Here is a 56,286-nt window from a genome sequence, read left to right on the forward strand (position 1 = left end):
CGCGACCTGGGCCATGAACTCCACGGCGGCCAACCCGGCGTCCTCTCCGTGGTAGGTGACGGTGCCGAGCTCCCGCAGCGTCGACTCGTGGGCGGTGAAGGCGTCGCGGGAGCCGCTGAACGGGAACAGGACGTTCGGCGTACCCACGTAGGGCGGATCGCCCATGATCTTTCCGTCGAGGTAATCGGCACCGCGCTCACGCGCCCACTGCTCGTTCGCCCGCGCCTGGGCGGGAGAGCCGCTGGTGAGGTTCACCAGCACCTTGCCCGCGACCGCGGTCTCGACGGACTCCAGTACCTGTTCGACCGCTGGGGTGTCGAGCAGGCAGACCACGACGAGCGGGCTCGCCGCGACCGCCTCCGCGGCCGTCGCGGCCGTCACGGCACCGGCCTCGGCCAGTGGTGCGCTCTTGCTCGCGGTCCGGTTCCAGACCGTCGTGCGATATCCGCGCTCCAGCAAGGTGCGGGCGATCGCCGAGCCCATGGAGCCGAGCCCGAGCACGGTGACCTGGGTCGGGCTGTCGGTTGTGGCTGTCATGGTGATCCTTTTCGTGTCGAAGGAGTGGCTGATGTTCTCGAAGGAGTGGCTGCCACGCGCACCCAGGTCGCCGCCGGCGCGGCGGAGAATACTGCGGCGAGAGGACCGTCATCGATCGGTGACGGTTGTCGGCGTCCGCGCTCACGGCTGTGGAGGACGGCCGATTCGAGCTCGGCGGCGACTGACACCGTCGTGCCGCCGGGTTTTCTGGGGCGGGTCGCCAGCGGTTTGGGTCAGACGGTGGCGAGCCCGCGCCGCAGTGCGGAGGCGATCTCGACGGCGCGGCGGGCCTGGAATTCGACGGCGGCGAGGTTGGCTTCGGCGACGTTGTCGGGGTTGTTGCCGGAGATGCTGCTCGCGCCGTAGGGGTTGCCGTTGGCCGGGTCGAACTGGACGGGGTCGGCGAAGCCGGGCGGGACGATGATCGAACCCCAGTGGTAGAAGGTGTTGTTGAGTGCCAGCAGGGTGCTCTCTTGGCCGCCGTGGCTGGCCGAGGTCGAGGTGAACGAGGAAACGATCTTGTTCACGAGCTTGCCCTCGGACCACAGGCCGCCGGTGGTGTCGATGAACTGCTTCAGCTGCGCCGCGGGCAGGCCGAATCGGGTCGGGGTGCCGAAGAGGATGACGTCGGCCCACTCCACATCGGCCAGACTCGCCTCGGCGACGTCCGCGGTGGCGACGGCGTGCTCGGCCCAGGCCGGGTTGCTCTCGATGGCCGCGGTGGGTGCCAGTTCGGCGGTCTTCCTCAGGCGGACCTCGTCGGCGCCCGCCTTCCGGGCGGCCTGAGCCGCGGCCCTCGCCATGGTGTGGATGTTGCCGGTGGAGGAGTAGTAGATAACGGCGACCTTGGTCATGGAGTGCTCGCTTCGTAGATGGGTGTGCTGGATTGGCGCCGGAACCGGCTTCGGAGCTGACCGTCCGATGTCGGGCAGCACCTGGAGCGCGCGTCGGTGGAGGCGATGGCGTCGGCCGGCCAAGGTCAGATGAAGAAGCTGTCGTGGCGGAGGAAGAACTCCGCACGCTCTTCTTCGCTGAGGCCGGCCAGCTTGGTGACGCCTTCGAAGTACTCCTCGCGGGGTGCGCCGGGGGCGAAGAGCATGAGCATGGAGGCGGGCTCGCCGGATTCGTTGCGGAAGGCGTGCAGGCCGCCCACCGGTACGTACAGGTAGTCGCCGGAGGTGGCGTTGATCCAGCGGCGGCCGTCGAACAGCCGCATGGTGCCGGACAGGATGAAGAACGACTCTGACATCGACTTGTGGAAGTGCGTGCTGGGGCCGCCCGCCTCGGGGCCCATGTCCACCCGGTACAAACCGTATTCACCGCCGGTGGAGACGGTGGTGGACAGGTAGTGGTAAGCGGTGCCCTGGGCGACGTTGGGGCCGTCGGTGGCGACGGGCTTGGAGACGAAGTCGGGCGCGTTGGTCGCGGGCCTGAAGGTGGCGCTGATCTCGCCGTGCTGACCGAAGTAGCGGGGGTCGGGGTAGGACATGGCCACTCCTTGAATGAGGTCTGATTAGATGAGTGCTAAGATAGTTAGCGCTTGCATGAGTGTCAACTAAGTGAGCGCTCACCTATCTGGCGAGGAGGGAGGTAACCATGGCAGACGCGGTGGAGACGGTGCTGGAGCAGTGGAGTCGGGAACGCCCCGACCTCGACGTCTCACCGATCGGCATCGTCGGCCGGCTCATGCGGCTGTCCCGGCTCTGGGACAAGGAGATCAAGGACTTTCTCGGCGAGCACGGCCTGGAACCGGGCGAGTTCGACGTCCTGTCCACGCTGCGGCGCTCGGGAGAGCCCTACGAGCTGACCGCGAAGGCCTTCCTCAAGGCGTCGCTCGTCACCACCGGGGCGATCACGCTGCGGGTCGACCGCATGGCGGCCAAGGGTCTGGTCACCCGCACGCCTGACGCCACCGACCGCCGCTCCGTCAAGATCCGCCTCACTCCGCGGGGTCTTGAGGTGATCGACCGGCTCCTTCCCCTCCACTTGGCCAACGAGGCCCGCCTCGTGGAGAGTCTCGACGCCGACGAGCGTCGGCATCTGGCGGCCACGCTCGCAGGGCTGCTGGAGTCCCACGGCGACACACCCGCCAACACCCACCGCTGACCAGCATGCGGTTGACCCGAACCTGGTGACCCCGCACCCTGCGGGACGCCCCGGCCGAACGCCCCTGTGCGGCATACCGAAGCCTTGCCCCGAACCTCCTGAGGAGACCGCGATGAAATCCCCCGAAAAGGCGACCACCGACGCCAGGCCACGCTGGGTTCTCGGCCTGCTGGCCTTCTCCAGTCTGATCACTTCGCTCGACTTCACCATCGTGTACGTGGCGCTGCCCGACATCGCACGCGAGGTGGGGCTGTCGGATCACGCCACCCAGTGGGTGGTCAGCGCCTACGCCATCTTCTTCGGTGGCTTCCTGCTGCTGGGCGGCCGATCGGCCGACCTGCTGGGCCGCCGCCGCATGTTCGTCCTGGGGATGCTGCTGTTCGGCGGCGCGTCCCTGCTGGGTGGCCTGGCGACCTCGCTTGCGACACTGATCACCGCACGGGCCCTCCAGGGAATCGGCGGGGCCGTCCTGTTCCCCGCCACGCTCTCCCTGGTCACGACCAGGTTCACCGAAGGCCGAGCGCGTGTCCGGGCCCTGGCCGTGTGGGCCGGGGCCGGCGCGGGCGGGCTGAGCCTGGGCGCGCTGCTCGGCGGTGTGCTGACCCACGCGTTCGGCTGGGAGGCGGTGTTCCTGGTGAACGTGCCGCTGGTCGTGGCGGGCACCGTGGGCGCGTTCGTCCTGCTCGAGCGCGACGGCGCGCGCGAACGGGGACGCGGCTTCGACATCCCGGGCGCCCTGACCGGCACGGCCGGGCTGACGCTGCTGGTCTTCGCCATCGCCCAGGGCCCCGAGGTCGGCTGGACCGCGCCCTCCGTCGTCGCCTCCGCCGTGCTCGCGGTGGCGCTGCTGACCGCGTTCGTCATCATCGAGGCGGGCACCGCGAACCCGCTGATGCCGCTGCGGCTGTTCTCCAATCCCAACCTCCGCGCCGGCCTGCTGGTGATCCTCACCTTCGGCAGCACCATGCAGAACCTCGTCTACTTCCTCACCCTGTACTTCCAGGACGTGCTCGGTTACTCGGCACTGCAGGGCGGGCTGGCCTTCCTGAGCCTCTCGGTGGTGATCGGCATCGCCAACTTCGTCGCCGAAAGACTGATCATCCGCATCGGCGCCCGCGCGACGCTGATCATCGCCCTGCTGCTCGGCTCCGGCGGTGGCGCGCTGATGGCCGTCGGCATGCACACGGACGGCTCGTACTGGACGATCCTCGCCGGCATGGTCGTCTACGGCATGGGCATGGGAACGATCTACCCGACCATGTTCGGCGCCTCCGGCACCGGCGTGGCCGACGAGGACCAGGGCGCCGCCGGGGGCATGGCCAACACCGCCCTCCAGATCGGCACCGGCGTGGGCTTGGCGATCCTGGTCGGCGTCTCCACCTCCGGGCTCGCCGGTCTGACAGGCGAGGCCGTGCGCGTCGCCACCGCCGACGGCCTGCGCAGCGCGGTCTACGTCGCGGCCGCACTCACCCTGACAGGCATCCTCGCTGCCCTGATCCTTCCCCGCCGCGCCACCGCGACCCCTGCCCCCCGCTACCCCATCACCGAGGAGTCCAAGCCCACCCTTCGCTGAACCACCGAACGAAGACGGCCACAGGCGATTGCGAGCATAGGGTAGTTGGACAACTACCCTGGGAGTTGGCGCGGTGCTGTTCGACCAGATCTGCCGCCAGTCTCGCGGGGGAAAGCAGCGAAGGCCAGGAGGTCCTCGCGGACGGCGTCCTGCTCGGCAAGCTGGTCCTTCTGGCCTTCACGTTACGGCCGGCGGAGGCGTACTCGTCGCGGGCCTGTTCGACAGCGGGGTAGCGCTGGACTTTCTCGTACTCCGCAAGGGCGCGGTACACGCTCGCGAGGGAGGGGTGGTCGGCCAGCGCACCGAGTGGGGGCGTTCCCGAATACGGCGTGCCTGGAGCGCAGGAGGGGCTGAGTTGATCGCTTCCCGAGGGAACACCCTCCTGCTCGTCAGTCGTGCCGCTCATTTAACGGCGCCGGTTCCCGTCCGGAAGAAACGGGCGGTGTCGTCATCGGCGGGAAAGTACGCTTCAACGGCAATCTCTTCCAGCGTGACGTCGAAGGCGGCGCCGAACGTCGTCACCGTGTTGATGAAACACAGTTCGGCTCCCCGGTGACGGACGCGGATGGGCAGCGCGATGTCGGTGGGATCGGGCGGCGCCGGACCACCTTCGGGACCGTATGACAGCAGTTCCTCATACAGCGCGCTCAGTTCCGCATCACCGGTCCGTGCCACCTGGCGGGCCAGCCGGGGCAGTAGGTAAGCGCGGACCTGCCTGAGGTTCCGCAGCCGGGGCGCGAACCCGCCCGGGTGCAGCCCCAACCGCATCATGTTGACCGGCGGTCGCAGCAGCGAAGCGTCGACCCCCTCCAGGAAGACGTCGATCGCCGCGTTGGCGAACAGCAGGTTCCAGCGGCGGTCCACAGCCAGCGCCGGATAGGGTTCGTGGCCCCGCAGGATCTGCTCCAGGACATCGCGCGCCGAGGCCAGATGCGGATCTTCCAGCGGCCGTTCCCGAACGACCGGCGCGTGCCCGGCCGCGACCAGCAGACGGTTGCGTTCCCGCAACGGGACATTCAGATGCTCGGCCAGGCGCAGCACCATCGCGCTGCTGGGAATGGTGCGACCCGTCTCCACGAAGCTGACGTGCCGGGCCGACACCTCCGCCAGAATCGCCAGATCGAGCTGGCTGAGCCTTCTACGGTGCCGCCACTCGCGCAGCGGCTCACCGATCGGTCGGCCCTGCATCATGCGAGTGATTATCGTCCCGGCTCGTCGATCACCGCGATTACATGGCATGTAATCGACGGCGGTGGGCATCGGCTGGCACGGTGGCCGCATGAGCGAAAGCAGCAAGGCCGCACGCAACAAGCAACTCGCCGTCCACGGCTTCACTCAGTTCGCGGCAGGGAACATTGACGTGCTCCGTACCCTCCTGCACGAGGACTTCATCGAGCACAGCCCGGGAAATCCCTCTGGGCGTGAGGCGTTCATCGCGTTCATCACCGAAACGCCGGTGGCCCGCGCCCGGCTCGACCTCAGACGGGTCATCGCCGACGACGATCACGTGGTGATGCACTACCACATGGCCACGGCCGACGACCCGCGCGGCGTCGCCGTCGTCGACATCTGGCGGCTGGTCGACGGGCAGATCGTCGAGCATTGGGATGTCGTGCAGCCGGTGCCGGAAGCGGCGCAGCTTCCCCACGGCATGTTCTGAGCGGCCGGTATGAAGCAGATATCCACCTCGATCGAGATCGATGCCCCGGCGATGGCGGTCTGGTCGGCCCTGGCGGATCTGGAGGGCTATCCGGCTTGGAATCCGTTCATCCGAGAGGCGTCCGGTCGACTGGCGATCGGCAACAGGCTCACCCTGAGGATGTTCCCGGTCCAAGGACGTCCGATGACATTCCGGCCGACCGTGCTGGCCGCCATCCCCGGTTCCGAACTGCGCTGGATCGGTCGGCTGGCCGTTCATGGAATTTTCGATGGCGAGCACAGCTTCGTCCTCACATCTACCGCTTCCGGCGCTACCCGCATGGTGCAGGCTGAGATGTTCGCAGGACTGCTGGTGCCGTTCGCCGGCGCGTTGATCGAGCGCACCAGGACAGACTTTCAGGCGCTCAACCAGGCGCTGAAGAGGTACGTGGAAAGGGGATGACTACTCTCTGGCGCACCCCCGACCCCGGACTAACCAGATTCGGGAAACCCCCTGAACAACGACAAGATCCCGCCTGATCGCGATGATCAGACGGGATCCCGTCACTTCAGTCCGGCCGTTTCAAGAACGGCCCCTTGTTGGCCGTTCACGAGTGTGGCCGAGTAGCGACGATGACGTCCTGGTGAAGATCGCTTCCCGGGATCGCTGGCGATAGCCCAGCCCTCGCTTCTCGCCCCCCGGCTCTTCGCCAAGGGATACGGCCACGCCGAACACGAGCACGCCGTGCCAAACACGGCCGCCGCCGACGGGATCGGCTACGGCTACGGCTACCGCTGTGCAGTACGCGGCGACCGCGTCGAAAGCTCGGGCGGTACCATCGGCTTCGTCAGCGTCTCAGCGCACTACCGTCGCGACGACCTCTTCGTGACCGTGCTTTCCAATATCGAGACGCCGCGTTCGCCGAGATCGAGACCGCCCTGGCGGCCATCGCCCGCGGCGAGCCGTACGAGTCGCCCAGCCGCCGGGTCTTCGTCACCGTCGATCCTGCCGTCCTCGACCGGTACACCGGCCGTTACACGATGCGGCACATGGCCGCACCTCCATGATGGACGTCACACGCGCCGGCGACCGGCTGATGGTGGAGGTGTACGGGCTGGCCAGGACCGACTTGCGACTCAGGGTTGGATGCATCCAGCTCGAGAAGGGTTCGGCACTCTTTTCGAGTTCCGTCCGCCGCAGCGTAGGGCCCAAGACGGCCCATTCCGGCGCGTCCCAGGGATGGGATCGCTCAGAAGGAGCGATGCGCACATGGGTATTTTGGGCGGAACTTCGTCGGTGATGAGTGCATCAAACCGAGCGTGTTGATCGAAGGAGACCCTCAGCGGCTCGGTCGTTACTGGCTGGCAGGGCGGCTCGGCGCCGGCGGCCAGGGAGTGGTGTATGAGGCATATGCCGAGGACGGCCGCCGGGTGGCGATCAAGGTGCTGTACGGCGACCAGGTGGCCCAGCTCGGCCGGGAGGCGGCGGCCGCCCAGCGGGTGGCCTCGTTCTGCACCGCGCCGATCATCGAGGCCAAGCTGGAGGGCCCGCGTCCCTACATCGTCAGCGAGTACGTGGAGGGCCCGAGCCTGCGCACGGCGGGCAGGATCTTCGCGGGTGACGACCTGCACCGTCTGGCCACCGCCATCGCGACGGCGCTGACCGCCATCCACGACGCCGGGGTGATCCACCGCGACCTCAAGCCCGACAACGTGCTGCTCGGCCCGGACGGCCCCCGCGTGATCGACTTCGGCATCGCCAGGACCGCCGAGATGTCGCTCACCACGACCGGCGTGGTGAGCGGCACGCCCACCTACATGGCCCCTGAGGTGTTCATCGGCCAGCGAGCGGACGCCTCGGCGGACGTGTTCGCCTGGGGAGCCGTCATCGTCTTCGCCGCCACCGGCCGTGATCCGTTCCACGCCGAGAACCTGGGAAGCGTCATGCACCAGGTGTTGTCGGCCACCCCCGACCTGTCCGCGCTGCCCAGCACGCTGCGCCGGTTGGTCTCCTCGGCACTGGCCAAGGAGCCGGCCCAGCGGCCGACCGCCCGCGAGCTGCTGCTGGCGCTGGTCAGCGGTGACGGTGACCTCGACACCGCCCGCCTGCTCGCCCAGGGCGGCCAGCGGGCCGCCGGGATCGGCGCGCAGGGGCACGATCCCGCGCTCGGCACGCTGGCCGAGCAGGCGTACACGATGCTCGATCCGGCCGAGCGCGAGCTGGTCCCCGAGGTGTTCCTGCGGCTGGTGACGGTGGACGAGGCGGGCGAGCTGTCGGCCCGGCACGCCGAACTGGCCGAGCTCGTCGGGGGGCGGGCGCCGCACGAGGTGGCCGCCGTGCGCAGGATCCTCGACGTGTTCGGCTACCTCCTGGCCAGGCAGGACGGCGGCGTACGGCTGGCCAGGCCGGCCCTGCCCCAGGCCTGGCCGCGGTACCGCCGGTGGATCGAGACCAACCGCGACGGCCTGGCCGTACACCGGCAGATCCTCGCCGCGGCGCGACGCTGGGAGACGGCGGGACGCCGGGACGGCGACCTGCTCCAGGGCAGCAACCTGGACAACGCGTTGGAGTGGGCGGCCACCGCCCGCCGCGACATCACCCTGTCGCCCACCGAACGCGACTTCCTGTCCGCGGCGGCCACCCTGACCAGGCACAGGGCCAGGCGGGCCCGGCTGACCTCGCTGAGCCTTGGCGGGCTGCTGGTGATCGCGCTGGTGGCCGGCGGGCTGGCCGTACAGCAGAGCGCGGTGGCCGACGACCGGGCCGAGCAGATCGCCGGGCAGCTGACCAGGTCGGAGGCGGCCAGGCTCGCGGGGGTGGCGACCACGACCCGCGGGAGCGACCCTCGCCAGGCGATGCTGGCGAGCCTGGCGGCCTGGCGGCTGGACCGCACGCCGGCCACCAGGGCGGCCCTGGTGGCCTCGCTGGCGCAGCGCGAGACGGCGATGTTCCGCGACCCGTCGACCGCGGGCGACACGGTACGCACGCTCGGCGCCGACGGCCGGACGCTGATCAGCGCCGATTCCACCGCGACGCGCGCGTGGGACGTGCGCAACGGCCGGCTCCTGCGGACACACGGCGCCCGGCCGGCCGAGCCGATGGACAGCGTGACGCTGAGCCCGTCGGGCAAGGTACTGGTGACCGTGACGGCCAGGCGCGCATCCGCGGTGGACCTCGTCAGCGGCAGGCCGATCAGCGACTACGTCTTCCCCACTGCCAAGGATTTCCCGAACGAGTGGGTCGGCGTGGCGTTCGAGCGTGACGATTCCGTCCTGCTCCAGGAGGCTGACCGGCGTACCCGCTGGGACCTGCGAACCGGCGCCGCCAAGGCGCTCGGGCCCGCCCCCGCGGGCACATCCAGCCGGGACGGGGTCTGGCGGGCCGCACGGCGCGGTCGCCAGCTGGAGCTGACCAACCTGAGGACCGGGGCGAAGGACTTCATCGGTGACAAGGACGGCGCCGGCACCCAGGGCACCTGGAACGGTGGCGAGGCCGTGTTCGGCGCCGGCCTCGTCGCGACGGTGACATCGGAATCCATCCAGTTCTGGCGCAGGTCGGACACGCAACTGCTCACCACGGTCCAGGTACGGGCGGGATTCAATGAGGCGGTCCAGGGGGCCTTCGACGGAAGCACGTTCCGCTACCTGCTGGGCGACCAGGTTTTCTCGGTGGACGTGGCCGACCTGACCACCGAGGACGACGATCACCTTGTGGGCACGGCGGCGCTGAGCGGCGACGGGCGGTTCGTGGTCCGCGACGGCGAGCTGTCGGCCGTCGGCGGGAGGAAGGTCGGCGCGGTGCCGGAGGCGGAGTACGCGGTATTCAGCCCGGACTCCCGTTTCGTCGCCATGTTCGGGCCCGGGGTGCGGATCGTGGACACCGCCTCGGCCGCCGTCCAGGGCACGCTGCGCACGTCCGCCGTGCACGTGACCTTCTCTCCCGACGGCGCCAGGCTGGTCGTGGTCACCGAGAAGGGCGGGGTCGAGCTGTGGGACCGGCAGACCAGGCGGCGCATGTGGTCGGCCGAGGCGGGCGCGGCGACGTACGCGGCCTTCTCCTCCGACGGGCGGACGCTGGTGGTGGCGGGCGACCGCATTCACCTGCTGGAGACGGCCGCAGGCAAGGCGTTGGGGCCGGCGTTCGGCGGCGGCGGCAGGGACGCCGAGGGGGTGCGCGCGTATTTCACCCGCTCCGGCAAGGCGGTCGTGGTGCTCGACGCGCGGCGACGGATGACGGTCTGGGACGTGGCCACGCGCCGCAGGCTCGCCACCGCGCGCGGGTTCGGCGACCCCGCCGCCTACTCGCCGCGCGAGGACCTGCTCGCCAGCCTTCAGATGGGGGGAAGGGTGCGGCTGGTCGACGTGATGTCGGGCACGGACCTGGGCGCGCTGCTCGACCAGGGCGGCGGACAGGACCCGGAGATCGGGGAGCCGCTCGACGTGGCGTTCACCGGCGACGGGTCGGCGGTGCTGACCGTGGACCGCAACGGCGCGGTCAGGCGGCACGCCGTGGGCGGGGAGGCGTTGGCGGCGGCGGTGTGCGCGAAGGCGGGCGGGCTGAGCGCGGCCCAGTGGCGGGTGATCGTACCCACGCTGCCGTACAGAAAGGCGTGTCCCTAGCCGGCGACCGCGACGAAGCCCGTGCCGCGGTGGGTCACATCGGAGTAGGCGCGTGTGCGATCCTCGCCCTCAATGGTCTGCAACTGACGACACCCGACCACATCCGGGGACGGGTCATGGTGTTCGTCTTCAGCTCTCGTCCGCGTTCCGTTCTCTGCGCGATCATCTGGTCAATCGGGTCATTACGTATCAGGGTCACACAATTGGATACCTCCACGAGGGCCCCTTCGATGCCTGACGCTGACCTCACCGGCCCTGCATCGTCAACGCTCAGAACGGAGCGACACCTTCTCGGTTCGATCGGCGATGGTGCGCAGCGCCTGGGCCAGCTCTTCTTCGGTTGTCATCTCCATCTCCCCGTGAGTGCGTCCGCGCGGACGCGGAGCGTGGCCAGTCCGCGCGAGGCCTGGCCACGGACGGTCGCCTGCGAGATGCCGAGCCTCGCCGCGATCTCCTCATCAGCGAGACCCTCGTAGTAGCGCAGCACCAGCACCGCGCGCTGTCTGGCTGATAGAGCCCGCAGACGCTGCCAGACCTCGCCGAGCTCGTGTTCGTCCTCGTGGACCGGCGAGGGAACCTCGTCTGTGAGGTGCTCGCGTCTGGCGCGCCAGACGGCGACCTGCCCGCCGGTCAACGCCTTGGGCGCCAGCCCAGCCAGTATCGCCACCTCACCCCTGCCTGCTCCGGCTCCGCTGTCGACTGCTGTCTTACCGGGAGCCTCTCTTCATGCCGACCGGCCCCGGCACATGCCCCTGATGACCTGCGTCGTCAGGTTGAAAAGGACTCACTACTCCGTGCTACTGTATAGTCGTACTCGGTGTCACGAAGTACCTTGATCGAAGAGGACCCGCGATGGATGACCTGACGGAGATGCTGAAGGGCACGCTTGAGGGCTGCGTGCTGCAGATCATCAGCAGCGAGGAGACCTACGGATACGCCATCACGCGTCGGCTGAACGAACTCGGCTTCGCCGACGTCGTCGAGGGGACGGTTTACACCATCCTGCTGCGCCTGGAGAAGAACGGACTCGTCCAGGTGACGAAGCGACCGTCCGGGATGGGCCCGCCGCGCAAGTTCTATGCGCTCAACGACGCGGGGCGCGACCAACTAGCAACATTCTGGGCGAAATGGGAGTACCTCTCATCGCACATCAACAACCTCAAGGAGGGCGGGAGATGAAGTTCTGGGAGACCATGACCGGCAGCGATCTCACCAGGGAATGGAAGGCGTTCGAAGCCCGGGCCGAGGCGCTGCCGGCCGACTACCGGGCGGCGTGGGAAGAGATCAAGGGCCATCTCTTTGCCTACGGGGATTTCACGGGCCGGAACCTGATGCCGATTCTCGACAACGCCCTGGGGCTGCTCGAAGAGACGGCGTCCGATGGGCAGAGCGTTCACGAGGTGCTGGGTGACGACGTCCGGGGTTTTTGCGCGGCGCTGGCCGGCGGGGAAGGTGGTCGAACCTATCGCGACCGGTGGCGCGAGCAGCTGAACGAGAACGTCGCAAGGAAATTGGGCCGGCTAGGAGGCTGACGTGGGCATCCAGGACATCATCGAGGGCAAGAAGCAGTGGCGGGCGCACATGGCGCGGGTCAAGGCCCTCCCGCCGGACTATCAGATCGTCTACAAGGAGATGCAGAAGTACCTTTTCAAGGTCGGGCCGATCGACTTGGTTGACGGGTCCTTGCTGTCAGGGATCGTCGATTTCTTCGAGGAGGGCGTCGCGGCCGGCAAGGGAGTCCTGGAACTCATCGGCAGTGACGTCGCTGCCTTCTGCGACGACCTGATCAAGGACTCGCCCACCTACGCGGACATCTATCAGGAGTCCATCAGCGGGAAACCCGGCACGGCCGGAAAGTAACGCCGTTGACCGGGGCCGACGGGCTCTTCGGGCGGGTGAGCCGAAGGAGAGCATCAAACCCCTGACCATCGGCAGCCGGCTTGCCGCTGCGCGCGCCAGGGGGCGCCGGCGGTCTCCCGCCGCAGCCGCGGTCGCCCGCGGCGCTCAGCGCCGCCACGCCCGCCTGCTGCGGTGCCGGTCGACAGCCATGTCAGCACGGCAACAGGCCGGTATCAGCGCCGTCGGCGATGGTGGCTGCCATGAACAGTTCCGCGATTGCGCACTCGTCGTCGCTGGCGCGCCGTCTCGTCCGCGACGATCGAATTCTTCAGTGAGCCGACGCAGCCCGTCCTCGCCCAAGGGCTGACGGACTCGCTCACAAACAGCGATCAGGCCCCCGTACCCACACGCTCAAGCCCCGCTTTGCACCTCAGCTATTCGGTATTGCTAGGTACGGGTAGTCGGTGCTACTTTGTACCGGTAGTCAGCACCGCCGAGTAGCTCCTGACCGACGACGACCTTGCCGACCTATTCGAACAGAGCGCGGCCGACGCCACCGCGATCCGCGACATCTTCGGCGACGACCCCATCGAGTTCGCCGAGATGTTCATGGCCACCTACCCCCTCGGCCAGTACCGGGCCCGCGAACGCCACCGCTTCACCAGCGCCATCGCCCGCGCCGCCGGCGACACCACCCCACCACAGGACAGGACAGGACAGAGAGATGACGACCCAGCAAGCCCCGGCGATCCAGGTGCACGGGCTGGAGAAGTCGTACAGGGAACTGCACGTGCTGCGCGGCGTGGACTTCGAGGTGGCGCGGGGCAGCATCTTCGCCCTGCTCGGCTCCAACGGAGCGGGCAAGACCACCGCCGTGAAGATCCTTTCCACGCTGCTCAGGGCCGACGCGGGCACCGCCCGCGTGAACGGCTTCGACGTCGCCACGCAGGCCGCGAACGTGCGGGAGTCGATCAGCCTCACCGGGCAGTTCGCCGCCGTGGACGAGATCCTCAGCGGGCGGGAGAACCTGGTGCTGGTCGCCCGGCTGCGGCACCTCAAGAACCCAGGCAAGATCGCCGACGAGCTGCTGGAGCGGTTCTCGCTGACGGACGCGGGCGGGCGGAAGGCGGCGACGTATTCGGGAGGCATGCGCCGCCGCCTCGACATCGCGATGAGCCTGATCGGCGATCCGCCGATCATCTTCCTCGACGAGCCGACGACCGGGCTCGACCCCCAGGCGCGCATCGAGGTGTGGCAGGCCGTCAGGGAGCTCGCCGACCGGGGCACGACGGTGCTGCTCACCACGCAGTACTTGGACGAGGCCGAACAGCTCGCCGACCGGATCGCGATCCTCCACGAGGGCCGGATCATCGTCAACGGCACCCTGGCCGAGCTCAGGCAACTGCTCCCGCCCGCCACGGTCGAATACGTCGAGAAGCAGCCGACCCTCGAGGACGTCTTCCTCACCCTCATCGGCACGAAGGCATAAGGAACAACGATGAGCAAGCATTTCTTCGGCGACACCACCGTCCTGCTGGGACGATCCCTGCGCCACATCACGCGCAGCCCGGACACCATCATCACGACCGCGATCATGCCGATCGCCATGATGCTGATGTTCGTCTACGTGTTCGGCGGCGCCATCAGAACAGGGTCGGACTCCTCGTACGTGAACTACATGCTGCCCGGCATCCTGCTCATCACGGTCGCCTCGGGCATCGCCTACACCGCGTACCGGCTGTTCACGGACATGAAGGGCGGCATCTTCGAGCGCTTCCAGTCGATGCCGACCGCCCGGTCGTCGGTGCTGTGGGCGCACGTGCTGACCTCGCTGGTCGCCAACCTGATCTCGCTCGTGGTCGTGGTGCTCGTGGCCCTGCTCATGGGCTTCCGCTCGGAGGCGGGAGTGCCGGCCTGGCTCGCGGTCGCCGGCATCCTGATCCTGTTCACCCTGGCGCTGACCTGGATCGCCGTCATCCCCGGCCTGTCCGCCAAGACCATGGAAGGTGCGAGCGCGTTCTCCTACCCGCTCATCTTCCTGCCCTTCCTCAGCTCGGCGTTCGTGCCCACCGCCACCATGCCCGGCCCGGTGCGCTTCTTCGCCGAGCACCAGCCGGTGACCTCCATCGTCAACGCCATCCGCGCTCTGTTCACCGGGCAGCCGGTCGGCACCGACATCTGGGTCGCCCTCGCGTGGTGCGTCGGCATCCTCGCCGTCGCGTACGTCTTCGCCATGAGGACGTACCGCCGCAAGATCTCCTGAACCGCCCGCATCCCTGCACATCGGAAGGAAGGCTCATGAACGATTTCGTCCACACCCTCACGGCGATGCCGACGGCGCGTCAGGCCGGGTGTCCCTTCGATCCGCCCAAGGAGCTGATCGAGGCGCGCGAGCACGGCCCCATCAGCCGCTTCCCCTTCCCCAGTGGTCACCAGGGCTGGCTGGTCACCGGATACGACCTGGTCAGATCGGTCCTGGCGGACTCGCGGTTCAGCTCCCGCAAGGAGCTGATGCTCCAGCACCCGCTGGTCGACTACGGCGACATCGAGGTGCCGCCGGCGCCGCCCGGCGAGTTCCTGCTCATGGACGAGCCGCAGCACAGCCGCTACCGCAAGCCGCTGGTGGGCAAGTTCACCGTGCGGCGGATGCGGCTGCTGACCGAGCGCGTCGAGCAGATCACGGCCGAGCACCTGGACGCCATGGAGCAGGCCGGCCCGACGGCCGACCTGGTGACCGCCTTCGCCAAGCCGATCCCCGCCGTCGTGATCTGTGAGCTGTTGGGAGTGCCGTACGAGGACCGGGGTTTCTTCCAGGAGAACATCGACAAGTTCCTCGGCGGGGAGGCCGGCGACGAGGAGCTGATCGCGGCATACGTCGCGACCCAGAGCTACCTCGCCGGGCTGGTGGCCGCCAAGCGCGCGAACCCCACCGACGACGTGCTCAGCGACCTGCTCGACAGCGACCTGACCGACGAGGAGCTGCAGGGGATGGCCCTGATCCTGCTGTCGGCGGGCTTCGACACCACCGCGAACATGCTGGCGCTGGGCACCTTCGCGCTGCTGCGGAACCCGGACCAGCTCGCCGCGCTGCGCGCCGACCCCGCCCTCACCGACCAGGCCGTCGAGGAGCTGCTGCGGTACCTGAGCGTCGCCAAGCAGTTCCACCGGGTCGCGCTGGAGGACGTCGAGCTGGGCGGCCACACCATCGCGGCCGGTACGACGGTCATCCTGTCCCTCAACACCGCCAACCGCGACCCCGAACGCTTCCCCGACCCCCACACACTCGACCTCTCCCGGCGGGACGGCGGCCACCTGGCCTTCAGCCACGGCATCCACCAGTGCCTGGGTCAGCAACTCGCCCGCGTCGAGATGCGGGTCGCGTTCCCCGCGCTGTTCAACCGCTTCCCCACGCTGCGCCTCGCGGTACCCGCCGAGGAGGTCAGCCTGCGTCCGGAGACCGCGGACATCTACGGCGTGAAGAGCCTCCCGGTCACCTGGGACGTGTGACCGGGAGCCAGTGACGGGAGAGGCCGCGTACGGCGTCCGTCACCGCTGCGGTTGCTCGTCCGTCCCGCCGTGAGCAGGCCCGCAGCCGCCGCGACCACCACCGTGACCAGCAGCGGCAGCGGGAAATGGGTCAGTCGACGACCTGGACCTGGACCGAGCCCTGATGACCTGCTGGAGGCCCTGCTCAGCCGAGCTCGCCCAGGAGTGCAGGACTCTGCCTGGAATCACCGCACCAAAGGCGTCATGGGCCGCTGCGACCGCAGGGTCAGGAGCGGCTAACCTCGGCCACATGACGGAACGCACCATCAAGGCTGGATTTGAGATCGTGAAGTTCGACGAGTCGGTGTATGAGGAGCCCGCTGAGGGCCCGAAGCTGACCCGGGTCACGATCCACAAGCGCTACCAGGGCGCGATCGACGGGACAGGCGTCGCCGAGGTGCTCACTGCGCAGGGAACGGCGGGCGGGGGTTACGTGGCCTCCGAAAGGATCGAGGGCGCGCTGGACGGTCGGCACGGCACCTTCGTCATCCAGCACGGCGGCCTGGCCGACGGCTCCGATCAGTCCAGCTACGGGAGCATCATCCCCAATTCCGGGACCGGGGACCTGGCCGGGATCTCCGGCCAGGCGATGGAGTTCGAGTTCCAGGTGCTCACGCTCGTCTACACGCTGTGACGCGTCAGGGCGCCGGATTCCATCGCGACCCAGATCGCCCCGTCCGGACCGACGGCGAGGCCGTGGGGTTCCGCGCCCTCCAGCGGGAAGTCCTCGATCTTCCCGTCGGTCGTGACACGGGCCAGCCTGCCGGCACCCCACTCGGTGAGCCACAGCGCGCCGTCCGGCCCTGCCACGATGGCGTGCGGCCGGGCGGCGCGGTCGGGCAGCGGGAACTCGATGATCGCGCCCGAGGTGTCGATCCGGCCGACCTGGCCCGCGCCGATCTCCACGAACCACAGCGCATCGTCCGGTCCCGCGCAGATGCCGACCGGTGCCGCGCCCGGTGTGGGCAGCGGGTACGTCGACACCTCACCGTCGATCGTGATACGGCCGATCGCATTGCCCTGGTTGAGCGTGAACCACAGCGCGCCGTCCGGCCCTGTGGTGATCGCTGAGGGCATCGCGCCGGTGCCGGGCAGCGGGTACGACGACACCTGTCCGTCCGGGGTGATGCGTCCGATCCGGTCGTCCTGCAGTTGGGTGAACCACATGGCCCCGTCGGGGCCGGCGGCGATGCCGTACGGCGAGGTCACCTCGAACGTGGTGACAACGCCGTCCACGGTGATCCGCCTGATCCGGCCGCCGGCGAACTCGGTGAACCACAGCGCGCCGTCCGGTCCCGGGGTGATGACCGTGGGCTGACCGTCGGCCGGATCGAGAGAGAACAGCGTGGGTTCCGCACCCGGCACGACCCGGCCGATGCGGCCCTGATGGACGAGGGTGAACCAGAGCGCGCCGTCGGGGCCGCAGGTGATGCCGTACGGTGAACCGTCGATCAACATGGAAGAGAGATCTCCTTACCGGTGAAGCGGCGCCGTAGCGCCCGGTCGTGCGTGACTACCACGAGCGTGCCCTGGTAGTCGGCGAGCGCCTGCTCGAGCTCCTCGACCAGGGTGAGCGAGAGGTGGTTGGTGGGTTCGTCCAGCAGCAGCAGGTCGTGTTCGCCCGCCAGCACTTCGGCCAGCGCCAGTCGCCGCCGCTGGCCCTCGGACAGTGCGCCGACTTTGAGGTGCAGCGCCTCGCGGTGGAACAGGCCCGTCGCGAGCAGGGCTTCTGGGTCGCCGCCGTAGGTCTCCATGACCGTCTTTTCGGGGTCGAAGGTGACTTCCTGCGCGAGGTAGCCTGCCTGCCGGCCGGCCTGGGCCGCGATGGCCGCCAGCAGCGTCGACTTGCCCGCGCCGTTCGGCCCCGTGATCAGCAGCCGGTCGCCCGCTTCGATCCGCAGCCCACCGTGGTCGACGTGCGTGCCGGCGCCCGCGAACCTGCCGCGGAAACACAAAGGCTTGGGCGGTCGCGGTACCGGGTCGGCTTCCAGGCGGCGCAGGCGTTCTGTGGCTTGCCGTACCCGCGAGGCGACCGAGCTCTGCACGCGGCCGGCGTTGCGGTCGTAGGCCATCTTGTTGTTGTCCTTCATCTCGCGGCCCAGCGCGACGCGGCGTGCCGTGGTCGCGGCGAACTCCTTGACCTGCTCGACCTCCTCCCGCCAGGCGGCGTAGGCCTGCTCCCAGCGCTGCCGGGCGGCCGCCTTGTCGGCCAGGAACCCGGTGTAGCCGCCGCCGAACCTGGTGATCGTGCCGCCCTCGACCTCGAGGATCGTCGTGGCCACCCGGTCCAGGAAGGTCCGGTCGTGTGAGACTGCCACCACCGTGCCCTTGTGAGCGCGCAGCCGGTCCTCCAGCCAGGTGAGCGCCGCCTCATCCAGGTGGTTGGTGGGTTCGTCGAGCAGCAGGATCTCTGGTGAGGCGGCCAGCACGCAGGCCAGGCCGAGCCGGGCCTGCTCGCCGCCTGACAGGGTCGACAGCTCGCGTGAGCGCTCGATCCGGGCCAGGCCGAGCCCGTGCATGGCCTTGTCGACGCGGGCGTCGGCCTCGTATCCGTCGCGGGCCTCGAAGGCGGTGAGCAGTTCGCCGTACAGGGCCAGGTCCTGCTCCTCGGCGGCGCGCTGCATGTCGCGCTCGAGTGCGCGCAGCTCGGCCAGCGCGGCGTCGACGGCCTGCTGGACGGTGTGGTCGCCGGGCAGGTCGAGGGTCTGGCCCAGGTAGCCGACGCCGCCGGCGGCCGCCACCGTCACCTCGCCGTCGTCTGGCCGGTCCACCCCGGCGATGATCCTGAGCAGCGTGGACTTGCCGGAACCGTTCTCGCCGACGATCCCGGCGCGCTCGCCGGGCCGGATGCTGAAGGTGAGCTGGTCGAGGACGCGGTGCTCGCCGTAGGACTTCGAGACTCCCCGGAGGGAAAGCTGTGTAGTCAGAGGAACTCCAATCGCAACTGCTGTAGCTTTAAGCTAGCAGGAGAGTTCCCCTTAACGCAACTGGAGTAGATTTTGGACAGACGTCCTGGCGGTCGCAGCGCCCGCGTGCGCGACGCCGTACGACAGGCGACCCTCGCCGAACTGGCCGAGCACGGCTCCAACGGGTTGACGGTGGAGAACGTGGCGATCCGCTCGGGCGTGCACAAAACCACCGTGTACCGGCGATGGGGCAGCGCGGAGGGCCTGATCGCCGACGCGCTCGAACTGGCCAAGGAGGAGCCGTGGCCGCTGCCCGACACCGGCTCACTCCGCGAGGACCTGCGGGAGATCGCCGGGCTGGTGCGAAGCGGGTTCGCCGATCCGGTCGCCGGGCCGATCTCCGCCGCATTCGTGTCGGCCGCCGTACAGAGCAGCGGGCCCGCGCAGGCGCTGCACGCCTTCTTCGCCGCCCGCCACGAACAGGCGGCGGAAGTGGTACGACGGGCGGTCGCGCGGGGCGAGCTCCCCGCCGACACCGACGTGGCGGACGTGATCAGAACGGCCGTCGCGCCCATCTACTACCGGCTGTTCATCACCCACGAATCGGTCACCGAACGCGACGCTGAACGTGCGGCGGACGCTGCCCTCGCCGCCGCCCGCGCCGGCGTCCTGCACTCCTGACGCCCGATACGCAGGGGATGGAGAAGCCTCAGGGGTGGACAGGAAGTCGCGACGGCGGCCGCTCGTCATCGGCCGCCACGGGTCTGCTCCGGCAGTGACCAGCACGCGGGCGTTGTCAGGGCGGTTCGATCGCCTTCCTGATCATCCACGACACTTCTCGTTCCTGCGACTCGGCGTACCTGCGGAGACGGTCTTCAACTCCATGTCCACCCGTACGGGAGACAGGGGCGTCCGGTCGCTCGTCATTGACGGCTTCCTTTCGTGAGCGTGACCATCAGGGCCTCTTCGGACTCCCGTACGGTGCTGTCGCGGGTGTGCCGGGGCGATGGCGGTGCGGCGCTCTGAGAGGCTTTCGGCGCCTCGTGCGCCTCCGGAGCGGCGGCGGAGATCGCGTCCAGCGGGGCCGGTTGGGCGCGTCGACCTGCCGTATCCGGCCGCAGGAGTCGCCCGTCCAAGCCTTCACCTCCTGCTATGTACGCTTACCGGTGTGACCCGCCGCTCGCACACCCGTCCTCCCGTCCTCGCGGACGTGGCGAGGGTCGCAGGAGTGTCCGTCCCCACGGTGTCTCGGGTGCTGAGCGGCTCCGCGCCGGTGAGCGCCGACAAGCGCAGGCAGGTCCTGCGCGCGATCCAGGAGCTGGGATACCGCCCCAACGCCGCGGCGCGGGCCCTGGCGACCGGCAAACGCTCGATCATCAGCGTGCTGACCAGCGACACCACCAGGTACGGCTACGCCAGCGCGATTCGCGGGATCGAGGAGGCCGCCCGCGCGGTCGGCCTGGTGGTTGCCCTCACGCTGCTGGACGGCGACGACGAGGAGTCGGCGCGGGTCGCCGTGGACCTCGCGCTCGGCCAGCCGCTCGCCGGGGTGATCGTGCTCGAGTTCGACATCCAGGGCAGCCGGGCGCTGGCCGCCCTGCCCGAGACGATCCCCGCGGCGGCGGTCTCCTCCGCGGGACGGGGGAGGAGCATCCCGCGGGCCCTGTTCGACGACCACGCGGGCGCCCGTGACGCGACCAACTACCTGCTCGGTTTGGGCCATCGCACCGTGCACCACGTGGGGATACCGGCGTCCGGCAGGCCGAGCGGGCGGCTGCTGGGCTGGCGGGAGGCCCTGGAGGCGGCGGGAGCTCCGGTTCCGGAGATCGTGGAGAGCGACGAGACCCCTCGCTCGGGCCTCCAGGCCGGTGCGTACCTCGCCAGGCGCGGCGACGTGACCGCGGTGCTGTGCGGGAACGATGAGGTCGCCTTCGGCGTGATCAAGGCGTTCCAGGACGAGGGACTGCGGGTCCCCGAGGACGTAAGCGTCGTCGGCTTCGACGACCACCCGCTGGCGGAGATCTGGACGCCGTCGCTGACCACGATGCGCCAGGACTTCGCCGAACTGGGACGCATGGCGGTCGACTTCCTGCTCGGCCGGCTGGCCGGCGTGCCCGTCGAGGCGACGCACTCCACCCCGCGCCTCGTCATGCGCAAGAGTGCGGCTCCCCCCGCCAGCTGAGGCTCACGTTTCGAAAGCGTTATCAGAGCATTTCCCCTGGTCCTCTTGCGACCTTGCTTGATAAACGCTTTCATGACTGAACCGCACTATATGTCCGGCTTAAGGAACGTGATGACGAGCAGAACCATCCAGTGGCGTCCCGGCTCCCTGGAGCTGGTCCTCGATCGACCCGAGGACGCTCCGATCCGCATCGCGAGGCTCGGGACCGCGTCACCCGCACCGGGCGAGGTGCTCCTCTCCCGGGTGCAGCCGCTGGTCGAGCTGATGGTTCTGGGGGAGGGCCGGGCGCTGTCCAACACCCGGTTCAGCGACACCGCCGCGGGATCGCGGCTCCGCTTCGCGGACGCCGTCGAGCGTGCGGACGGCGACTGGCGCGAGCTGCGCGTGAGGCAGCGTGACGAGATGACCGGGCTGGAGGCCACCAGCGTCTTCCGCGCCAGGACGGACGTCCCGGCCGTCCAGACCTGGACCGAGGTCACCAACACCGGGCCGGTTCCCCGCGTGCTGCAGATGGTCTCGTCCTTCGCCTCCGGCGCGCTGGCCGAGACGCCGGACGACGGCGACCCGGTCCTGTGGCGGGCGCGGACTGACTGGTGCGCCGAGGGCAGGTGGGCGGGCATCCCGTTGTCCGGTCCTGACGGGCTGGCGGACATCAACGGTGAACTGCACGGGCACGACGGTCGGGGCGCGCTCGTCACGGTGAGCAAGAGCACCTGGTCCTCGGGCGAGTACCTGCCGACCGGCGTCCTGGCCGACGCCCGCACCGGCCGGGCCTGGGGCTGGCAGATCGAGCACAACGGCGCCTGGCGCTGGGAAGTGGACCGCCGCCGCGGCGGGGTGAACGCCGTCGCCCTCGTGCTGAGCGGTCCCACCGACCTCGACCACCAGTGGAGCACCCGTCTGGCCCCGGGGGAGCGGTTCGTCACCGTTCCCGTGTCCGTCGCCGTGTCCGACGAGGGCCACCAGGGAGCGCTGGCCGCCCTCACCCGGCAGCGCAGGGCGATCCGCCGCGCGCATTCCGCGGGGGACGCGCTGCCAGTCGTCTTCAACGACTACATGAACACCCTGATGGGCGACCCGACCACCGAGCGCCTGCTGCCGCTCGTCGACGCCGCCGCCGAGGCGGGCGCGGAGTACTTCTGCGTCGACGCGGGCTGGTACGACGACGGCGGGCACTGGTGGGACAGCGTCGGTGAGTGGCGCTCCTCGACCGGCCGCTTCCCCGACGGCGGGCTCGCCCGGGTCTTCGACCACGTCAGGGCCAGGGGCATGCGCCCCGGCCTGTGGCTGGAGCCGGAGGTCGTCGGCGTGCGCAGCCCGGTCGCCGCGCTGCTGCCCGACGAGGCGTTTCTGAGCCGGAACGGCGAGCGCGTCGTCGAGCACGGCAGGTACTTCCTCGACTTGCGCCACCCCTCGGCCAGGAAGCACCTCGACGAGGTGATCGACCGGCTGGTACACGGCTACGGAACCGGATACTTCAAGCTCGACTACAACGTCACCCCGGGACCGGGCACCGACAGGGACGCGCTCCAGCCGGGCGAGGGACTGCTCGCGCTCAACCGCGCCCATCTGGAATGGCTCGACGACCTGCTCGACCGGCACCCGGAGGTGATCTTCGAGAACTGCGCCTCGGGCGCGATGCGGGCCGACTACGCCCTGCTGTCCCGCCTCCAGCTGCAGTCGACCTCGGATCAGCAGGATTTTCGCCTCTACGCCGCCATCGCGGCCTCCGCGCCCGCCTCGGTGCTCCCCGAGCAGGCGGGCAACTGGGCCTACCCGCAGCCCGGGATGCCCGCGGAGGAGGCGGCCTTCACCATGATCAACGGCCTGGCGGGGCGGCTCTACCTTTCCGGTCACCTCGACGGGATGAGCCCCGCCGAGCGCGAGCTCGTCGCGGACGGGGTGGCAGTGCACAAGCGGACCAGGGCCGAGATCGCCGCGGCCGAGCCGTTCTGGCCGCTGGGGCTGCCCACCTGGTCCGACGACGTGATCGCGCTGGGCCTGCGCACCGGCGAGACGATGCTCCTGGCCGTGTGGCAGCGAGACGGCGGGCCGCACGACATCCAGCTCGACCTGCCCGGCCTGCGCGGGCGCGGCCTCCGCGTGGAGACCGAATACCCGGCTGCACTGCCCAGCTGGCAGCACCGGTGGGAGGCCCCCGCCGCGCGGCTCACGCTCCGCCCCGCCGTACCCGGACCGACCGCACGCCTGCTCCGCCTTCAGCCGACAGATTGAAACCCTTCTAGTGTTAACGCTCACACCCCCCAACCGAGGAGAATCATGAAGACGCGAGGCCTTTCCCGTACGGCTGCCGCCATGTGCGGCGCGCTGCTGCTGGCCGGCTGTTCTGCGGGCAACCCCGAGACGTCCTCCGCTCCAGCCGCAGCGACCGCGTGGCCCGACCCGGGCGCGTCCCTGCAGGGGGTGACGCTCACCCTGTGGATGTCGACGCAGACCGCCTCGATGGCCGACAACGTCATCAAGGCGTTCGAGGCCAAGACCGGAGCGAAGGTCAACAAGGTCGTCATTCCCGACGTCTACGAGACCAACGCGCCGACCAAGCTGGCCACGGGCGCCAAGCCGGATCTGGCCACCTGGCAGCCGACCGGCAGCATGCTCGCGCTCCTCAAGCCCGCCACCGACCTGCAGAGCCTGGACGGCGCGCCATGGCTGGCCAAGCAGACGCCGGCCATCCAGAAACTGGGCCTGGTCGACGGCCGCCACTACGCGGCCTTCGTCAACGTCCCCTCGGTCCTCGGGATCTTCTACAACAAGGCCGTGTTCCAGAAGGCGGGCATCACGGACCCGCCGACGAACTTCCAGGAGTTGCTCGCCGACGCTCAGAAGATCAAGGCGGCGGGGGTGGCGCCGTTCTTCGGCGCCGCCGGCGATCAGTGGCCGACCCAGTGGTGGCCGCAGGTCCTGCTGGCCGAGGCGTCGAAGAGCGGCCTGTGGGAGCGGGTCAGCCAGAACAAGGAGAAGTTCACCGATCCGACGATCCTCGGCGCCGTCGAGCAGTTCCAGGACATGGTGAAGCAGGGTCTGTTCAACAAGGACGACAAGACCTCCAAGTACACCGAGTCGGGCCCGGCCCTGCTCAAGGGCAAGGCGGCGATGGTGCTGCAGCTCACCTCGTTCGCGTCGCTGATGCAGTCGACGGCGGACACGGCGACCATAGACCGGGAGATCGGCTGGTTCCCCATCTCCAAGGACGGCAACCTCGCCACGTCGGTGCCCGGCGGCGACAACGCGCTGGTCGCCTTCAAGACCGGAGATGCCAAGCGGGAGGCGGGCGCCCGGCAGTTCCTGCGGTTCTGGCTGGAGACCTACTACCCCGAGTACGTGAAGTCGGCGGGCACCGTGTCGATCGAGCCCGCCGTACCGGCTCCTGACGGGGTGCCGGAGGTCGTGAAGCAGGCCACGGCCGCGCTGGACGACGCGGCCGGTTCGATGCAGCAGAACGCGGCGGTGAATCCGGACTTCTACGTGAACCTGGCGAACATGGTCAACGGGACCATGACCCCCGAACAGGTGACCTCCACGACGCAGTCCCAGTTCGCCCAGCTCGCGCAGGCGCTTGGGATCAAGGGCTTCTGACGGCCGTATGATCTCCTCTCTCTCGACCGATCGGCCGCCGCGGCAAGCGGTGCTGTACCCGAGCTGGTTCCTGGCCCCGGCGTTCGTCGTGCTGGCCGTCTTCTTCTTCCTGCCGACGGTATTCAACTTCGTCTATGCGTTCACCGACTGGTCGGCCTTCCACAACGACATCCGCCCTGTAGGGCTGGCGAACGTCGAGGCCGTGCTGTCCAACGGCGCCCTGCTGTCGTCGCTGCGGATCACCATCGTCTATGCCTTCCTGGTCGCGATCATGCAGACCGGGTTCGGGCTCGGGCTCGCCCTGCTGCTGGAGCGCGACACCCGGATCAACCGGTTCGCCAGGGTCGTCTTCTTCATCCCGGTGCTGATGTCGGCTTTGGCGGTGGGGTACACCTTCCAGGCGCTCCTCAAGCCCGACGGTCCGGTCAACGGCTTCCTCGGCGCGCTCGCCGGCCAGGACGTGACGATCCCGTGGCTCGGCAGTACCACCTGGACGGTGGTGACGGTGGCCTTCGTGAACTCCTGGAAGTGGATGGGGCTGGCGATGGTGATCTTCCTCGCCGGTCTCAAGACGATCCCCGCCGACGTGCTGGAGGCGGCCAGGATCGACGGGGCCGGCAGGTGGAGGACCTTCCGGTCGGTCAGGTTCCCGCTGATCGCCCCCGCCGTGACCTTCAACGTCGCGACCGCGCTGCTGGGCTCCTTCAACGGGTTCGACACGATCCTGGCCACCACCGGGGGAGGGCCCGCCCAGCAGACCGAGGTGCTCGACATCTACATCTTCCGCGTCTACGGCAACGGCCTGTTCGCCCAGGCGACCACGATGAGCCTCGCGCTCCTCCTCCTGGTCACCCTGCTGGCCTTCCCCGTCATCGGATACCTGCGCAAGAGGGAGCGCGTCCTGTGAGGATCTCTCGCTTCGTCCACCCGGCCGTCGTCCTCGTCCTGTCCGCCGTGGTCATCGGGATCCCGCTGTGGCTGGCCCTGGTGACCTCGGCCAAGTCGCAGGGTGAGGCGAACCTGCCCGACCTGTCGCTCCCGCGGGTGTGGCACCTGTGGGAGAACTACTCCCAGGCGTTCACGCAGGGCCGCGTGCTGTGGGGGCTGTTCGGCAGCCTGCTGGTGATGGTGCCGTCCGTGGCCGGGGTACTGATCTTCGGCTCGCTGGCGTCCTGGGTGCTCGCCCGGCGGGCGGGGCGCGCCATGGCCGTGCTCTACGCGGCCGCGATCAGCGGGATCATCCTGCCGCCCGCCGTCGTCACGATCGTGCTGCTGCTACGGCAACTCCACCTGGCCAGCACGCCGATCGGGATGATGCTGGTCTACATGGGGATGTACATGTCCCTGGTGATCTTCTTCGTCACCGGTTTCGTGCGGACCATACCGGTCGAGGTGGAGGAAGCGGCCCGCATGGACGGCGCACGGCCGCTCGGCATCTTCATCAAGGTCGTGCTGCCGCTGCTGCGCCCGGTCATCGCGACCGCCACGATCTTCATCTGCCTCTACATCTGGAATGACGTCTTCTACGCCTTCTTCGTGCTCGGCGGCGGAACGTACTCGACGCTCCCGCTGAACCTGTACTCGGTGGCGAGCAGCAACCTGTATCAGAACAACTGGAACCTCGTCTTCGCCTACGTCGTGCTCATGAGCCTGCCGCTGGTCGTCGTCTTCGTCATCGCCCAAAGACGGATCATCTCCGGCATCACTGGAGGAGCCGTCAAGTGACGGTGGCCCGCTGCTGGTCGGGCTGCCCGTTGCAGGCCAGATCCACGCCCACCGCCCGGATCTCCTTCCGGGCTCTGAAAGAGGCAGTGGCAGGTGACGGCCCCCGGCTCCCGTGAGCCATACCCGCCCGTCCAGGGCCCTCGCTGGATAGGCCGCGGGAAGCGATCTTCGCGATACCCTCAGCGACCCAGGCCAGACCTACTTGTGAACGCCCCACCAGGAAGATGCAGGTGAGAAGGGCGTTTGGAGTAATCCTGAGGCCCTTTTCCCGTGGCTGGAAGTCGATGGGAGCCAATCGGGGAGCCATCTCACTCGGACTCTCTCCCCGTGTCGGCTGTCGCCGAAGATGGTGTTCATGGTCTGGGCATCCAACTCATGATGGAGACGGACGAGTGACGCAGTTCGCGGGGTGACCAGCCGGTTCCGATTGCCGCGCTCTTGGTGGTCTTGCGGAACGACCGTCGCACGTTCGAGGCGTCCGAAGGTGGAGCGGCAGACGATCAACCGCTCGGTGCCGGGGACGTTGACCACGATCGCGCCGGAGTCCAGGCGGCGCAGATGCTCGGTCCGGACCCTGGCCAGTCTCCCGTGTCGGCGACGGTGACAACGAACACCTTCTGGCGTGACGAGTCTCAGAGCCGCACGAGCATCTTGCCGACGTTGCCGCCGCGCATCATGTCCAGAAAGGCTGAGGGCGCCCGCTCGATGCCCTCGGCCACGGTCACCTCGGTGTGCAAGGAGCCGTCGGCCAGCCAACCGGCCGCCTTCGCGATCCATTCCGGGAACAGGTGGAAGTAGGAGTTGATCAGCATGCCGCGCAGGGTGGCGTCCTTGGCGGCCAGGGTGAACAGGTTGCTCGGGCCGGGGACCGGCTCGGTGGCGTTGTAGGAGCTGATCGCTCCTACCATCGCGATCCTGCCGCCGTGGCGCAGCGCGTCGATGGCCGCCACCAGGTGGTCGCCGCCGACGTGGTCGACGTAGACGTCGATGCCGTCGGGGGCGGCCTCGGCCAGTTGTTCGGCGACCGAACCGGCACGGTAGTCGATCGCGGCGTCGTAGCCGAAGTCCTGCACGAGCTTCTTCGTCTTCAGCGTCCCGCCTGCGGAACCGATCACGCGGGAGGCCCCGAGCTTGCGGGCGAGCTGCCCGGCGACGCTGCCCACCGCCCCGGCCGCCGCCGAGACGAGGACCACATCGCCCTCCCGGACGGGGGCCACGTGGGTCAGGGCCGCGTAGGCGGTCAGCCCGGTGGTGCCCAGCACGCCGAGCCATGCCTCGGCGGGGGCCAAGGAGAGGTCGGCGACGGTCGCGGCCGCGGCGTCCACCGCGGCGTACTCGCGCCAGCCCATGAAGTGCACGACGGTCGCGCCCACCGGGATGTCGTCCGAGCGCGAGGCCACGACCTCGCCGATCGCCGAGCCGTCCAGAGGTGCGCCGAGCTGGAACGGCGGCAGGTAGGACTCGGCGTCGTGCATGCGCTCGCGCATGTAGGGGTCGACCGACATCCACGTGTTACGGACCAGCACCTGGCCCTCGGCCAGATCGGGCAGTGTGGTGGTGACCAGCGCGAAGTTCTCCGTGCCGGGCTCACCGACGGGGCGGGCGGCCAGCTGGATCTCACGGTTCACGGTCATGGTGGTGCTCCTCGTTCGTCGTGCCGTCTGTTTCGAGAACCACTGTGGACGGGGGCGCGCACGATCGGCTGGGGGTTCGCTGCGGGTACGGTGACCAGGTGCGATTCGGTGTGCTCGGCCCCCTTTGCGTATGGACCGACGACGGGCGGCCCGTGCGTATTCCCGAGGTGAAGGTCCGGGCACTGCTCGCCGACCTGCTGGCTCACGAGGGGCGTCCGGTGTCGGCCGACCGCTTGGCCGAGGACCTGTGGGGGGACAACCCACCGGGCAACCCCGTCAACACGCTGCAGACCAAGGTGTCCCAGTTGCGCCGAGCCCTGGAACTGGGGGAGCCGGGAGGGCGCGAGCTGGTGACCTTCCAGGCGCGGGGCTACGTCCTGCGCGCCGTCGACGTGGACGCCGCTCGTTTCGTCGCGCTGCTCGACCGGGCCCGCGCCGCCGGCGATCCGCGGGCGAAGGCGGGGCTGCTGAGGGATGCGCTGGCGCTGTGGCGCGGTCCCGCCTTCGCCGACTTCGGTGACGAGGAGTTCGTCCGTGCCGCTGCCACCCGGCTGGAGGAACAGCGCCTGACCGCGATGGAGGAGCAGGCGGAGGTACGGCTGGAGCTGGGCGAGCACAGCCTGGTGACCGACGAGCTGGGCGAGCTGGTGGCCGCCCACCCGCTGCGCGAACGCCTGCGCGCCGCCCACCTGCGCGCGCTCTACCGGTCGGGACGGCAGGCGGAGGCGCTGGCCGGGTACGACGACCTGCGGCACCGGCTGGCCGACGAGCTGGGCTTGGACCCCGGCCCCGAAGTGGCCGCCCTGCACCAGGCGATGCTGCGCCAGGATCCTTCGCTCGCGCCGGCGCGCCCGCGTACGAACCTCCCCGCCCCCCTGACCGGGCTGATCGGCCGCGAGCAGGCCATGGCCGAGGTCGGTGCGCTGCTCGGTTCGGCGCGCCTGGTCACGTTGACCGGTCCGGGCGGTGTCGGCAAGACCAGACTCGCTCTGGCGGTCGCCGGCCTCGCCGCCGGCGACTTTCCCGACGGGGTGTGGCTGGTCGAGCTGGCGGGCACCTCGGGTGAGACGGCGACCGTGGCCGAGGTGGTGGCCGCGGAGCTGGACGTCCGCGACGACACGGCGACCGGGTCGCGTCCCGGCGTGCGCCCGGCCGGGCTGGCGCAGCGCCTCGCCGATGCCTTGCGCGGCCGGCGGCTGCTGCTGGTGCTGGACAACTGCGAGCACGTGATCGAACCGGTCGCCGAGCTGGTGGACCTGCTCCTGCGGACTGCCCCGGACCTGCGCGTGCTGACCACGAGCCAGGAGCCGCTGGCGCTCCCCGGGGAGACGCTGTACGTGGTACCGCCGCTCGAACTTCCGGTGCCCGGAGCGGATCCGGCGCGGGCCGCCTCCGTGCGGCTGTTCGTGGCCCGTGCCGCGGCCACCGCGCCCGGGTTCGTGCTGGACGAGGTCAGCGCGCCCTCAGTGGCGGCGATCTGCAGGAGGCTGGACGGCCTGCCGCTGGCGCTGGAACTTGCCGCTGCCCGGGTACGCGCGCTGGGGGTGCGCGGCGTGGCCGACCGGCTGGACGACCGCTTCCACCTGCTCACAGTCTCGGGCCGGGGACGGCCCGCCCGCCAGCAGACCCTGCGCGCGATGATCGACTGGAGCTGGGAGCAGCTCACCGAGCAACAGCGGCTGATACTGCTCCGGCTGGCCGTCCACCCGGCAGGCTCCACGCTGGAGGCGGCCGAGGTGGTGTGCGCGGGCTCCGGACTGGACCCTGGACTGGACGTCGCCGACCTGGTGGACCAGCTGGTGGCCAGGTCGATGGTCGAGTCCTCCGACGGGATCCGCTACCGGCTGCTGGAGTCGATCGCCGCCTACTGTCTGGAACGGCTCCCCGACGACGACCCGGTCTTCCAGCGCCGCGACCTCTACTACACCGAGCTGGCCGAACGGGCCGGCCCGCACCTTCACGGTCCCGCTCAGCGCCAATGGCTGGAGCGCCTGGACGCCGAGGCGCCCAACCTGCGGGCCACGCTCGAGCACACCACCGACCCCGCGCTCGCACTACGCCTGGTCGACGCCCTGGCGTGGTACTGGTACCTGCGCGGCAGACACCGCGAGGGCCGTGCCTTCATCGCCGCGGCCATGGCGCTGCCCGGCGTGGAGTCCCCCAGGACGGCTGCGTGGGAGGCCGGGTTCGCGATGCTGACCGGCGACGGCGCCGACCTGCTGCTGCGCAGCCGTGCCGCGGCGCAGGCGCTGGACGCCCGCGACGCGCGGTCGCGCTGGTTCCTGGCACTGGCGCATCTGAGCTTCGGGGACGCCGCCACCGCCGAGGGCCTGCTGACGGAGGCGCTCGCCGGGTTTCGCGCCGCCGGCGACCGCTGGGGCGAGGCGGCGGCGCTGGCCGGTCGCGCCAAGCAGGCGATGTTCCAGGGTGACCACGCCTTCGCCGAGCGGTCAGGCACGCAGAGCCTGGAGATCTTCGGTGACCTCGGCGACGGCTGGGGACAGTTGCAGGCGTCCGACATGCTCGGCTATCTCGCCGAGGTCACCGGCGACTATGAGCGGGCCGCCCGCCTGCACCACGAGGGCCTGCGCATCGCCGAGGACCTGAGGCTGTGGACCGACGCGTCCTACCGGCTGTCCAGCCTCGGACGGCTCGCCCTGCTGACCGGGGACCTGGACGAGGCCCGGGAACTGCACGAGCGGGGGATGCGCCTGGCAGTCGAGCAGTCCAATGACTTCGCCGAGGAGTTCGCCCGGGTCGGCCTCGGCCTCGTGGCCCGCCGCGCCGGCGACCTCGACACCGCGGAGCGGCTCTTCCAACAGTCGCTGGCCTGGAACCGCCGCCTGGAAGCCGACTATGGCGTGCCGTTCTACGGCCTGACGCTCCTGCTGGCCGAACTCGGCTTCATCGCCGAACAGCGCGGCGCCCCTGCCACGGCCAGGTCGTTGCACCTGGAGGGCCTCGCCACGGCTCGCGAAGCCGGCGATCCTCGCGCCATCGCACTGGCACAGGAAGGGCTGGCCGGGGTCGCGGCGGCTGAGGGCGCCTACGAGGAGGCGGCGGCCCTGCTGGATGAGGCGGCCGCGCTCAGGGAGTCGGTGGGCGCGCCCCTGCCGGCCGCAGAACGCGGCGACGTCGACCGGATCGCCGCCGCCGTCCGAGCGGCGCTCGGAGGGACGTCGACCATGCGCTGACCCCCAGCCGATCGTGCGCGCGTCGCGTCAGGGTCGTACCCGTAACGCACTCATGGAGGAGTAACGATGCGAGCCCTGACCTTCAACCCGGACCTTTCCTTCGCGGTCGTGCCCGACCCGGTGCCCACGCCCTCACAGGCGCTGGTCCAGGTTGCGGCATTCTCGCTCAACTTCGGCGAGATCGCTTTCAGAAGCGCGGACATCCGGCCCGGGTACGTCCCGGGTTGGGACGCCGCCGGAGTGGTCGTCCAGGCCGCCGCCGACGGCTCAGGTCCTGCCGTCGGCGCCCGCGTGGTCACGTTTGGCTGGTCGGGGGCCTGGGCGGAGCTGCGCGCCGTGGACACCGCCGAGCTGGCCGTCGTTCCGGAGGGTGTCGACCTGGGGCAGGCGAGCGCACTGCCGGTCGCCGGGGTCACGGCGCTGCAGGCGGTCCGCCGGCTCGGCCCTGTGGCGGGCCGCCGCGTCCTGGTCACCGGGGCGTCCGGCGGCGTCGGCCGCTTCGCCGTACAGCTCGCCGCCCGTGCGGGAGCCCATGTCGTCGCGTCCGCCGGCAGCCCCGCCCGCGCGCAGGGCCTGCGCGAACTGGGCGCCGCCGAGGTCGTGATCGGTCCGGAGAACCTGGAGGGCCGCGTGTACGGCGTGCTGGACAACGTGGGCGGGCGGCAGCTGGCGCAGGCGTTCTATCGGCTGGAGGACGACGGCGTGGCGATGGCCATCGGACGGGCGGCCCGCGAGAGCACGAGCATCGACTTCGAGCTCGCGGGCACGCGATCGGCGCGGGGGAGGATCGAGAACTTCAACGTGACCACGCCGTTCGGCGACGACCTCGCTCGCCTGGTCGAACTGCTGGCGACGGGCGAACTGGTCGCGCAGGTCGGCTGGCGTGGGCCATGGAACACGGCGATGGAGGCCGCCAATGCGCTGCTCGCCCGCCGCGTCGCCGGAAAAGCGGTCCTCGATGTATGACCTGTCGAGTCGCGCTGGGCGATCGGTCCCTACGATCCCGTGTCCGCCGATTGGTGTGGTTTTGCCGCCTGCAAGTGGAGGGCGACCACCTCGGAGCGGAAGGCGCGGACCAGCCGGTCATAGCGGGGCCGGTCGGTGTTCCACGCCTCAGTGTGCCCGCCGTGCGGGAACTCCTCCAGCCGGACGTCCCAGCCGAGCCGGGCGCCCACGGCGGCCAGGTCACGAACCTCACGTATCGGATGGTCGGGATCGTTGACCGTGTGGAGGAGCAGCGGGGGCGGGCGCACCTTCGGCGGGTGCCGGATGCGTCAGGAACTGGCCGACAATCGCTCCTCCCATGGACGTGCCGTACAGGATGGCACGCCGTGCCCCGCGGAGCTGGGCCGCGCGCACGGCGTCCTCCAGGTCGCGCCATTCGCTGACGCCCAGGTGCAGCAGCCCGTCGGGCGAGCGCGGGGCGCCTTCGTCGTTGCGGTAGGTGAGTCCCTATCGAGGGGAGCGGGCCGCGCAGCACCGTGCGGGTCACCCGGCCGTCCCGGCGGGCGGTGATCGGGCCGAGCATGGTGAACGCCCCGGTCCACTCCAGCCAGTAGATGCCCGGTTTGCGAGTGTCGGGGGTCTCCGTGAGGGTTACCGCTCCAGGCTGGGAGGCCAGCACCATGGTGTTGCTGGTGCCGGGATGGACGACCCCGACGGCCTGCTCGCTGCCGTACCAGGCGCCGTAGCCCACAACGATCAGGACAAGTGCCAGGAGTGCGGCGAGCGCGCGGCGATTATGGTAGCCAGGTGATCAGGTGTCGCGTGGCGGTCGCCACTGCCGCGATCCTCGTTCTCGCCGCCTGCGCCGAGGGGGCCGCGGGCGTTCGGCCGGCGTCCACCGGCGTCCCGCCAACCACCGCGAGCGCGCCGCCATCCGTCACGGCCGCCCCACCGTGGGCCGCACCGTCCACCTGCCGGAAGAAGAAGGCGCGGCCGCTCACGATCTCCGAGCCTCGGGAGGTGGGGGAGGGCGGTCACACCGACGTCAACACCGTGGACTTCGGACGGCTCCACGGGAAGCCCATAGCGATCTCCGCGGGCGCCGAGGGCAAGGTGCGGTTCTGGTCGCTGCCCGCCCTGCGGCCCGCCGCCTCGCCGCTGGACGGCACCGCCGCCACCTTCGTCGATCTCGGTGGCAGGCCCGGCGTGCTCACCAAGGGGGAGTACGGCGCCCGTCTGTGGGATCTGACGACCCGCGCGATCGTTCAGCGCTTCAAGCCGGGCACCGTCTTCGCCCAGGGCGACTATCGCGGCGCCCGGGCCCTGTTCAGCGCCGACGACGACGCTGTCCGCATCTGGAACCCGGCGACCCGGGCCCTGTTACGTACACTGCCGCGCATCCGCCACACGGCCGGCATGGCCACGGGCCGGTCGGGCGGGAAGCAGGTGCTGATCACCTCCACCGACGGTGACGACGCGACCATGTCCGTCTGGGATCTCGGCACAGGACACGCCGTCGGCAAGGAGATGTTCACCGGGGAGGAGGCGGTCGTCCCTTGGTGGATGAAGATCGCGAAGATCGGCGGGAGGGATTCCCTGCTCGCGTACTCCTGGCTGGGCGTGCACCGCTGGGATCTGGCCACCCGGAAAGCACAGCGGGTGGTCCCCTCCGACGACGGTGAGCGGAAGGAGTACCGCTTGACGACCTCGACGCTCGCCCAGGTGGCGGGCCGTCCGGTGCTCGCCATCGGCGCGAACTCCGAGGAGGACCGGCTGTCCGCCCCCGGCAAGGTCCTGCTACGCGCCCTGTCAGCCGGGGAGGACGGCGAACTGACTGGTCATCAAGGCCCGGTCACCGCGCTGGCCGCGGGGACGCTCGGCGGCACGCCCGTGCTGCTCAGCGGCGGCGGGGACAACACCGTCAGGCTGTGGGACCTGCGCACGCGCCGGCAGATCGGCGCGCCGACCCCGGGCGTGCCCGACGTACAGGCCGCCGCCTTCACCAGGATGGACGGCCGTCCAGCGTTGGTCACGAGTGAGGCGAACGGGATCTTGCGCATGTGGGACCCGGTCACGCGGCGCCCCCGACAAGTCGTGCGCACCGAGAACGAATCCAGCTCTCTGGCGACGGCCGATCTGGGCGGCACGCCGGTGGCAGTGACCGCGTCCGGCCCGGCGATCTACCAGGTGTGGAACCTGCGGACCGGCGAGTCGCTCGGCGCCCTTCCCCAGCCTCACCTGTCCGCCGACCCCGACCCACGCGAACCGGCCGACGTGGACGAGGTCCTGGCCCTGGCGACCTCGGGACCTCTCGCCGTGTCCGTCGCATACCGCGGCGGCAGGCTGATCGTCCTGGCCTGGGATCTGCGTACCATGCGGCTCACCACCTCCTTCGACCTCGACCCCGGCCGTCCGAAGGAGATCGAGGGCTGGGTGACGGACGCGCTGGTGGCGGAGATCGACGGGCGGCCCTACGTCACCGCCTACAACGCCGGTCGTGCCGGCAGCGCGCGACCCGGGGCCGTGGAGATCTGGGACGTGCTCGCCGGACGGCGGGTATCCGCCTTCGCCGTGCCCGCCACGGACCATGAACGGCGGAAGATCGGATACGTCGGCCGGCTCAACTGCCGCGTGGCGGTCGTCACGACGCAAGCCGGCCCGACGATCGACATTCTCGATCCGGAGACCGGCGAGGACCTGGAATCGCCGATCAAGCCCCGGCACGGCAAGAGGGGCAGCGTGGAGCTCGGCGGCGTCGCTGTGGCGGGCGGCCACGTGATCGCGCTCGCCAGGAGCGAGCGCTGGCCCTTGTCCGGCAGCACCACCCAGTGGTGGGACCTGACCACCAGGAAGCCACTCACCGGGACCTTCGAGCAACAAGGCAGCATGTCGGTCTCCGCCGCGGGCACACGCTACCTCCTTGCCGCCGACGGCCAGGGACGGCTTCAACTCCGCAGGCTGACCCCATGACGGCGCGAACGGGCGAAGAAGACCCCCATGGCGGCGTCTCAACCCAGGCCGGCAGGCACTCCTTGTGCTGATCGCGCGTCTACGAGAAGGGGTCCATGTAGGGGCGCTCTTTCACCCCGTCATAGAGGCGGCGCAACCACGGCTGCCGAACCGCCGCCAGCCGTTCCAGCGTGCTGAGGAAGATTCGCCCGTCGGGACGGAAGAGACTGTGCGGCAGCAGCGGGGGCGGATCATCACGGCGGACGACGGCAGGCATCGCGTACGCCGCCGGCACGAGCCGCCGACCATCGTGGAACGCCATGTACGTCCACACGTCCGCGGCCAGCGGCACCACCGCTGGCGCGTCGCAAGGCCATACCTCACCGGTCTGCGGATGTCGCGGCACCAGGGCGATGTCCGTGATCGCGGCAGACAGACCGGGCCCGGCCAGGACGAGGTGGCGTTCCGGTGGCCCCGGAGGGAGCAGACTGTCGATCGCCCGGCGGAACACCTCTGCGACAGCCCCCTCAGGGACGGACACCCGCCTACCATCCGAGACTGCCAGCAGGTGCGCCAGTGCCACCGCGACGGCGGCCTCCCACAAGGGACTCCAGAAGCCAAGCGGATCAACGGGCGGCGTGCTCGGCAGCTCAGCCCAGTCGATCACCCGCTGGACGGGGCCATCGACGGCGACAGGACGCACGGCTTCCGGCTCCAGCCACACCACCTGCCAGAACCCGCAGTCGTCGACGCGAGTCGCCACCGGACAGCCGCACCTCGCGCACGCCAGGTTGGGACCGTACTGGCCGTCCCAGCCGCAACAGCACCCGCCTAACCGCTCCGGGATGAAGACGGTTCCGCGGACATCGCCCGGCGCGATCCCGATCCTGCTCGGGGGGCCCGAGATGCAGTACGTCAGCAGTCGGACGCCATGCTCCTCCGGCTCGGGCTTCACTGGTTCCCAAGGCCGGCCGTCCCCAGGGTCCACCACGTACGTTCCTGGCTCCAGAAGACCGGGGAGCAGACCGTGGCCGTACGTCTGGCCAGAGTGGTCGGGAAGCGCCACCCGCGCCACCCGCGCGGTCATCACGGCGCCGCACCCCGCACAGGCGAAAACGACCAAGCAGCCTCCTTCGTGGAACGCCGCGATCATGGTGGCACAACATGCCGCCTTGTTGAGGAGCGTTCAGCATCACCGCGTCGCGAGGCCGCCTGAGGATGTAAAGGCTTCAGTGATTTCGAGGTGCCGGTCGAGGGCTGAGACGAGCCGCTCGGCCGGCCCCGGAGTAGTGGTCGCCGCCCAGTGCCCGGCAAGGTCGAGGAACCCGGAGAGGTGCCGTTGGGCTGTGGTGAGCAGGCTGGAGAGCTCGCCGCGAGTGATCTCGATGGACGGAGAGTTCTCACCGTGCTGCCGGAGCTGGATGACGTGACCCACATGTGTGATGTGTGGCGTGGGGTCGTGGCCGAGCCAAGCTCCTTGCCCGCGAGCCACGTTCCACCAGTCCCGCCAGTTCTCCAAGCCGCAGCAGCAACCGGGCGAGACGTCGACGTTGGTCGCGGTGTCGCGGAGGCGCAGGCCGCCCGGAGCGATCAGCCTCTTCGCTTCGTCGAGATGCTGCTCCAGACGTGCCTCGGTCAGGTCGGCGGCGTGGGTGACGGGGATGCCGTTGTAGCTGAAGACGACCGCCATGGCCGTCCCGACGTCGGCGGGAGACATCCGGCCGGAGAGGGCGAGAAGGCGGTCGCTCGACGGCTCCGAGATCGGCCAGGCCGTGAAGTCGACCGCGTCGTAGGTCTCCAGGACGACTTCGACGATGACCATAGCCGCCAGTATCCACGTGGATTCTGGTGATCCGGCACAGGTACGACAGTTCGGTCGTCGTCTCCTCTGGCCCGGTGCGTGGCCGACCAGGCCCCGGAACTTCCTTCTGTCAAGATCTTGACTCTTGATCAAATTCCGGGCAGCTTTGTCGATGCCCGCCAGAGAAGGCGATAGTGCGGCGTTCTGGCCAAAGCGGACTATGCGGTACTTGCCGTGGCCGTGGCGTCGGGATCACTGCTCTTCTGGGCGGCGTCCGCGTTATTCGTCACGGAAGGAGCTGGAATGAAGCGACTCGTGCAGCAAGCGGGTGAGCGGCTCGTCGGGATGGTACTGCCGAAGGTGGAAGCCGGTGCATGCGTGCCGGAGCACGGCGCGTGTTGTAAGAGGGGTTACCGCTTCAACTGCTACGGCATCTGCTCCTCCAAGGTCACCACCTGCTGATCACACATTGACCGGAGCGGCTGGCGGGGACGCCACCTCGTGCCCCCGCCAGCCACCGTATCCGCCCCGGAGGCCGCCGTGCTCGACCTGTTCGCCCGTGTGCTGCTCGCCGTCGTCTTCTTCGCGGCGGTCGTGGGGAAGGCGCGTTCTCGGCAGGGGTTCGCCGAGTTCCGCGACTCGGTCGCGGCGATCGGGCCACGGTGGCTGCCCGCCGGTCCGGCCGCCGTCGCGGTCGTCGCGGGTGAGGCCGCCGCCGTGGTGCTGCTCGCCGTTCCCGGCACGCGGCTCGCCGGCTACGCCCTCGCAGCCGTGCTCCTCATCGTGTTCTGCGCCGGCATCGCCCGTGCGGTCCTCGCCAGGCAGTCCGTACGCTGCCAGTGCTTCGGCGCGGGCGGCGGCCTGCTCGGCCCCCAGCACCTCGTCCGCAACGGCCTGCTGGTCGCCGTCGCCGTGGTCGGGGCGCTCGCCGGTGGCGCGCCCACGTCCGCCCCGGCCATGCTGGTCGCCCTGGTCACCGGAGCGTTTCTCGGTTTGCTCACGACCCGCTGGGAGGACGTCGCGTTCCTCCTCGTTCCCGCAGGGAGGAACCGTTGATCCTGCTCACCACCGCCGTCGTCCTGCTCGCCGTCGTGGTCGCGGTGCACCTGCTGTTCACGTTCGCGCTGGTCTCCAGGATCCGTGAGCTGCAGCAGCACGGCGGCGCCCCCGCCCGCAACCCGCATCTGCCGAAACCCGGCACGGTGGTCCGCCCGTTCTCGGTCACCGACACCGACGGCGCCGCGATCACCGAGGCCGACCTCGACGGCCCGGTCCACGTCGGGTTCTTCCAGGTCGGCTGCGGGCCGTGCCGCATGTTGTCCGACGCGCTCGTCAGCGCCCCGCCGGCGGCCCGATTCGTGTCCATCGTGCAGGGCGACCCGCAAGAACCCGACGCCACCGCGCGGCTGGTCGCCAAGGTCGGTGCTCTCGGCCGGGTCGCGCTCATCGACGTCGACGACCCCGTGCTGACCGCGTTCGAGGTCGTCGCGTTCCCGACGCTGCTGCACACGCACGGCGGCGTGGTGACCGCCTCCGGCACCCGGCTCGACGACTTCGCGGACGCCGCCGGCGCCCCGGTGAAGGTGGCATGACCCGATCGGCCACCCGTGCGGGCTTGGCGGCGCTCGCGCTGCCGTTCCGGTCCGCGCCGGTGACCGCCACTGTCACCCTGGCGCTCACCGTGCTCGCGGGAGTCGCGCCCGCGGCCGGGGCATGGCTGACGATGTTGCTGGTCAACGAGCTCACTTCGGGTACGGCGAGCACGGGCCGGGCGGTGTTCCTCGCCATCGTCTCGGCGATCGCCGGCGGGCTCGCCATCGCACTGCTCTACCTCGTCGGCCACCTCGGCGAAGTGGTCCGGCACCAGGTCACGTTGACCGTGGAGAGCCGGCTGTTCCAGCGGGTCGCCGCCCTGCCGGGACTGCGGCACATCGAGGATCCCGCGTTCCACGACCGGCTGCGGCTTGCCGAGCAGGCCGCGCAGGAAGCGCCCGGCACGGTCTCGCAGTTCGCGCAGGAGCTGGTCCGCTCAGTGGTACTGCTCTCCAGCTTCGCGGGTGCGTTGCTGGTGGTGTGGCCGCCGATGCCCCTGCTGCTCCTCGCGTCAGTGCTGACCGCCGTGCTCGCCAGGCTGGCGACCGCGCGGCGCGAGGTGGCCACCGAGGAGGCGTGGGTGGCCACCGACCGGCGCCGCCTGTTCTACCGGGCCCTGCTCACCGATGTCCGTGCCGCCAAGGAGATCCGGCTGTTCGGCCTCGGCACGCTGCTGCACACCAGGATGATCGACTCGCTGGCGACGGTCTCGCAGGCACGGCTGTCCGTGTCACGCCGGGGCGCGCTGGTGCAGAGCGGGCTCGCGCTGCTCGGCGCCGCCGTCACCGGGGTGGGCACGGTCGTGGTCGCCACGAACGTCGTCACCGGCGGCTCGTCGGTCGGCGACCTGGTGCTCTTCCTCAGCGCGGTGGCCGGCACGCAGACCGGGCTGTCCGCCGTGGTGCTCCAGCTCGGCGAGACCGCCCGCGCGGTGCGGCTGTTCGGGCACTACCTCGACGTCCTCGACACCGGCGACGACCTGCCGGCCGGCACGGGCACGCCACCTCCGCCGGCGACCATCGAGTTGCGGGACGTCTGGTTCCGGTACGCCGAGGACGGTCCGTGGGTGCTGCGCGGGGTGAACCTGATCATCCCCGCCGGCGCCGCCGTGGGACTCGTCGGCGTCAACGGCGCGGGCAAGAGCACGCTGGTGAAACTCCTGTGCCGGTTCTACGACCCGCAGCGCGGCACGATCACCTGGGGTGGCGTGGACATCCGCGAGCTGGACGTCGCGGCGCTGCGCGCACGGATCGGTGTGGTGTTCCAGGAGTTCATGACCTACGACCTGACCGCGGCCGAGAACATCGGCATCGGGCAGGTCCTGCACCTCGAGGACCGGTCGCGGATCGTCGCGGCCGCGCGGGCGGCTCGCGCCGACGACACGGTGGCGGCGCTGCCCAACGGCTACGACACCGTGCTGTCCAGGACGCACACGGACGACGGCGAGCGGGCTGGTGTGACGCTGTCCGGCGGGCAGTGGCAGCGGGTAGCCCTGGCCCGCTGCCTGATGCGCGCCGACGCCGAGCTGATCGTGCTCGACGAGCCGACCTCGGGGCTGGATGCCGAGGGTGAGCACCGTGTGCACAGCACCCTGCGCCGGCACGCGGAGGGCCGTACCCGGCTGCTGATCTCCCATCGGATGTCCGCGCTGCGTGGCGCGGACCTGATCGCCACGCTCGTCGACGGCCGGATCGCCGAGCAGGGCAGTCACGACGAGCTGATGGACGCGGACGGCGAGTACGCCCGGCTGTTCCGCCTCCAGGCCGGCGGCTACCAGGACGCGAGGGTGCGATGATCGGGTGGTTCAGGGTGATCGTGCAGGGCAACAGCATGTCGCCCACCCTGCGGGACGGCCAGCGACTGCTCGCCCGGCGGCTGCGCCGGGACCCTCGGCGCGGCGAGGTGATCGTGTTCCGGGTGGCGGACGAGCAGCTGCCGCACCGGATCAAGCGGGTCGTCGCGGTCGCCGGAGACCTGCTGCCGGACTGCCTCGTCCCGGCACTGCCGGACGTGTCACAGGTGCCGGCCGGGTATGTCGCGGTGGCCGGGGACAACGCCCGCTCGCAGGACTCCCGCCATCTGGGTCTGATCGACTGCCGCGACATCCTCGGCGCCGTCCCCGGTGCGTCGCCTCGGTCGATCGGTCGGGGCGGGGGCCGAGACGTGTGATCGTGGGGAAGCCGAACCGGTGGGCAGAGGTTTCACCGCGGAGTGCACGGAATCTCGACGGAAGCCGCACAGCCTCCGGAGTGACACCTCCCCGCTGAGGCATCTCGGCCATGCCGTGCCGGCCCGCTCAATAGCCGCTGCGGCGAGGCGCGGCGGTCGGGCGGCGGGAGGGATGGGACCGGCCCGTGGGCTTGAGGTCGCGCGCGGGGAGTTCGTGCCGGTGCGGCGATCCGGCCCGGCGGTCGGGCTTGGGCTGGTCGATCGAGGATGGGAGTTTGATATGCATGCTTCCTCCTTGTGGTTCTAAGCCCTGGTGAGCCAGGTGACCTGGGCGCCGTTGTCGAAGGACTCGCGCCGGGTGGGGGAGAACAGGGTGGGGCGGAACTGTCCGGAGAACATGGGGATGCCCGTGCCGGCCACCACCGGGTAGCTCTTGAGGATGATCTCGTCGATCTCCGGCAGCAGGGAGGCGGCGAGCTTGCCGCCGCCGCAGAGGTAGATGTCCATGCCGGTGTCCTCGGCCTTCAGCCGCTGGACGAGCTCGATCGGATCGCCGGACTCCACCTGCACCGTGGGGTCGTCGATCGTCAACGTGCTGGAGACGACGTACTGGCGCAGATGGGAGTACGGGCTGGTGGTGGGAACGTCGAGGGCCGGCTCGTAGGTGCCGCGGCCCATCACCAGGGTGTCGAAGACCTTGTTGGGCACGCCGTCGAGGCCGACGAGCTTGCGGATGTGGGTGGGGAGCGTCTCGGGGTAACGGGCGTTGATCCAGGCGGCCATCTGGTCCGACACGGGATAGAAGTCGAACTCGGCGTTCGGGCCCGCGATGTAGCCGTCGAGCGAGACGCCGATGTAGTAGACCAGTTTCCGCATACCGTTCAACTCCTGCTGTAGTACTCTGTCTGAAGTGGTTTGAACGTAGTACTACACATGGAGTGGTGTCAAGTGCGGAGAAATGCCGAGCGGCGTCAGGCGCTGATCGACGCGGCCATCGAGGTGCTGGCCAGGGAGGGGGCGCGGGGGCTGACCTTCCGGGCCGTGGATGCGGAGGCGGCTGTGCCCCCGGGCACGGCCTCCAACTACTTCGCCAACCGCGACGACCTGTTCACCCAGGTCGGCGGACGCATCTACGAGCGGCTGCTGCCCGACGAGGCCACGATCGCCCGGCACCGGGAAGGCGTGCAGGACCAAGCCCGCTACGCCGAGCTCATGCACGAGCTGGTCGATCGGGTCGCCGCCTTCAACTCCGGCTACCTGGCCCTGCTCGAGCTCAGGCTGGAGTCCACCAGGCGCCCCGAGCTGCGGGCCGTGCTGACCAAACGCATCCGCGAGGACATCGACGCCAACATCGGCTACCACGCCGCCTCGGGCCTGCCCGGCGACTCGACCTCCGTGGTGCTCCTCTACCTCGCGCTGAACTGGCTCATCGTGGAGCGGCTGACCCTGCCCGACATCTTCACCGAGCAGCAGATCCACGAGCTGGTGGACGCCGCCGTGCGAAGATCGCTGAATGCCTGACCCGTTGGGGAAGATCTCGGATCCGCCAAGCCTGCTCGCTCGCTCGCTTCGCGCACGGCCACTGGATGGCGGACTTGCCCTCGCGGGCTTCGCCGCGGCCGATCGAACCGCCGGCAGGCAGGTCGCGGCGTGCCGGCCCTGGGCGACCGCTGCGGTGCCGGCCTTTCAGGCGCGCGGTGACAACCAGTCAGGTGGTGCCGTGGGCGACATGGCCGCACGAGCCCGGGAGGATGTAGTTGGTGCTCTGCTTCCCCACGCAGGTGTAGAAGGCGATGGGCTGCCCCTCGGCGACATCGCCGAAAGAACGTTCGGTGCACTTTCCGGCACCGCTCGTGTGCCACTTGTCCGGCTGGGGCCCGCTCCCCATGTCGGTCCTGACGATGACGGAGTACCCATCGGCGTACCCGTCGCAGATCACCATCTTGTCGCCGTCAGCCATCCATCGGGCAGAGCCGGTGCGCGGGAGGGCGGAGCAGCCATCGTGCGCGCACGCGCGGGGTGGGGCGGCCGCGGCGGGAACGGCGGCCACCGTGGCGTAGGCCACGGTCGCGGCCGTCACCAGCCCCAGCAAGGAGATGCCGCGCCTCATGACGTCATGGCTTGTCGTCCCCCGCGCGAAACGCAGTGCTCTGTCGTTCATGTGTCCTCCGTACGCATGGATGTCCTTCAACCCGACGGGGATGGGGTCGCGAGGCGGCAGGTGCTTCCGTGACCGCTTGCCCGCCGAGGTCTGTGACTCCAGGATCGTGACGGCAGGATTGTTCGGCACCCCTCGTCAGACGGGCAAACAATGCTTCTCGGCGGGTCGGGGGTCACACTGGTCGTCGTCGTCCAGGGAATGTCGTCCAGGGAATGGAGTTGCGTCATCGTGGCGGGCCGTCGCGAGAGTCCGGTGGATCCGGCAGCGGGACCGGTGCAGAGCTTCGCCTCGGAGTTGCGCAAGCTGCGTCAGGAGGCGGGTGGCCTGACCTATCGGGCCATGGCCAGGAGCGCGGGGTATTCGGTCACCACGCTGTCGCAGGCGGCGGCGGGTGAGCGTCTGCCTTCCCTGCCCGTCGTGCTCGCCTTCGCGCAGGCATGCGGCGGGGACGTCGCCGATTGGGAGCGCCGTTGGCAGCAGGTCGTCGATGAGCTGGCCCGGGAGAGGGCGGACGATGACGGTTGCGCCGGGCCGTACCTGGGTCTGGCCCCGTACGACATCCATGATGGTGGTCGTTTCTTCGGCCGGGAGCGGCTGGTCGAGGAGCTGCGCGAGTTGCTGCTGCGGCGTCGTTTCGCGGCGGTGTTCGGCCCTTCGGGCAGCGGTAAGTCGTCGCTGTTGCGTGCCGGGCTGGTGCCCGCGGCGCGGGCCGCCGGGCAGAGTGTGATCCTCACGCCGGGCGAGCACCCGATGCGGCACGCCGACCGGCTCCTTGCGGGCGAGGGCGAGGGCGACTCCGACAGGCTGGTCGTGGTCGACCAGTTCGAGGAGGTGTTCACGCTCTGCCGGGACCAGGGCGAGCGTGGGCGGTTCATCGACCTGCTGCTTGACGCGCGACAGCCGCACAGCAGGATGACGGTGGTCATAGCGGTTCGCGCGGACTTCTATGGGCGCTGCGCGGAGCATCGTGAGCTGACCGCGGCGCTGCGCGAGGCCACCCTGCTGGTGGGGCCGATGCAGCGGGAGGAGCTTCGGGAGGCGATCGTCCGGCCGGCCATGGCCGAGGGGTTGACGGTGGAGCGGGCGTTGACGGCCGAGATCGTCGCCGACGTCGCCGACGAGCCGGGGGCGCTGCCGTTGATGTCGCACGCGCTGCGGGAGGTCTGGCGCCGCCGTACGGGCAAGCTGCTGACCTTGGAGGCCTACGAGAGCGTGGGCAGGGTGCATGGGGCGATCAGCCATACCGCCGAGGAGCTGTATGCCGGTCTGTCGCCGGCCCAGGCGAGGATCGCCCGGCGGATCCTGCTCAGGTTGATCAATCCGGGGGAGCAGGCGCAGGACACCCGGCGTCCCGCCGCCCGGGCGGAGCTGGACCCGTACGGGGAGGCGGACACCGCGCTGGTCGTCGAGCAGTTGGCCGGGGCAAGGCTGCTCACGCTGCACCAGGACAGCGTGGAGCTCGCGCACGAGGCGTTGATCGAGTCGTGGCCGCGCCTGCGGGGATGGGTGGACGAAGGACGCGATCGCCTGCGCGCCCATCGGCAGCTGACCGAGGCGGCCCAGGCATGGCAGGCGCACGGCCGCGACGCCGGGCTGCTCTACCGGGGGGCCCGCCTGGCCGTCGTCGACAAGTTGTTCGTCGAGCCGGGTGAGCGCGACGACCTCACGCCCCTGGAACGGGACTTCGTGAACGCGAGCGCGGCGCTGGCCCGGCGCACCTCCCGCAGGCGGGTCGCCGTCTCGGCCGTTCTGGTGGTCCTGCTGGTCGCCTCCATGGTGGCGGCGGGAGTGGCCATCCGGCAGGCCGGCCTGGCCGACGACCGGCTGGCGGAGGCGACGGCCCAGCTGGTCGCCAGACGCGCCTCCGCCCTGCGGATGAGCGACCCGAAGCTGGCCCGCCGGCTGAGCGCCGCGGCCTGGCGGATCGCCCAGGTCCCCGAGGCCAGGAGCGAGCTGATCGACTCGATGGCGCTGCCCTTGGTGGACGTCGTCACCGCCCCGTACGACACGACGGACCTGGTGCACGGGCTCAGCGTGGACGGAACCAGGCTGGCCGTGTTCACTCCCGGTCCGGAGGACGAGCCGGGCGTCCTGCGCATACTCGACTCGGCCACGAACAAGGAGGTCGCCAACACGACATGGACGGGGCAACCGGTCCGCAAACTGGTGTGGGGCCCTGACGGTCGCACGCTGGCAGTGCACGATGGGACCAACGCACAACTGTGGGCCGTCGGCGCCGGAGGGCTGACGGATCGCGGCGTGGCATTCCCCCGGCTCGACCCGGTGGAGTTCAGCCCGGACGGGCGCTTCCTCATCGGGGTCCGCAAGGGGATGAGCGAAGCCTGGAGCGTCGCCAACCGGACGCGCGTGCTCGACCAGCAAGTCAGCGCCATCAGCCCGGACGGCCGGCTGGCCCTGGTCATCCCGGCTGGAGGCAAGGGAGCGACGAGCACCCCGTCGGCGTCCGGCGACAGGACGAGATCGGGGCGGCGGGTGGAGCTCTGGGACGTCGGGAAGCGCAGGCGGCTGCGGGCCCCTTGGCTGCCAGAGACCGCCACGAAAGGCGTATTCAGTCCGGACGGGAAGCACCTGGCTGTCTCGACCGACGACGGTATCCGGCTGTGGGACATCTCCTCGGGCAGGGAGGCTATACGCTCGCTGATTCCGCCTGCGGAACGTGTGGAATTCAGCCCCGACGGCCGGTTCCTGGCCGGGGTGCGGGATGGGGGGTGGGTGCTTCTGTGGCGGGTGGACGACGGCTCGCTGCTGATGAGCGCCTCGGTTTTCTCCGGCGTTGTGGGAGCCGATCCCATTATCTCGCCGGATGCCCGCCTTCTTCGGGTGATCGGCCAGTACGGCACGGTGAACGTCCTGGACATCTCCCCCTACACCCGCCCCGAGGTGCTCGCTCCGGGAAGCGACAAACGGCTGTTCAGCCCTGACGGCCGCTTCCTGGTGACGGCGAATCGCCGGAAAGGCAGGCCGGAGGTGCGCATCTGGGATGTCGCCGTCCGGAGACCCGTCAGCGGCCCGTTACCCGTCGACGATCTCCCCGAAAAAGAAGCCAAGGAGACGGCGTACTCCCCGGTGTTCAGCCCCGACGGGCGCACGCTCGCGCTCAGCCACCCCGCGTCCCCCGTGGTGACCTTGTGGGACGCCACGAACGGCCGCAACATCGGCGCATTGCGCGTCCGGAGACGGGAAGCCGTCGGAGTCCTGTCCGTGGTCTTCTCCCCCGACGGCAGAACCGCCGCGGTCGTCCCCGTCAGCGCGCAGCGGGATGACGAAGAGGCGCTCGACGGCCTGGGTCTCGACGACCTGGAGCTGTGGGACGTGAGGGCCAGGAGATGGATCCGCACCGTCGCCGGTGCGGCATCAGACGTTCTGCTCTTCGAGCCGGACGGGCGCCGGTTGCTCGTGGACCGATCAAGCAAGGGACGAATCCTGGTCGATACGGCCACTGGAGAGATACGCCGGAACTCATCCGACGCCCGCGCCAAGGGCAAGATCCTCTTCATCGGGAACAAGGCCGCGATCGGCGGCACCGACGGGCGTCTGACGTTCTGGGACAAGGAGTTGCGCAAGCCCCTGGCCCCGCCGCAGAGCGCGGACACGACATCCATCAACGATCTTGTTCCTTACCCGCGGGGCCAACTGCTCGCTACCGTCGCCAGCGAGGGCCAGCTCGGCATCCAGCTGTGGGACTGGCGGGGATATCAGCGGATCGCCGCACCGATCAGCTTCAACGACCAGTCCATGCCGGCCGTGGGATTCAACCGGACCGCTCTCCTCGTCTCGTCCATCGACGGGTCCCTACGTGAGATCACCGTCGATCCCGGCACCGCCACCGCCGTGATCTGTCACCGTGACGGCGGCCTGTCTCCTGCCGAGTGGCGACAACACATTCCAGAACTGGCCTACAGGAAGACCTGTCACTGACACGTTCTTGTCAGTAGAGGATGCTGGGCAGGTACGCCCCCGCCGGTTCGCTGTAGAGGCCGACGGTCATCAGGGTCATGAACTGGGTGATCTTCAGCCCGTTGCGCAGCCCCCACTGGAGCAGCGCGCTGTTGCTCGCCGGAACGAGAATGCCCGGACCGCCGAAGCCGGCGGCCGCTCCGACAAGCGCCTTGATGTCCTCTGTCGTCTCTCCCACCGCGTGGGCGAAGAACGCCAGGTCGGTGGCGTAACCGGTCAGGCGGCCATCGTGCTCGACGACCCGGGCGGTGCCCTGCTTGAGGGCGTCGATGACTTCTCCGCCGCGGTCGGTTCCGTGGACCCGGCGGCACACCTCGTTGCAGGCGGCCAGGTCCGCGTCCGTAGCGGCTCGCACGGCATGGCCGGGGATGGACGACCCGATCGGCGGGCCTTGCAGGCAGGCCAGCATCTCACGGAACTCGAAGCCGAGGTCGGCGTACAGGGCGAACGACCTGCAGTGGTAACCGGACTGCAGCAACCGGATTCCGGGTGCGTGCCGTTCTTCGGCCCGGCGCATGACGTCAAGCATCAGCCGGCGGCCCACGCCGCGGTCCTGGCGGTCCGGATCGACGGTCACGGCCCGACGCCGACGACAGGAGAGCGTTCGTCGAGGAAGTTGCTGCCGACGATCCGTCCGTCCAGCTCCGCGACGACGCTGTAGAAGCCCGGGTGGGCCAACAGCACGTCCATCAGCCCCGTCGCGGCGTCCATGCTCGGGAAGTCGCCGGGGAAGCCGTGCTCGTGCGCGATCCGGTCGAACGCTGCGAAGCAGATCCTTCCGCATTCCACCGCGTCGGAGCGGGTCCCCGGGCGCAGGAGGAGATCCATGGCCACCTCCGTCATGAGGGCCAGGACGTACGCCGCCGACGGGTCGTGACGTGCATCCGGCCTGGTCACGATGCCTTCACTCCCATGAAAGCACCTGCTTCCGTTCGTCTGCAGCGAGGAGACGGACAGGCCCGCCGTGGGGGCCTGCTATGCGAGCGGATCGACACGGCCGCGAAAGGATTCCCACCTCCATGCTCTTGCCATGCTCGCATCAGTGGGTGCACTGACGGCAGCGCTGTTACCAGGCTGGGCCGCGGGGCGAGCAGGGGGCGGTGAAGTCTGGGGCGATAACATCGCGATCATGGCAGGTTGGGAGCTTCGTCCGGCTTTGGCGGCGGATGTCGAGGCGGTGGCCGAGTTGCGGGCCGTGGTGATGAGGCCGGATCTCGAGCGGCTCGGGCGCTACGACGAGCACCGTGTGCGGCAGCGGCTGCGGGACGGGTTCCTGCCGCCGCACACCTAGATGATCGAGGTGGAGGGCGCCTTCGCCGGCTGCGTGGCGCTGCGGCCGGCGAAGGACTCCTACTGGCTCGAACACTTCTACCTGGACCCGGATCTGCAGGGCAGGGGCATCGGTCAGGCCGTGATGAGGTGGCTGCTGGAGCAGTGCGACCGCGAGAACGCCGTGGTCCGGCTGAACGTGCTGCAGGGCAGCCCGGCCCGCCGGCTGTACGAGCGGCACGGGTTCACCGTCGAGACCGAGGACGAGGTGGACATCTTCATGGTGCGTGGCCCGGCCTCCGCCCGCTGATCCTGCTCAGCCGTCCTGGCGGAAGATGATCGCGGCACCCAGCGCGGCGTCGGCCGGGACGAACAGCTCTCCCCGCCCGGTGCGGGCGACCGGGACGTCGTTGCCGCGCAGAAGCCGCTCGGTGGCCGCGATGTCGCGTACGGACACCGTGTAGCCGACGAACGCCGGCAGGGCTGCCGGGTGCTCGCCGGGCAGCAGGCCGGCGAGCGCAGACGCGGCCACGACCGTGACGTTCGCCCGGTCGAAACGCGTCACCCGGCCACCTCGCGCCCGGCCGAAGTAGGCGCCGTAGCGGCGCTCCAGCTCGGGCAGCGCCGGGTCGGCGACGCACAGCACGCACTCGACCAGCCCCGTGGCGCCGTTGGGGTGGCCGGTGTGCTGCTGGTCCTGGGGCGCCTCGGCCGGAGTGTTCTGGGCGAACCCGATCCTGCCTTCCGGCGCGCGCCCGGCCGGCAGGCCGGGAGTGGAGATCTCCAGGTAGCGGGCGGGATCCATCCTGATCCCGGTGCTGGTCTCGACGGGGCGCTGGACGGCGTGCACACCGCCGTGGCCGACGCCGGCCGCGGTCAGCCGCGCGGCGACGCCGTCGATGTCCGGCGTGTCGGCGATCACGATGTGCAGACCCTGGAAGCGCTGGAGGAACGACGTGATGTTGGCGACGGTGGCGCGGATGGCGGCCGTCAGCCCCGGCAGCTTGTCGTCGGGCACCCGCAGCGGGATGGGGCGGGCTTCGCCGGGCATGCGTCCGGTGTCGTCGATGACGGCCACCAGTTCGATGAAGTTGCCGGGGAAGTACACGTGGGTGTTGACCACCCCGAACGGTTCGGCGGGGCCTCCCGCGACGCGCGGCAGGACGGGACAGGCCGGTGCCGGCACGGTGAAGCCGAGCCGGCGGTACCGGTCCATCGCCTCGTTCATGTCCCGCACGATGTGCCCCACGTGATGCAGGCCGTTGACGTCGTCGCCCATAACCGGGCCCCCTTAAATTGATAGCACTCTCTCTTTTGAGAGTACACCTTCAAGCAGGGGCGCGGCCGTCTATCCTCGCGTGCGTTCCCTGTCGGTCAGTCCCCCTTCGCCGCTGAGGCCACCGCGGGGGCCTGGTCGGCGACCGAGACCCTGAGTCGCGCGGACGAGGTCAGGACCGCGCCGACCGGTGCCCCAGCCAGGCCGGCGTCCGTGACCACGCTCCACTCGCCCAGGTACAGGTACGTCTCCCGGTCGAAGACGAACTCGTCGCGCTGACCGATCACCGGGTCGATCCTCGCGGCGGCGATGCCCGCACGGCCCGCGGCGTCCACGGCGTGGCCGACGGTGACGACGCCGGGAATGGCCGCCGCCGCGCGGAACAGCGCGGCGCGCTGCGCCTTGGGCAGGTAGGCCTCCGAGAGCAGGCCGCGGACCCGTGCCCAGGCTTCGGTGTGGTCCTGCGGGTCGTTGCCGAGCCTGGTGTAAAGGTGCTCGTACATCTTCTGCGGCTCGGTGGGCAGGCGGCTCACGTAGGCGGTGCGCAGGTACTCGGCGCGGTGGTCGAAGTCCGCGAGCTTCGACGGGCCGCCGGGGCCGGCGTTCTCGCGGGCCTCGGGGGGAACGGGCCACCCGGGGAACGGCTTGGGCTCCAGGATCGCGCCCTCGATGACCCCGCCCGTCGCGTCGCCCCGCACGGGCAGCCACACCTTGCGCTTGGCGCGGGACAGGTAACGCATGGGGCGCCCCTCGCGGTCGGAGCCGTAGGCGGGATCCATGGTCTGCGATTCGAAGACGAGGAACTGGCCGGGCCTGGCATGCAGCTCCGGCGTCCTGCCCGCGTGCTCCGCGGCCCGTTCGAGGACTCCGAAGGCCGCCACCGGCATCGGGTGGATGATCTGAGGGGTTTCCGCTCCCGGCTCGGTCACGACCACCACTCCGGCCGTCACCGCAACGGCCAGGCCGGCCGCGAGGCCGAGCAGACGCAGGCGGGACGTACGTCGCCCGCGCTCCCGGGCCGGTCCCGCAACGCCGGCCGCCGGGTCGGTGATGGCGGCCAGCAGCCGCTGCTCGTACCGGCGCACGCGTGCCGGGTCCGGCTGCGGCACCTCCGAGCGGAACCGCTCAAGCTGGGTCATCTCATTCCCAGAGGGTCTCCTCGCCGACGATGGCCATGGGGTTGATCCCGCCGAGTTCTTCGAGGAGCCTGTTTCGCGCGCGGTTGATGCGCGACTGTACGGTTCCCAGCCGTACGCCCAGCGCCTCGGAGATCTCCGAGTAGCTGAGCCCGGCCCAGCTGAACAGCAGCAACCGTTCCACGAGACGTAGCTGCCGCACCTCGGTTCGCACGTGCCGGCGCATCAGATTGGTGGCGATTCCCTACAGCCATGGACGCGCGCTCGGGCGCGACAGGTCGTAGCCGTCTCGCCGCCGGAACGCCGTCAGGAACGTGTCGGCCACCACGTCGTCCGCGGCGTCCTCTCCCAGCCGGCGTGTGACGCAGCGCGTGATGTCCCGGGCGTGCCGGCGGAAGACCTCGGCGAACACCTCGGGGTCGTGCCGGGCCCGGCCTTCTTCGCTCATTCTGCGGCCTCTCGGCTCCGGATCGGTACGCCTGTTGTTGCTGATCCGGCCGTGCCATGTTCCCGCCATGCGACCCTGCCGCGGGGGACACCTCAGGGACCGGTCGGGGAGATGCCCGATGGGCGGTGCGGCCACGGTCCGGCACGCTGCTGATCATGAATGATCACGCGGTGCTTCTTGAGGAAGTGACCAGGACATATGGGAAGGGCCCCACCGAGGTGGCCGCGCTGCGGCAGGTCAGCGTCGGGTTCCGGCGCGGCAGCTTCACCGCCGTGATGGGCCCGTCGGGGTCGGGGAAGAGCACGCTGCTGCAGTGCGCGTCGGGGCTGGACCGGCCGGACTCGGGGGCCGTCCGGGTCGCGGGGCGCGACATCACCCGCTTCGGGGAGAAGGAACTGGCGACGCTCCGCCGGGACCAGGTCGGCGTCATCTTCCAGGCGTTCAACCTGGTGCCGTCCCTGACGGCCTGGCAGAACGTGATCCTGCCCGGCAGGCTCGCCGGGCGGCGGCCCGACCCGGCGCGCGTGCGGGAACTGCTGCGCCGGGTCGGCCTGGCCGGGCGGGAAGGGCATAGGCCGGCGCAGTTGTCCGGCGGCCAGCAGCAGCGGGTGGCGATCGCCCGCGCCCTGCTCGGCAGGCCGGAGGTGCTGTTCGCCGACGAGCCGACAGGGGCGCTGGACCGCCACACCGGGCACGAGGTGCTGGCGCTGCTGCGCGAGGCGGTCGACGCGTTCGCCCAGACGGTGGTGATGGTCACGCACGATCCGGAGGCGGCCGCCCGGGCGGACAGCGTGTTGTTCCTGACCGACGGGCGGATCGTCGACGTCCTGGACAGGCCGTCCGCCGAGCAGATCGGCATGCGGTTGGGTGGTCGCCGGTGACCCTCGTCCTCGCCTGGAACAACGTCCGGAGCAACCGGACGGGCTTCGCGGCCTCGTTCGCGGCGGTGCTCCTGGCCGTGACGCTGGTGGGCGGAAACGGCCTGGTGGTCGCCGGCGCGGCCACACGTGACGAGCTGAACGGCGTCATGGGTCTGCTGGTGCTGTCCGCCGTGGTGTCGGGGTTCGTGTCGGTCTTCGTGGTCGCGGGCATGCTGAGCCTGCACGTGCTGCGGCAGCGTAGGACGTGGGCGCTGCTGCGGTCGGTCGGCATGACGCCGCGCCAGGTGAGGCGGCTCATCACGGCGGAGGCGCTGGTGGTCGCCGTGCTGGCGGGCGCGGCGGGCTGCGTGCTGGCCGTGCCGTACGCCGTGCTGATGGGGGCGTTCATGCGGGTGACCGGGCTGGCGCCGGGAGGCGTCCCGATGGAGGTCACGGCGGGGCCGTTCGTCCTGGCGCTGGTGGTCGGAGTGGCGGTGACGCTGCCGGCGGCGCGGGTCGCGGCACGTAAGGCGGTGGGCGTGGGCCCGCTGGAGGTGCTGCGGGAGAGCGCGGCGCAGCGGCGGCTGCTGCCCTGGCCGAGGGCGGTCGCCGGGGTGGCGGCGCTGTCGGGGGGCGCCGTGCTGCTGTCGCTGGTGCCGCAGCTCACGCCGGCGGACGCGGTGCCGGCCGGTCTGGGGGCGACGATGGCGCTCTGCGTGGGCGCGTCCGCGCTCGGCCCGGTCGCGCTGCGCGTGCTGGGTGGGCTGCTCGGGGCCGCGGCGGCCCGGCTCGACCCCGGCGCCGGGATGCTGGCCCGGTCCTCGCTGGTGACCCAGCCGCGCCGGGCGATGTCGGCCGCGTCCCCGGTCATGCTGACCGTGGCGTTGGCGTGCACCTTCCTGTTCGCCGTGGCGACCAGCGACGCGGCGGAGGGCGTGACCCGTACCGGACCCGCGGCGTGGGCGGCGCCGGTGCTCGTGGGGTCCGCGGTGGTCTACACCGTGATCTCGGTGCTCAACGCGACGGCCATGACCATGAACGAACGGACCGAGGAGATCCGGCTGCTGCGGACCGTGGGGACCAAGCCGTGGCAGCTGGCCAGGATGGTGTGCTGGGAGACGTTGATCGTGACCACCGCCGGGACGCTGCTCGGAACGGGCATCGCCGCCGCGTCCCTCACCGCGCTGGGCACGGCGGTGACGGGTGAGCCGTGGTTCGCCTACTCCCTGCCGCAGTACGCCGGGCTGGTGCTGGTCTGCGCGGTGAGCGGCCTGGCGGGAGGGCTGGCCGCCACGCGGAGGGCACGGCTCGGGCCCTTGGTGTCCGGTTAGCCCCGGCGGGCTTCTGCTGGTCTCGCGAACGGGCCGGGGGCGGCTCCGGCCCCTCAGACCAGGGTGTGGAAGAACGCCCGGAGGTCGGCGATCATCAGGTCGGGGGTCTCCAGGGCCGCGAAGTGGCCGCCCCGGTCGAACTCCGACCAGCGCACCACGTCGTGGACCTGGTCGGCCAGCGGGCGGACCGAGAAGTCCGTGGGGAACACCGCCACCGCGGTCGGCGCCGTCCCGCGCTCCTTCGGCGCCCACATGCTGAAGTCGTTGAACCGCTCGTAGTAGGTGTGCGCCGCCGAGCCCGCCGTGGCGGTGAACCAGTAGATGCTCACGTCGGTGAGGATCCGGTCCCGGTCCACCGCGTCCTCGGGGAGCTTGGCGGCCGGGTCCGTCCAGTCCTTGAACTTCTCCACGATCCAGGCGAGCTGCCCGGCGGGGGAGTCGTGCAGCGCGGCCGCGATCGTCTGCGGGCGCGTGCCCTGGACCTGCATGTACGCGCCCAGCTTCTCCTGCCACTCCTTCATCCCGGCCAGCCGCCCGCGCTCCGCCTCGGTCAGCGAGCCCATGATCGCCGGATCGCCGCCCGGGAACGTGCGCAGGCCGTTGACGTGCACGCCGATGACGTTGTCCGGCGCGGCGCGTCCCACCAGCGGTGCGACGAACGCGCTGACGTCGCCGCCCTGCACGCCGTACCGGTCGTACCCGAGCCTGGACATCAGCTCCGCCAGCGCCGCGGCGGTGCGGCCGTCCGTCCAGCCGGTGCCGGGGAGCGGGCCGGAGAAGCCGTACCCCGGCAGCGACGGGATCACCAGGTGGAAGGCGTCCCCGGCCCGGCCGCCGTGAGCCACGGGGTCGGTGAGCGGGCCGATGAGGTCGAGGAACTCGACGACCGAGCCGGGCCAGCCGTGCAGGAGCATGAGCGGGGTGGCGTCCGGCTCGGCGGAGCGGACATGCAGGAAGTGCACCCGCGCGCCGTCCACGGTGGTGGTGAACTGCGGGTAAGCGTTGAGCGCCGCCTCCTGGGCGCGCCAGTCGAAGCCGTCGGCCCAGTAGGCGGCGAGCTCCCGCAGGTAGCCGGTCGGCACGCCGCGCTCCCAGCCGGTGCCGGGAACCTCGGGGGCCCAGCGGGTACGGCGCAGCCGCTCGTGCAGGTCGTCGAGGTCGGCCTGCGGGATCTCGACGCGGTAGGGCTGGATCTCGTTCGTCATGCCCGTCACGGTACGAGCAATTGGTGTCAGCTTCCGGCACCAACGGTGGCCACAATGGAGTCCGTGTTGGAGACCTCCGCGCGGCTGCTGCGCCTGCTGTCGCTCCTGCAGGCGCGTACGGACTGGACCGGCGCCGAACTCGCCGACCGGCTGGAGGTCGGCCTGCGCACCGTGCGGCGCGACGTCGAACGGCTCCGCGAGCTCGGCTACCCGGTGGACGCCACTCCGGGTGTCGCCGGCGGGTACCGGCTCGGGGTGGGGGCCGCGCTGCCGCCGCTGCTGCTCGACGACGAGGAGGCCGTGGCCGTGGCGATCAGCCTGCGCACGGCCGCGACGGGCAGCGTCGCCGGACTGGGGGAGGGCTCGGTGCGGGCGCTGGCCAAGCTCCAGCAGCTCCTGCCCTCCCGGTTGCGCCACCGCGTCGAGGCGTTCCGCGCGGCGACCGTACCGCTGCCCGGGGCGGCCGATCCGGAGGTGAGCGCCGACCTGCTGGCCGCGATCGCCGCCGCCTGCCGCGACCGGCGCCGGGTGCGGCTGCGCTATCGGGGACGCGACGGCGTGACCGCGCGCGAGGTGGAGCCGCACCGGCTGGTGCACACCCCGCGCCGGTGGTACCTGGTGGCGTGGGACGTGGCCAAGGACGACTGGCGTACCTTCCGGGCCGACCGGATCGAGGAGCCGCTCGGGCCGCCGGGCGCGCGCTTCACGCCGCGGATGCCGTCGCCCGAGGACGCGGCCGCGTACGTCTCGCACGCCATCACCTCGGCGCCGTACGCGTACCAGGCCCGGATCCTCTTCCACGCCCCGCTGGAGGAGGTGGCGCCGCGCACGTCGCCCGGCGCGGGACGGCTGGAGGCCGTGGACGCGCGCACCTGCCTGTTCACGGCCGGCGCGAACTCGCTGCGCGAGCTGGCGGTGCACGTGGTGGTGAAGGGGGTCGACTTCGAGGTGCTGGACCCGCCGGAGCTGGTCCCGGTGTTGCGGGAGGTCCGCGACCGCCTCGACCGTGCCGCTGCCGCGTCGGAGCGAACAGCTCCGCCCGCCACGAGGCATGGTGATCGCGCGCCGGCGGGGCGGGTTCGTCATGTGTGGGGACGTTGACACCGTACGTCCCGCACCATGAAACTCTCCTGCAACAGTCGACGTCGCAACTGTAAACGTTTACGGGAGATGCTCATGCCCAGGTGGAGCGGTGCCGGGATACTGGCCGCCGTCGCGTTGGTCCTCCTGCTGGCCGTGCCCGGCGAGGCGGACGTGCGGGCGCCGAAGGGCGGAAGCCTGACCACGGGGTCGGCGCCGTCCGCGGCCCTGGGCGAGGACATCGCCTTCACCCTCTACCTGCCGTACGGCTACGACACCGGAAAGCAACGCCATCCCGTGCTGTACCTGCTCCACGGCCGGGGCGACACCATGCAGGCATGGACCCGGGTCAAGGACACCCTCGACCAGATGATCCGGACCAGGCGGATACCGCCCGTCATCGCCGTCATGCCGGACGCGCCGTGGAGCGAGCGTGGAAGCTGGTACGTCGACAGCCGCTACACCGGCTCCGACCTGCCCGGACGCCCGGTGGAGACAGCTCTGACGCGCGATCTGGTGGCGTACGTGGACGCGACCTACCGCACGGCGCCGATCCGCGAGGCCCGCCTGATCGGCGGCTACTCGATGGGTGGCGCGGGGGCGCTGCGCCTCGCCCTGGCCCACCAGGACCTGTTCGGGTCGGCCGTGGCGCTCAGCCCGGCCGTCTACACGCCGCTGCCGCCGTCCGACTCCTCCGCGCGCGACCACGGGGCGTTCGGGCGCGGCGCCGAGAAGTTCGCCGACGAGGTGTACCAGGGACTCAACTACCCGGCTCTGCTGCCCGAGCTCGACCCCGATCGGCCCGTACGGCTCTTCGTGGCCGTCGGCGACGACGAGTACGCCAATCCCGCTCCGGCCGACGCGCACCATGACCTGGACTTCGAGTCGGCCGCCCTCTACAACGCAGCCCGGCGGTCACCGGCGATCTCCGCGCAGCTCCGCGTCCTCGACGGCGGTCACGACTGGGCCGTCTGGTCGCCCGCCTTCG

55 protein-coding genes (1 of these 55 only partly in view) are annotated in these 56,286 nt (G+C 70.3%); 34 read left to right on the forward strand and 21 right to left on the reverse strand.

Annotated elements, in window-relative coordinates; translation table 11 throughout:
- From AB0H81_RS00955 to AB0H81_RS00965, 3 genes are all read right to left on the reverse strand, one after another.
- On the reverse strand, positions 1-537 hold a 537-nt coding region (locus AB0H81_RS00955), incomplete at its 3' end, for an NAD(P)-binding domain-containing protein (RefSeq protein WP_358367351.1).
- Between the two features lie 233 nt (positions 538-770).
- Complete coding sequence (gene wrbA / locus AB0H81_RS00960) at positions 771-1,391, reverse strand: NAD(P)H:quinone oxidoreductase (protein ID WP_358367354.1); 621 nt, start codon at positions 1,389-1,391, stop codon at positions 771-773.
- Between the two features lie 125 nt (positions 1,392-1,516).
- A complete protein-coding gene (locus AB0H81_RS00965; protein WP_358367357.1) occupies positions 1,517-2,026 on the reverse strand; it encodes a cupin domain-containing protein in 510 nt (169 codons plus the stop codon).
- Positions 2,027-2,133: 107 nt separating this feature from the next.
- On the opposite strand from AB0H81_RS00965, the gene AB0H81_RS00970 reads away from it, so the two are divergent.
- On the forward strand, positions 2,134-2,643 hold the full coding sequence (locus tag AB0H81_RS00970) for a MarR family transcriptional regulator (RefSeq protein ID WP_358367360.1): 510 nt from the start codon (positions 2,134-2,136) through the stop codon (positions 2,641-2,643).
- A gap of 112 nt (positions 2,644-2,755) precedes the next feature.
- Positions 2,756-4,216 carry an MFS transporter gene (locus AB0H81_RS00975; RefSeq protein ID WP_358367361.1) on the forward strand — a complete coding sequence of 487 codons (1,461 nt, stop codon included), beginning with the start codon at positions 2,756-2,758 and terminating at the stop codon, positions 4,214-4,216.
- Positions 4,217-4,618: 402 nt separating this feature from the next.
- On the opposite strand, the gene AB0H81_RS00980 is transcribed toward AB0H81_RS00975, so the two are convergent.
- On the reverse strand, positions 4,619-5,407 hold the full coding sequence (locus AB0H81_RS00980; RefSeq protein WP_358367364.1) for a helix-turn-helix transcriptional regulator: 789 nt from the start codon (positions 5,405-5,407) through the stop codon (positions 4,619-4,621).
- Positions 5,408-5,495: 88 nt separating this feature from the next.
- On the opposite strand from AB0H81_RS00980, the gene AB0H81_RS00985 reads away from it, so the two are divergent.
- From AB0H81_RS00985 to AB0H81_RS00995, 3 genes are all read left to right on the forward strand, one after another.
- Complete coding sequence (locus AB0H81_RS00985; RefSeq protein WP_358367366.1) at positions 5,496-5,876, forward strand: nuclear transport factor 2 family protein; 381 nt, start codon at positions 5,496-5,498, stop codon at positions 5,874-5,876.
- 9 nt (positions 5,877-5,885) lie between these two features.
- Positions 5,886-6,317, forward strand: a complete 432-nt coding sequence (locus AB0H81_RS00990; RefSeq protein ID WP_358367367.1) for an SRPBCC domain-containing protein — start codon at positions 5,886-5,888, stop codon at positions 6,315-6,317.
- 857 nt (positions 6,318-7,174) lie between these two features.
- Positions 7,175-10,474, forward strand: a complete 3,300-nt coding sequence (locus AB0H81_RS00995) for a WD40 repeat domain-containing serine/threonine protein kinase (RefSeq protein ID WP_358367370.1) — start codon at positions 7,175-7,177, stop codon at positions 10,472-10,474.
- A 343-nt stretch (positions 10,475-10,817) separates the two neighbouring features.
- On the opposite strand, the gene AB0H81_RS01000 is transcribed toward AB0H81_RS00995, so the two are convergent.
- The gene (locus tag AB0H81_RS01000; protein ID WP_358367372.1) at positions 10,818-11,141 is read right to left on the reverse strand and encodes a sigma-70 family RNA polymerase sigma factor; all 324 of its coding nucleotides are present in this window, start codon (positions 11,139-11,141) and stop codon (positions 10,818-10,820) included.
- 185 nt (positions 11,142-11,326) lie between these two features.
- Between AB0H81_RS01000 and AB0H81_RS01005 the strand changes: the two genes are divergently transcribed.
- The 7 genes from AB0H81_RS01005 to AB0H81_RS01035 all read left to right on the forward strand — a co-directional run bounded on the left by AB0H81_RS01005 (position 11,327) and on the right by AB0H81_RS01035 (position 16,493).
- Positions 11,327-11,653 (forward strand): PadR family transcriptional regulator, encoded by a 327-nt coding sequence (locus tag AB0H81_RS01005; RefSeq protein WP_358367374.1) that lies wholly within the window; start codon positions 11,327-11,329, stop codon positions 11,651-11,653.
- Complete coding sequence (locus AB0H81_RS01010) at positions 11,650-12,006, forward strand: DUF1048 domain-containing protein (protein ID WP_358367376.1); 357 nt, start codon at positions 11,650-11,652, stop codon at positions 12,004-12,006. Before AB0H81_RS01005 ends, AB0H81_RS01010 begins: the two co-directional genes overlap by 4 nt.
- A 1-nt stretch (position 12,007) precedes the next feature.
- Positions 12,008-12,334 (forward strand): DUF1048 domain-containing protein, encoded by a 327-nt coding sequence (locus AB0H81_RS01015; protein ID WP_358367379.1) that lies wholly within the window; start codon positions 12,008-12,010, stop codon positions 12,332-12,334.
- Positions 12,335-13,037: 703 nt separating this feature from the next.
- Complete coding sequence (locus tag AB0H81_RS01020) at positions 13,038-13,802, forward strand: ATP-binding cassette domain-containing protein (RefSeq protein ID WP_358367382.1); 765 nt, start codon at positions 13,038-13,040, stop codon at positions 13,800-13,802.
- 9 nt (positions 13,803-13,811) lie between these two features.
- Entirely contained in the window at positions 13,812-14,576 is a 765-nt protein-coding gene (locus AB0H81_RS01025; RefSeq protein WP_358367386.1) for an ABC transporter permease, read from the forward strand.
- 35 nt (positions 14,577-14,611) lie between these two features.
- A complete protein-coding gene (locus AB0H81_RS01030) occupies positions 14,612-15,820 on the forward strand; it encodes a cytochrome P450 (RefSeq protein ID WP_358367388.1) in 1,209 nt (402 codons plus the stop codon).
- Between the two features lie 289 nt (positions 15,821-16,109).
- Positions 16,110-16,493, forward strand: a complete 384-nt coding sequence (locus AB0H81_RS01035; protein WP_358367390.1) for a DUF3224 domain-containing protein — start codon at positions 16,110-16,112, stop codon at positions 16,491-16,493.
- On the opposite strand, the gene AB0H81_RS01040 is transcribed toward AB0H81_RS01035, so the two are convergent.
- Positions 16,481-17,317, reverse strand: a complete 837-nt coding sequence (locus tag AB0H81_RS01040) for a virginiamycin B lyase (protein ID WP_358367393.1) — start codon at positions 17,315-17,317, stop codon at positions 16,481-16,483. The two genes, AB0H81_RS01035 and AB0H81_RS01040, sit on opposite strands and share 13 nt — an antisense overlap.
- Positions 17,311-18,798 (reverse strand): ABC-F family ATP-binding cassette domain-containing protein, encoded by a 1,488-nt coding sequence (locus AB0H81_RS01045; protein ID WP_358367769.1) that lies wholly within the window; start codon positions 18,796-18,798, stop codon positions 17,311-17,313. Before AB0H81_RS01045 ends, AB0H81_RS01040 begins: the two co-directional genes overlap by 7 nt.
- Positions 18,799-18,858: 60 nt before the next feature.
- On the opposite strand from AB0H81_RS01045, the gene AB0H81_RS01050 reads away from it, so the two are divergent.
- The 6 genes from AB0H81_RS01050 (at position 18,859) to AB0H81_RS01075 (ending at position 26,269) form a co-directional block, all read left to right on the forward strand.
- A complete protein-coding gene (locus AB0H81_RS01050) occupies positions 18,859-19,446 on the forward strand; it encodes a TetR/AcrR family transcriptional regulator C-terminal ligand-binding domain-containing protein (protein WP_358367396.1) in 588 nt (195 codons plus the stop codon).
- Positions 19,447-19,933: 487 nt separating this feature from the next.
- Entirely contained in the window at positions 19,934-20,947 is a 1,014-nt protein-coding gene (locus tag AB0H81_RS01055) for a LacI family DNA-binding transcriptional regulator (protein WP_358367397.1), read from the forward strand.
- Between the two features lie 111 nt (positions 20,948-21,058).
- Positions 21,059-23,182: a glycoside hydrolase family 36 protein gene (locus AB0H81_RS01060; RefSeq protein ID WP_358367400.1), complete on the forward strand. Its 2,124-nt coding sequence runs from the start codon at positions 21,059-21,061 to the stop codon at positions 23,180-23,182.
- A gap of 45 nt (positions 23,183-23,227) precedes the next feature.
- Positions 23,228-24,544 carry an extracellular solute-binding protein gene (locus AB0H81_RS01065; RefSeq protein ID WP_358367403.1) on the forward strand — a complete coding sequence of 439 codons (1,317 nt, stop codon included), beginning with the start codon at positions 23,228-23,230 and terminating at the stop codon, positions 24,542-24,544.
- A 7-nt stretch (positions 24,545-24,551) separates the two neighbouring features.
- On the forward strand, positions 24,552-25,451 hold the full coding sequence (locus AB0H81_RS01070) for a sugar ABC transporter permease (protein WP_358367406.1): 900 nt from the start codon (positions 24,552-24,554) through the stop codon (positions 25,449-25,451).
- Positions 25,448-26,269 (forward strand): carbohydrate ABC transporter permease, encoded by an 822-nt coding sequence (locus AB0H81_RS01075; RefSeq protein WP_358367409.1) that lies wholly within the window; start codon positions 25,448-25,450, stop codon positions 26,267-26,269. Before AB0H81_RS01070 ends, AB0H81_RS01075 begins: the two co-directional genes overlap by 4 nt.
- Positions 26,270-26,901: 632 nt before the next feature.
- Here the strand turns inward: AB0H81_RS01075 and AB0H81_RS01080 are convergent.
- On the reverse strand, positions 26,902-27,903 hold the full coding sequence (locus tag AB0H81_RS01080; RefSeq protein ID WP_358367413.1) for an NADP-dependent oxidoreductase: 1,002 nt from the start codon (positions 27,901-27,903) through the stop codon (positions 26,902-26,904).
- A 152-nt stretch (positions 27,904-28,055) separates the two neighbouring features.
- On the opposite strand from AB0H81_RS01080, the gene AB0H81_RS01085 reads away from it, so the two are divergent.
- Entirely contained in the window at positions 28,056-31,097 is a 3,042-nt protein-coding gene (locus tag AB0H81_RS01085) for a BTAD domain-containing putative transcriptional regulator (protein ID WP_358367416.1), read from the forward strand.
- A 66-nt stretch (positions 31,098-31,163) separates the two neighbouring features.
- Complete coding sequence (locus tag AB0H81_RS01090) at positions 31,164-32,063, forward strand: zinc-binding dehydrogenase (RefSeq protein WP_358367419.1); 900 nt, start codon at positions 31,164-31,166, stop codon at positions 32,061-32,063.
- 29 nt (positions 32,064-32,092) lie between these two features.
- Here the strand turns inward: AB0H81_RS01090 and AB0H81_RS01095 are convergent, their stop codons facing one another.
- Entirely contained in the window at positions 32,093-32,350 is a 258-nt protein-coding gene (locus AB0H81_RS01095; protein WP_358367421.1) for a hypothetical protein, read from the reverse strand.
- Between the two features lie 499 nt (positions 32,351-32,849).
- Between AB0H81_RS01095 and AB0H81_RS01100 the strand changes: the two genes are divergently transcribed.
- The gene (locus tag AB0H81_RS01100) at positions 32,850-35,012 is read left to right on the forward strand and encodes a WD40 repeat domain-containing protein (RefSeq protein WP_358367423.1); all 2,163 of its coding nucleotides are present in this window, start codon (positions 32,850-32,852) and stop codon (positions 35,010-35,012) included.
- A 79-nt stretch (positions 35,013-35,091) separates the two neighbouring features.
- Here the strand turns inward: AB0H81_RS01100 and AB0H81_RS01105 are convergent, their stop codons facing one another.
- Together AB0H81_RS01105 and AB0H81_RS01110 are read right to left on the reverse strand one after the other, a co-directional pair.
- Entirely contained in the window at positions 35,092-35,754 is a 663-nt protein-coding gene (locus AB0H81_RS01105; RefSeq protein WP_358367425.1) for a hypothetical protein, read from the reverse strand.
- A 429-nt stretch (positions 35,755-36,183) separates the two neighbouring features.
- Positions 36,184-36,813 carry a hypothetical protein gene (locus AB0H81_RS01110; RefSeq protein ID WP_358367427.1) on the reverse strand — a complete coding sequence of 210 codons (630 nt, stop codon included), beginning with the start codon at positions 36,811-36,813 and terminating at the stop codon, positions 36,184-36,186.
- Between the two features lie 282 nt (positions 36,814-37,095).
- Here AB0H81_RS01110 and AB0H81_RS01115 point away from each other — a divergent pair, with 282 nt between their 5' ends.
- Genes AB0H81_RS01115 through lepB form a run of 5 tightly spaced genes read left to right on the forward strand, consistent with a single transcriptional unit; the run spans position 37,096 to position 40,554 of the window.
- Positions 37,096-37,254, forward strand: a complete 159-nt coding sequence (locus tag AB0H81_RS01115) for a hypothetical protein (protein WP_358367429.1) — start codon at positions 37,096-37,098, stop codon at positions 37,252-37,254.
- A gap of 39 nt (positions 37,255-37,293) precedes the next feature.
- Positions 37,294-37,848: a MauE/DoxX family redox-associated membrane protein gene (locus tag AB0H81_RS01120; RefSeq protein ID WP_358367432.1), complete on the forward strand. Its 555-nt coding sequence runs from the start codon at positions 37,294-37,296 to the stop codon at positions 37,846-37,848.
- Positions 37,845-38,384: a hypothetical protein gene (locus tag AB0H81_RS01125; protein WP_358367435.1), complete on the forward strand. Its 540-nt coding sequence runs from the start codon at positions 37,845-37,847 to the stop codon at positions 38,382-38,384. The genes AB0H81_RS01120 and AB0H81_RS01125 overlap by 4 nt, the downstream gene beginning before the upstream one ends.
- Positions 38,381-40,180: an ABC transporter ATP-binding protein gene (locus AB0H81_RS01130; RefSeq protein ID WP_358367437.1), complete on the forward strand. Its 1,800-nt coding sequence runs from the start codon at positions 38,381-38,383 to the stop codon at positions 40,178-40,180. The genes AB0H81_RS01125 and AB0H81_RS01130 overlap by 4 nt, the downstream gene beginning before the upstream one ends.
- On the forward strand, positions 40,177-40,554 hold the full coding sequence (gene lepB, locus AB0H81_RS01135; RefSeq protein WP_358367440.1) for a signal peptidase I: 378 nt from the start codon (positions 40,177-40,179) through the stop codon (positions 40,552-40,554). Before AB0H81_RS01130 ends, lepB begins: the two co-directional genes overlap by 4 nt.
- Before the next feature lie 127 nt (positions 40,555-40,681).
- Here lepB and AB0H81_RS01140 read toward each other — a convergent pair whose 3' ends face one another.
- Both AB0H81_RS01140 and AB0H81_RS01145 read right to left on the reverse strand, forming a co-directional pair.
- Positions 40,682-40,840 carry a hypothetical protein gene (locus AB0H81_RS01140; protein WP_358367443.1) on the reverse strand — a complete coding sequence of 53 codons (159 nt, stop codon included), beginning with the start codon at positions 40,838-40,840 and terminating at the stop codon, positions 40,682-40,684.
- 17 nt (positions 40,841-40,857) lie between these two features.
- Complete coding sequence (locus AB0H81_RS01145) at positions 40,858-41,430, reverse strand: dihydrofolate reductase family protein (protein WP_358367446.1); 573 nt, start codon at positions 41,428-41,430, stop codon at positions 40,858-40,860.
- A gap of 72 nt (positions 41,431-41,502) precedes the next feature.
- Here AB0H81_RS01145 and AB0H81_RS01150 point away from each other — a divergent pair, with 72 nt between their 5' ends.
- Entirely contained in the window at positions 41,503-42,075 is a 573-nt protein-coding gene (locus tag AB0H81_RS01150) for a TetR family transcriptional regulator (RefSeq protein WP_358367448.1), read from the forward strand.
- Between the two features lie 187 nt (positions 42,076-42,262).
- Here the strand turns inward: AB0H81_RS01150 and AB0H81_RS01155 are convergent, their stop codons facing one another.
- Positions 42,263-42,715: a hypothetical protein gene (locus AB0H81_RS01155; protein WP_358367450.1), complete on the reverse strand. Its 453-nt coding sequence runs from the start codon at positions 42,713-42,715 to the stop codon at positions 42,263-42,265.
- Positions 42,716-42,943: 228 nt separating this feature from the next.
- On the opposite strand from AB0H81_RS01155, the gene AB0H81_RS01160 reads away from it, so the two are divergent.
- Positions 42,944-46,654, forward strand: coding sequence for a helix-turn-helix domain-containing protein (locus AB0H81_RS01160; RefSeq protein WP_358367453.1), 3,711 nt, complete (start codon positions 42,944-42,946; stop codon positions 46,652-46,654).
- A 10-nt stretch (positions 46,655-46,664) separates the two neighbouring features.
- On the opposite strand, the gene AB0H81_RS01165 is transcribed toward AB0H81_RS01160, so the two are convergent.
- Together AB0H81_RS01165 and AB0H81_RS01170 are read right to left on the reverse strand one after the other, a co-directional pair.
- Positions 46,665-47,270 carry a hypothetical protein gene (locus AB0H81_RS01165; RefSeq protein ID WP_358367456.1) on the reverse strand — a complete coding sequence of 202 codons (606 nt, stop codon included), beginning with the start codon at positions 47,268-47,270 and terminating at the stop codon, positions 46,665-46,667.
- Positions 47,267-47,590 (reverse strand): hypothetical protein, encoded by a 324-nt coding sequence (locus AB0H81_RS01170; protein WP_358367459.1) that lies wholly within the window; start codon positions 47,588-47,590, stop codon positions 47,267-47,269. Before AB0H81_RS01170 ends, AB0H81_RS01165 begins: the two co-directional genes overlap by 4 nt.
- 232 nt (positions 47,591-47,822) lie before the next feature.
- Between AB0H81_RS01170 and AB0H81_RS01175 the strand changes: the two genes are divergently transcribed.
- A complete protein-coding gene (locus AB0H81_RS01175; RefSeq protein WP_358367461.1) occupies positions 47,823-47,984 on the forward strand; it encodes a hypothetical protein in 162 nt (53 codons plus the stop codon).
- Complete coding sequence (locus AB0H81_RS01180) at positions 47,985-48,272, forward strand: GNAT family N-acetyltransferase (RefSeq protein ID WP_358367464.1); 288 nt, start codon at positions 47,985-47,987, stop codon at positions 48,270-48,272.
- A gap of 6 nt (positions 48,273-48,278) precedes the next feature.
- Here the strand turns inward: AB0H81_RS01180 and AB0H81_RS01185 are convergent, their stop codons facing one another.
- The 4 genes from AB0H81_RS01185 to AB0H81_RS01200 all read right to left on the reverse strand — a co-directional run bounded on the left by AB0H81_RS01185 (position 48,279) and on the right by AB0H81_RS01200 (position 50,822).
- On the reverse strand, positions 48,279-49,241 hold the full coding sequence (locus AB0H81_RS01185) for a VOC family protein (protein ID WP_358367467.1): 963 nt from the start codon (positions 49,239-49,241) through the stop codon (positions 48,279-48,281).
- 95 nt (positions 49,242-49,336) lie between these two features.
- On the reverse strand, positions 49,337-50,377 hold the full coding sequence (locus tag AB0H81_RS01190; protein ID WP_358367468.1) for a CU044_5270 family protein: 1,041 nt from the start codon (positions 50,375-50,377) through the stop codon (positions 49,337-49,339).
- A gap of 1 nt (position 50,378) precedes the next feature.
- A complete protein-coding gene (locus AB0H81_RS01195) occupies positions 50,379-50,588 on the reverse strand; it encodes a sigma factor-like helix-turn-helix DNA-binding protein (protein WP_358367471.1) in 210 nt (69 codons plus the stop codon).
- Positions 50,589-50,618: 30 nt separating this feature from the next.
- Complete coding sequence (locus AB0H81_RS01200) at positions 50,619-50,822, reverse strand: sigma factor (protein ID WP_358367474.1); 204 nt, start codon at positions 50,820-50,822, stop codon at positions 50,619-50,621.
- A 155-nt stretch (positions 50,823-50,977) separates the two neighbouring features.
- On the opposite strand from AB0H81_RS01200, the gene AB0H81_RS01205 reads away from it, so the two are divergent.
- Positions 50,978-51,703 carry an ABC transporter ATP-binding protein gene (locus AB0H81_RS01205; RefSeq protein ID WP_358367476.1) on the forward strand — a complete coding sequence of 242 codons (726 nt, stop codon included), beginning with the start codon at positions 50,978-50,980 and terminating at the stop codon, positions 51,701-51,703.
- Complete coding sequence (locus AB0H81_RS01210; protein WP_358367479.1) at positions 51,700-53,013, forward strand: ABC transporter permease; 1,314 nt, start codon at positions 51,700-51,702, stop codon at positions 53,011-53,013. The genes AB0H81_RS01205 and AB0H81_RS01210 overlap by 4 nt, the downstream gene beginning before the upstream one ends.
- Positions 53,014-53,066: 53 nt before the next feature.
- Here AB0H81_RS01210 and AB0H81_RS01215 read toward each other — a convergent pair whose 3' ends face one another.
- Complete coding sequence (locus AB0H81_RS01215; protein WP_358367482.1) at positions 53,067-54,218, reverse strand: epoxide hydrolase family protein; 1,152 nt, start codon at positions 54,216-54,218, stop codon at positions 53,067-53,069.
- 63 nt (positions 54,219-54,281) lie between these two features.
- On the opposite strand from AB0H81_RS01215, the gene AB0H81_RS01220 reads away from it, so the two are divergent.
- A complete protein-coding gene (locus AB0H81_RS01220; RefSeq protein ID WP_358367485.1) occupies positions 54,282-55,319 on the forward strand; it encodes a WYL domain-containing protein in 1,038 nt (345 codons plus the stop codon).
- A gap of 75 nt (positions 55,320-55,394) precedes the next feature.
- On the forward strand, positions 55,395-56,286 hold the beginning of the coding sequence (locus tag AB0H81_RS01225) for an alpha/beta hydrolase-fold protein (RefSeq protein WP_358367488.1). The gene runs 1,235 nt beyond the window's last position; only the first 892 of its 2,127 coding nucleotides appear in the window; its start codon is at positions 55,395-55,397; the stop codon falls past the right edge of the window.

Source organism: Nonomuraea sp. NPDC050691, assembly GCF_040654455.1.
In the GTDB taxonomy this organism is placed as follows: domain Bacteria; phylum Actinomycetota; class Actinomycetes; order Streptosporangiales; family Streptosporangiaceae; genus Nonomuraea.

What these genes read in the sequence shown, in the direction of transcription:
- AB0H81_RS01090 (WP_358367419.1), top strand. Translation starts at nt 31,164, where the DNA reads ATGCGAGCCCTGACCTTCAACCCGGACCTTTCCTTCGCGGTCGTGCCC.
- AB0H81_RS01060 (WP_358367400.1), top strand. Translation starts at nt 21,059, where the DNA reads ATGACGAGCAGAACCATCCAGTGGCGTCCCGGCTCCCTGGAGCTGGTC.
- AB0H81_RS00985 (WP_358367366.1), top strand. Translation starts at nt 5,496, where the DNA reads ATGAGCGAAAGCAGCAAGGCCGCACGCAACAAGCAACTCGCCGTCCAC.
- AB0H81_RS00980 (WP_358367364.1), bottom strand. Translation starts at nt 5,407, where the DNA reads ATGATGCAGGGCCGACCGATCGGTGAGCCGCTGCGCGAGTGGCGGCAC.
- wrbA (WP_358367354.1), bottom strand. Translation starts at nt 1,391, where the DNA reads ATGACCAAGGTCGCCGTTATCTACTACTCCTCCACCGGCAACATCCAC.
- AB0H81_RS01035 (WP_358367390.1), top strand. Translation starts at nt 16,110, where the DNA reads ATGACGGAACGCACCATCAAGGCTGGATTTGAGATCGTGAAGTTCGAC.
- AB0H81_RS01115 (WP_358367429.1), top strand. Translation starts at nt 37,096, where the DNA reads ATGAAGCGACTCGTGCAGCAAGCGGGTGAGCGGCTCGTCGGGATGGTA.
- AB0H81_RS01030 (WP_358367388.1), top strand. Translation starts at nt 14,612, where the DNA reads ATGAACGATTTCGTCCACACCCTCACGGCGATGCCGACGGCGCGTCAG.
- AB0H81_RS01070 (WP_358367406.1), top strand. Translation starts at nt 24,552, where the DNA reads ATGATCTCCTCTCTCTCGACCGATCGGCCGCCGCGGCAAGCGGTGCTG.
- AB0H81_RS01025 (WP_358367386.1), top strand. Translation starts at nt 13,812, where the DNA reads ATGAGCAAGCATTTCTTCGGCGACACCACCGTCCTGCTGGGACGATCC.
- AB0H81_RS01005 (WP_358367374.1), top strand. Translation starts at nt 11,327, where the DNA reads ATGGATGACCTGACGGAGATGCTGAAGGGCACGCTTGAGGGCTGCGTG.
- AB0H81_RS01010 (WP_358367376.1), top strand. Translation starts at nt 11,650, where the DNA reads ATGAAGTTCTGGGAGACCATGACCGGCAGCGATCTCACCAGGGAATGG.
- AB0H81_RS01130 (WP_358367437.1), top strand. Translation starts at nt 38,381, where the DNA reads ATGACCCGATCGGCCACCCGTGCGGGCTTGGCGGCGCTCGCGCTGCCG.
- AB0H81_RS00990 (WP_358367367.1), top strand. Translation starts at nt 5,886, where the DNA reads ATGAAGCAGATATCCACCTCGATCGAGATCGATGCCCCGGCGATGGCG.
- AB0H81_RS00970 (WP_358367360.1), top strand. Translation starts at nt 2,134, where the DNA reads ATGGCAGACGCGGTGGAGACGGTGCTGGAGCAGTGGAGTCGGGAACGC.
- AB0H81_RS01145 (WP_358367446.1), bottom strand. Translation starts at nt 41,430, where the DNA reads ATGCGGAAACTGGTCTACTACATCGGCGTCTCGCTCGACGGCTACATC.
- AB0H81_RS01185 (WP_358367467.1), bottom strand. Translation starts at nt 49,241, where the DNA reads ATGGGCGACGACGTCAACGGCCTGCATCACGTGGGGCACATCGTGCGG.
- AB0H81_RS01175 (WP_358367461.1), top strand. Translation starts at nt 47,823, where the DNA reads ATGGCAGGTTGGGAGCTTCGTCCGGCTTTGGCGGCGGATGTCGAGGCG.
- lepB (WP_358367440.1), top strand. Translation starts at nt 40,177, where the DNA reads ATGATCGGGTGGTTCAGGGTGATCGTGCAGGGCAACAGCATGTCGCCC.
- AB0H81_RS01110 (WP_358367427.1), bottom strand. Translation starts at nt 36,813, where the DNA reads ATGGTCATCGTCGAAGTCGTCCTGGAGACCTACGACGCGGTCGACTTC.
- AB0H81_RS01155 (WP_358367450.1), bottom strand. Translation starts at nt 42,715, where the DNA reads ATGAACGACAGAGCACTGCGTTTCGCGCGGGGGACGACAAGCCATGAC.
- AB0H81_RS01200 (WP_358367474.1), bottom strand. Translation starts at nt 50,822, where the DNA reads ATGAGCGAAGAAGGCCGGGCCCGGCACGACCCCGAGGTGTTCGCCGAG.
- AB0H81_RS00975 (WP_358367361.1), top strand. Translation starts at nt 2,756, where the DNA reads ATGAAATCCCCCGAAAAGGCGACCACCGACGCCAGGCCACGCTGGGTT.
- AB0H81_RS01065 (WP_358367403.1), top strand. Translation starts at nt 23,228, where the DNA reads ATGAAGACGCGAGGCCTTTCCCGTACGGCTGCCGCCATGTGCGGCGCG.
- AB0H81_RS01020 (WP_358367382.1), top strand. Translation starts at nt 13,038, where the DNA reads ATGACGACCCAGCAAGCCCCGGCGATCCAGGTGCACGGGCTGGAGAAG.
- AB0H81_RS00965 (WP_358367357.1), bottom strand. Translation starts at nt 2,026, where the DNA reads ATGTCCTACCCCGACCCCCGCTACTTCGGTCAGCACGGCGAGATCAGC.
- AB0H81_RS01140 (WP_358367443.1), bottom strand. Translation starts at nt 40,840, where the DNA reads ATGCATATCAAACTCCCATCCTCGATCGACCAGCCCAAGCCCGACCGC.
- AB0H81_RS01215 (WP_358367482.1), bottom strand. Translation starts at nt 54,218, where the DNA reads ATGACGAACGAGATCCAGCCCTACCGCGTCGAGATCCCGCAGGCCGAC.
- AB0H81_RS01190 (WP_358367468.1), bottom strand. Translation starts at nt 50,377, where the DNA reads ATGACCCAGCTTGAGCGGTTCCGCTCGGAGGTGCCGCAGCCGGACCCG.
- AB0H81_RS01080 (WP_358367413.1), bottom strand. Translation starts at nt 27,903, where the DNA reads ATGACCGTGAACCGTGAGATCCAGCTGGCCGCCCGCCCCGTCGGTGAG.
- AB0H81_RS01180 (WP_358367464.1), top strand. Translation starts at nt 47,985, where the DNA reads ATGATCGAGGTGGAGGGCGCCTTCGCCGGCTGCGTGGCGCTGCGGCCG.
- AB0H81_RS01205 (WP_358367476.1), top strand. Translation starts at nt 50,978, where the DNA reads ATGAATGATCACGCGGTGCTTCTTGAGGAAGTGACCAGGACATATGGG.
- AB0H81_RS01040 (WP_358367393.1), bottom strand. Translation starts at nt 17,317, where the DNA reads ATGTTGATCGACGGTTCACCGTACGGCATCACCTGCGGCCCCGACGGC.